Raw genomic sequence first — 57,186 nt, forward strand, 5'->3', positions numbered from 1 at the left:
GAGGTTGACGATTACCGACATTTCTGACTAACATGATCCAAATTCATAGTATCGGCGTGCAATGGTGACGAATTCGACTGCGCACAACCAGATGGTGGTCAGCCGGCTGGGCTTTGACCTTCAGGCTTTGGAGATTTTCATCACTGTCTGCAGGACAGGCAGCATGACTGCCGCCGCAACCCATGCCGACCTGACACAGTCGGCAGTCTCGCGGCAGATATTGAATTTGGAGCGGCGTCTCGGTGTTTCGCTGATCGAGCGTGGTTCGCGACCGCTCAAGCCAACTCTGGCCGGTCAAAAGCTGGTCAATGTTGCCGAGCGCCTGATCGCCGAAGCATCTGCGGTACCTGCGCAGTTGCAGAGCGCCGACGTCCGGATGATCCCGCAACTGCGCCTAGGCCTGATCGACTCCTTGTCCGATCCGCTGGTTCCGATACTGATAAAGGCGCTTCGCGACCGCGTCGGCTCGATCTCGGTTGCGACAGGATTCATGGAGCCGCTACGCCAGCGGCTGCTCAAGCGTGAACTCGATGCGGTGATTTCGGCCGATCCGTTCGACGATGTCGACGGCTTCGAACGGTTTGAGCTGTTTCAGGAGCAGTTCGTGGTGCTCGTATCTCGTGGCGAGCCGCCTTTTGGAGATGAAAGCGAGTTTCGCAGCTTCGCCACGCGGTTCCCCATGATCCGCTCGGGCACCACCACCGGAATCGCCCAACGGGTCGAACAGCATTTTCGCCGAATGAGACTCGAGGTACCGCAGGCGTTCTCTTGCGACACGATTGAATCGATCGTCAGCCTGGTTGCCTCCGGCGTCGGATGGTCGATCCTGACACCAGTGTGCGTCAGAAAATGCATTTCGCTGGCGCCCGCAATCCAGGTTCTCCAACTCCCCGGAGCGGGGTTCTCGCGGCACATCTATCTGGTTGTCAGGCAAGGCGAGATGGGCAGCTTCGCCAAGCAGCTTTCGACAATCTGCCGGCGCGCTGTGCAGAAGAGCTACATGCCGCCGCTCGTCGCGGTGGCGCCATGGATGGTCGACGCGATCACGGTCGCGCAAAGCTAAGGCTGCCTGGCAGGTGACCTCAGGGTGCCGCATGAATGACAGCCGGTCGTCGATCAGGAACTCGGTGCGCTCGTCCGACACATTGTTCGCCGTCTGGATCACCAACACCTTCAACATCATCACAGGATCATACGGCGGTCGGCCACCGTGCCGCCCGCTCGTATAGGCAAGCGCCTTTTTCCAGATCAGGTCGGAACGCCTCGAAGTCCACAATCCGCCCTTCGAGCTGATCGCCCAGATCACTCAGGAACGTCCATCTTGCCTCAAACCGTTTACTCCGGCGCCCCCCTAACGCATGCTGTCGAAACATCGGGAGTGACCCCATGAGCATTCTGTCCGCACGCGCGATTTCGTCGGCCGACGCCATCGACACGGTCTTCAGGTTCTTCAGCAGCTATCGCGACGGCGTCGACGACAAGGATGTGCGCGCCGATCTCACCTTCGGCAATCCGCACGAAATGCCGCTGCCTGCGATGGTGGCGGCGATCAAGGCCCGGATGGAGCCGAAAAGCGCGAACTGGTTCGCCTACAAGACCAGCGAAGAGGAACCGCGCACGGTGATCGCCGAGGCCCTTGGCGCCGAGCTCGGGCTGCCGTTCCAACCCGAGGACATCGCCATGACACAGGGCGCCTTCGGTGCGATCGCGCTCGCCTTTTCCCTGCTGCTTGACCCCGGCGACGAATGCATCATCCCGCAGCCGGGCTGGTTCTGCTACGCCACCACGCTGCGCGCCCGCAATGCGGTGCCGGTTCCGGTCCCGCTCGCCGAAGGAACATTCGACCTCGATGTGGCCGCCATCGAAGCCGCGATCTTGCCACGCACGCGGATCGTGGTTGTCAACACACCGCACAATCCGACGGGCGTCATCTACAGCCGGGAACGTCTGATCGAACTCGCCGCCATGCTGACCCGCAAGTCGGCGGAGCTTGGCCGCCCAATCTTCATCCTGTCTGACGAACCCTACCGCCGCATCCGCTTCGACGGCGTGCCCTTCACCAGCCCCGCCGCCGTCTATCCCCATACGCTCATCGACTACAGCTACGGCAAGATCCTGCTCGCGCCGGGCCTGCGCATCGGCTACCTCGCGATATGCCCGTCCATGCCCGAGGCCGACAAGGAAGCCCTGCGTGCGGCGGCGTTGACTTCGCAGGTCGGTGGCGGCTGGAATTTTCCCGATGCACCGCTGCAATATGCGGTCGCCGATCTTGAAAGGATTAGCATTGACATCGGCGAACTGCAGCGCAAGCGCGACCGGCTGCACGGCGCGCTGACGCAATGGGGCTACAGCATGACCAAGCCAGAAGGCACATTCTACCTCTGGGCGCGCACGCCCTGCGGGGACTCGATTGGCTTTACCCGCAGACTAGCGGATCAGGGTGTCTTCGTGATGCCGGGAACGCTCTTCGACCGGCCCGCGGATTTCCGGATCAGCCTGACGGGCACTGCAGACATGATCGAGGCAAGCCTTCCTGCCTTCCAGGCTGCAACCGAACGCTAGTGCGGTTTGCTTTTGGAATGAACCGGGGGATTTGCAGTCCGGGGGCTCTGATACTGTCGCCCCCCTCGCGACCGAGCGCCCAGTCCGGCCTGTTGCCGAGGATCTGGAGCCTGAGGCGCAGGATTTCATAGGCCTTGTCAGTTCGTGCGTCGGGGTGCGCCTGTCCATATGCGCATCGTGCAGCACGAGGTCCTCGACATGGACCAGTTCGCCATCGAGCCACAATGACGACGCCGCATCGGCAAAATGGCTGCGCTCGACAAAGCCCTTGGCCACCGGCGATCGGGCGATGCGCAAGTCGAGCCGGACCAGCGCCTCGGTTGCCTGCATGGCCGGGCCGAATAGCTGTTGCGTGGGCAGGGACTCGATCTGGTAACTCATTGTTAACGCTATAATCGATTCTCTTCCCTAAAGCTATATATCGCATAACTTTACCAACTGATGGTTCCTCGAAGTTAAAAAATAACTATTGATAATCATTTCTTATCGATAGTGATTGTTTTGGCGCGCGAAACGGCTAGAATCCGGGCAGATCCCACCGGCCGTGGCCGGAAATTCCGCCGGGAAAGCCGCCTCATGGCCTCAAAACGGCCCGCCATCTCCAATGCCGACGACGTCGCTCGCCGCGCCGAGACACTGGACGCACTCGACGCCGTCTTGCCCTTCGATCGCCGCGAACAGCTGGCCGGCGTGCTCAGCGACGACGACGTCGCCACGCTGCGCCATCTCGTCCAGGCCGGGCTTGGCGACAATTCGCTGCGGGCGCTGTCTTCGGATCTCTTCTACCTCGAGGCGTGGGCCCGGGCGGCGACGGGCGAGCCCCTGCCCTGGCCGGCACCCGAGGTGCTGCTGCTGAAATTCGTCGCCCACCATCTCTGGGACCGTTCCCGGCGTGAGACCGATTTTACCCACGGCATGCCCGACACCGTCGAAGCGGCTCTCCGGTCCGAAGGTCTCCTGAAGGTGACAAACAGACCGCATGCGCCGGCCACCGTCCGACGAAAGCTGTCGAGCTGGTCGACACTGACCAAATGGCGCGGCATGCAGGGCCACTTCAACGCCCCTGGGCTCAAGAGCGCGGTCAAGCTCGCCGTGCGTGCCACCGATCGGACGCGCCAGCGCAAGAGCCAGAAGGCCATCACGTCAGACGTCTTGGCAGCCGTGCTGAAGGCCTGTGCCGGCGACAGCCTAGTCGATTGCCGCGATCGCGCCTTGCTGACCACTGCCTTCGCCTCCGGCGGCCGCCGCCGCAGCGAAGTTGCCGCCCTTCGCGTCGAACATCTGGTGGAGGAGGCCCCGGTGCCGGCCGATCCCAATGATCCCGACGGCACGGAAAAGCTGCCCTGCCTGATGATCAGTCTCGGCCGCACCAAGACCGGCAACGCCGATACCGGAGCCAGCGTCTACCTGATCGGCCGGCCCGTGACTGCGCTGCAGGGCTGGATCGCCCGGGCCGGCATCAGCGAAGGCGCGGTGTTCCGCGCGATCGACCGCTGGGGCCATCTCCAGCGCCGCGCGCTGACCCCGCAGGCGGTCAATCTGATCCTCAAGCGCCGCATCGCCGAGGCTGGGCTGGATCCGGCGGAGTTCTCCGCCCACGGCCTGCGTTCGGGTTATCTCACCGAGGCCGCCCGGCGCGGCATCCCGCTGCTCGACGCCATGCAGCAGTCGCAGCACCGCTCGGTCAACCAGGCCTCGAGCTACTACAACGATGCAGAACGCAAGCTCGGAAAGGCCGCGAGACTGCTCGTCTGAACACCACGAGACGCATTTCAGCCCCAGGACAGCTGGTTTTTCGGCAGTCGTCCATCAGGGTCGATGACAGTGACCTTGTGCGGCGGCGTGCCGTCCCAGCTCCACAGGACCAGGTTATGGTCCTCCGCATCAGCGCCCGGTGCGAAGCTGGGCACCAGGATGCCGGCCACCCCTTGCGGGAAAAGCCGGTCGTGTATCGTCCAGGATGGCGGCCGCTCCCCTTCGGCAAGGAAGCTCATCCAGCCACAAGCCATATCCTCGAAGCGGACCGACGCAGCTTCTCGGGCCTGCGGTGTGCGCAGATCGACGATGTCGTTGCAATCGACCTCATAGGAGCACAGCACGCAGGGATCGATACGGTGCGCAAAACCCTGGTTGGCTTCCTTGACCGCGGTCATGATGCCGAGTGCCAGATAGAGCGTCGGCGTGCCCTTCGGGTTGAAGCGCGCGCCCCGTATCGCCGCGCCTTCGCCAGAGATCGGCTGAAAAGACCAGCGCGGGTCGTGCGCCCGGTAGCAGGTACCTGAAAACCTCAAGCAAAACCACCGACAGCAAGGTGGTCGAGATAGTCGCGCACGGCACCTGCCTTGCCGTCCTTGACCAGGGCTTCCGCAGTCCTGCCGCCGAATGCCGGGATCGGCTGGGCCCGGTACCAGGCCATCGCCTGCTCCTTGCCGCCGGCCCATTCGGACACCCGGCTGATGATCTCGAGCATTTCGCGCACCCGTGCCTGCGTCTTGAGGGTACCGACGCGTGCCGCCTTGTAGAGCGACTCCCGCGCCAACCCGACGGTTTCGGCCAGCTGCGTCTTGGACATGCCGAAACTGTCGGCGACGCGATCAATGGCAATCCGGCCCGAACCATCCATGAAGGTCAGTACCAGGGCCTTGTCGCCGGAGCCCGAAGCTTGAGCCGATTTTTTCGTCAGCGTAGCCATTGCCTTATCCCTTGACCGGTTTGTATGGCAACATATAGGGCAATCCCCTTTCGACTGCAATCTTGGCCGACCTGAAATTGGCCTGGGAACTTGGGACTGGCGGAAAATTCCCGGGGTTGCCCGTCACAGCCATTGGCTAGGTTTTGCAGGGCGCGACGCACCTGAACGAAGCGGCTCAATGCCGCGCGCACAACCGCTGCTGACGCAACCCGCCGGCGATCGGGCAATCTCGCGGTTCACCGGCCAGTTCTTCACCCCGCCCTCGCCTGAGCCCCTCCCCTGCCCCGAAGCAAGGCCATCAGCACCGGCCCGATGGAGAACTCGCCGCCCCGTGCCTTAGCCGTCAGGCTGCGCAGGTAGCCGCCGGGGCTCGCAATTGCCTCACCCTTCTGCAGCATCGCTGCCACCATGATCGCGGCGTCCACCGCCCCCATTGCCTCGCAGGCCTGGTTCCACGCATCCGGGCTCACGCCGAGCGCGCCGCGCACCAAATTCGCCGTCTCCACCAGATCGGCCCAGCCCGAAATGCCGTTTCGTGCGTAGTCGGCAATATCGGGGCAGGCACGCAGCACCATGCCAAGTGGATATCCCGTCGGCGGCTGGCTCCTGGTTTCCAGCTTTTGCGCCACCGTCGCTCGCTGGTCTTCTTCGAGGCCGGGTTCAAGTTCATGAGGTTGTGTATTTGAATTCTGTATGTGGCGCTCAAAATGAGACTCATTGGCGCTTGTTTTCTTCGATTTAACGTGACTTTCCAGCGCGTTACGCACCTCCTGGGCGAGCGAGGCCAGTTCGGTGGCTACGGGCTCGAGCTCAAGTCGGCTTGCAGTGCGCGGAATCTGCGCAATGATCTCGCGATATTCGAGATGCAAGCGCTTCCAATCGGCAGCAATGCCCTCTTCCAGGCCGAACGAGATCATCTTGGCAATGTCCCGGCGCAGGATGGTGATCCGCTCCCGCAGGAGCTGCAGCGCCCGCCTCTCGGCCCGAACAGCCTCGGCCATGCGCTCGAACTCCTCGGCACGTGCGAGAAGCGGCGTCAGGTCGAAGCCGAAAGCCTGTTCGATCTCGCCACCGAAACCCTTGCGGGCGTAGCGCTTGCCGTTAGGGCTGTCGCGACGCACGACCAGGCCGCAGTCGACAAGCACGGAGAGATGGCGCCTCAGCGTCGCCGGCGCCATGCCATGCGCGCGAAGCGCCAGTTGCGCATTGGAAGGAAATACCACCAGCCCCTCCCCTTCCGCGAGATCCGCGTCCGGATGGAAGCTCAGCAGTGCGTTGAGCACCGCCAGCGCGCGATCGCTGGCACCCAGCAAGCCCTTCGCCTCGCACACGGCGCGAAACACCTGCCATTTGTTGGCGCTGGCGCCGGGCGCGCAGCCGTCGGCCGCCATCTGCCCTGCTACCATGGCAAGCGACAGCGACCGCCGCCCAAAGGGCGTCGTCGAGATATGCTCGATCATCTTCGTTCACCTCTTATCGAGGCAAGCCAAAGGCGTTCCGGAACGCGTCCAGTGGTTGACAAGTCGGTCCGGAAATGATTCTCTCACAATTGCTACATTGATGAGGGCTTCCGGAATGGCGACGTTTCGGGGGCCTTTTTCTTGCGTCTATCCTTCTGGTTCCAATCCTCTACGCACTAGGTACTGACACACTCCGCATCCGCTGGAGCGCTGCTTCCAAGCATGCGCCCGATCACCAGACGTGGAGAATTCTAGTTCTGCCGGGCCGCGTCCGCGCGCTCCTGTTCGAACCTTTGCAGCAGCCTGGGCAACTCCTCGCCGAGAAAATCCTCGAAACCCTCGGCAATCTTTTCGACGAAATCGATGCGGGCCTTGCCCTTGGCGACCGTCAGGTGAGCCACCGCCCTGCCCTTGCCGTCGCGAATTTCGCGAGCACCATCGGTCTTGGCGACTTTGCGCTGCAGCCTCGTGAACAGCAGGTTGAAACGCTCGTCGCTCGTCGCTTCGCGAAACCGCGCGCTGGATATCTCGTCGTTGGCCTTGACCCGGGCCGCCTCGCTCTTGAGCAGATCGGCCAGCGCCATCCAGCGCGGACGGCCGACCTTGGGCGCAGCACCGATGGCACGCACGATGTGCTCGGGCACCGCATCCGCCACCTGCAGGAAGCGTGTCATCTCCGCCTTGTGCAGCGACAGCGCATCCTGCACCAGGCCGCGTTCGAACCCCCGGCCGATCAGCTCGTGGGCGAACAGCGCACGTTCGATGAAAGAGAGATCACGGCGTTCGCTGTTTTCCTTGCCCTGGGCAAGAACAAGCTCGATGTCGGAGAGCGGCCGCACGATCGCCAGGACCGGAACGCCGAGCCGGCTGGCAGCCCGCACGCGGCGGTGGCCGTAGGCCGTCTGGTAACGCCCCTGTTTGTCGGGATGCGGACGCAGCAGCACCGGCACCTGCTGGCCGGATGCCTCGATGCTCGCCACCAGCGCTTCAAAATCGGCATCGTGGTCGCCATGGTCGAGCCGGTCGGCGACAAAGGATGCTTCGATCAATCCGGTATCCACCGGGGCCACGCGCTCGGCGGAGTCGAGACTTTCCTTGAGCCGACGCGCTTCCTCGATCTCCCTGGAAAGACCGCCGAGAGAAAGTCCCATCGCCTTGACGGCACCTGAGGCGCTGCGCGCCCGTGCCGGGCTTTCGGCTTCCATCGGCTTGATCGGCGGGTTGTCGGCCGGAATTGCCGCCACCGGTGCGGGCTCGCCGGTGCCAAACAGTGCCTTGAGCTGATCCTTGCGGTTCTGTGCCATCTCAGCCTCCCTCAGCCTGCCCGGTTCCAGGCCTTGACCATCAGGCCTTCGACCTCGTCGTTGACAGCTGTCAACGACTCCATGGCGCGGTCATAGGTGGCCCGGCTGAAGCTTTCGCGCGCCACTTCGTAGAGCGTCTGCTTGGTCAGGCCGGCGTCGGAGAAGGCAGTCGACTTGACCAGCGGCGCCGTCAGCACGCGATCGCCGAACAGCGAACGCAGGAAGCCGACGATCTGCGTCTGCGGCCCATCATTGGGTTCGTAACGCGTGATCAGATAGCGCATGAAGTCGAAATTGAGCTCGCCACCCGCTTCCCGCACGACCGACAACAGATCGGCCGTCATGAACAGGAACTGGCTCATCGAGGCGACGTCCAGCATCTGCGGGTGGATGGTCACCAGCACCGAGGTCGCCGCACACAGAGCCGACAAGGTCAGGAAGCCGAGCTGCGGCGGGCAGTCCATGACGACGACGTCGTAATTGTCGGCAACGGTCTGCAGCGCCTCCTGCACACGCGCAAAGAACATCGCCTTGCTGTCGCCGGCCTGGCGCGCAGCCAGCATCTGCGGCGTGGTGTGCTCGAACTCCTGCAGCTCGAGATTGCCAGGCACGAAATCGAGACCGTCGAAATAGGTCCTGCGGATGATATCGCTGAGCGGCCGGCGCTCCTCGTCATAGCGGATCGCGCCGTACAGCGTGTCGTTGCCGTTCAGGTCGAGTTCGGGCTGATAGCCGAACAGCGCCGACATCGAGGCCTGCGGATCGAGGTCGATGGCGAGCACGCGATATCCGGCAAGCGCCAAATGCTGTGCGAGATGGGTGCTGGTCGTGGTCTTGCCCGAGCCACCCTTGAAGTTGGTGACGGCAATGACCTGCATGTGCTCGCCGCGCGCGGCGTCGCGGCGCGGCAGGTAGTGGCGCGCCTTGGTCGGGTTCTGCTCGGCGAGATGTCGGCGCAGCCCATTGATGTCGTCGAGTGCGTAGTAGCGGCGCCCGCCTGCCCCCGTCTCGGGCTGCGGACCCTCGCCGGCGATGGACAGTTGCCTGAGATAACCGTCGGAGACGCCGATCAGGCGCGCTGCCTCGCCGCTCGAAAACTTGCGCAATGCTTTCTTCGAGGTCGGTGAAAACAGCCGGTCGCGCATCGCCTGCAACTGTGCCGAAAGCATCTCGGCATCGCGGGCAATGGCACGGTCGGTCGACACGACGTCCGCCTCCTCGCTCGCGTTTTCCGCCCGTGTTTGAACAGCCCCTGCCAAGTTCTTTAGTCCCCTCTCGGCTGCCCGGCCGCGTGCTACACGACGGCCAGACAAGCCTGCTACGGTTTATGCGCCGATTCGCTGCGGAATCCGAATCCGGGTTACGCCTTCACCAGTTTTTACGTGCTGGAGCGTGGATAACGGATCGATGAAGCGGTTACGCCGGGCACATCGAAATACGTCAAATTACCGTAACAGGGTGCTGGAGCGCCCGAGTCGAGTCAACTTATTTATAGTTAACGGAAATTAACCATTGTGACGGGAACGAAACGACGTGCTGCCAGGTCGTTTCGGGGCCGTCGGGAACTCGTTGACAGCTGTCAACCGGCGTTGCGGTACCCGCGCCTGAGCTTAGAAGCGGCCAGCCGGCGCAGAGCGTCATCGGCCTGGGCAGCGTCGGCGAACAAGTCGAGGCGCCGCCTGCCCGACGTGCCGATGCGGCCCCATTCGCGGACCAGAGCAGCATCGCCGAACAGCGACGGCTCGACAGACAGCCGATAGAACCGCGCCATGTTGCGGCTCGGGTCACGACGCTGAAGATGCAAAGCTGGGGATGGCTGTTCCATGGACGCCAGAATCGCAAGGGCGGATTCTGGCGTCCAATGAAAGTGCTGAATCGGTCAGCCGGGATCGATTCAGGGCGTTGATAGGCCGGCCTAGGCCGCCTGCCCCATTGGCGCCGACTGCGAAAAGGCTGCGAGCAGTTCGGCCTTGCGCTTCTCGAAGCGCGCGACGGAAGCGAGCTTGACATGGCCATAGCCGCGAACCTCTTCCGGCAGGCAGGCGAGTTCGGTGGCCGCCGAAAGGTTCTCCGGCGCCAGCCGTGCAATGAGGTCTTCGACGAGCGCAAGATAGTCCGCGATCAGGCGACGCTCCATCTTGCGCTCGGCGGTGCGGCCAAAGGGATCGAACCGCGTGCCGCGCAGGCCCTTGAGGCGCGAGAGCACGGCGAAGGCCGGCTCGATCCAGCGGCCGATGGCGATCTTGGCTGGATGGCCGGTGCGCGGATCGACGCGGGTCAGCATGGGCGGCGCCAGATTGTACTGGAGCTTGAAGCCGCCTTCGAACTGCTCGGCGAGCTTCTGCCTGAACGCCGGATCGCGATGCAGCCGCGCAACCTCATATTCGTCCTTGTAGGCCATCAGCTTGAACGCGGCCTTGGCGACCGCATGGGCGAATGCCTCCTGGCCAGGTGCTGCCCGCGTCTCGGCCTGCCGCGCCTTGTCGACCAGCGCACGATAGCGCTCGGCATAGGCGGCGTTCTGGTAGCCTTTGAGAAAATCGACGCGTCGCGCGACGATCTCGTCGAGCGTCTTGACCTCGGGCGCAGCTGAGGCGGGCAACATGCCCGCCTGGCGGCTGACGAAGTCCAGATCTTCGGCCGAGCGCCGGCCCCAGGCAAAGGCGGCACGGTTCATCGCGACGCCGGCGCCATTGAGGTCGATGGCCTTTTCGATCGCCCCGCGGCTGATCGGCACGAACCCCTTCTGCCACGCGTGGCCGAGCAGGAACATGTTGGCGGCAATGGCGTCGCCGAACAGGGCCGTCGCGAGCTTCATGGCCGGCAGGGTGGTGAGCGCGTCCTCGCCACCGGCATTACGCAGCCGGCGCAAGGTGGCGCCTTCGCGGAAGTCGATGGTGGTATCCTTCACAAACGAAGCGGTCGGAGCGAAATGATCGTCGACCACCGTCCTGGTCCGGCCCTTGCCGAAGGTGGCGATGGCGTTCTGCGAGGCAGCGACCACGAGATCGAAGCCGAGTACCAGATCGGCCTCGCCGGGTCCGATGCGCGCGGCGTTGAGCTGCTCGGGCTGCCGCGCCAGGCGGATATGCGAGACGACCGCGCCGTTCTTCTGCGCCAGGCCAGTCTGGTCGAGCGTCACCAGCGACAGGCCGTCGAGATGGGCCGCCTGGGACAGGATCGCGCTGACGGTGATGACGCCGGTGCCGCCGATGCCGGTCAGCAGCAGGCTGTAGGGCTCGGTGCCGAGGGCAGGGCGGTTCGGCTCCGCCAATGCGGCGTCGACCCCGCCGGCGGCCTTGGCGCGCGGCTTGCGCAGGCGTCCGCCCTCGATGGTGACGAAGCTCGGGCAGAAACCCTTGGTGCAGGAGAGGTCGGTGTTGCAGCTCGACTGGTTGATGGCGCGCTTGCGACCGAACTCGGTCTCGCGCGGTTCGATCGAGATGCAGTTGGAGACCGCCGAGCAGTCGCCGCAGCCCTCGCAGACCAGCTCGTTGATGAAGGCGCGCTTGGGTGAAACCGGATAGGTGCCGCGCTTGCGGCGGCGGCGCTTTTCGGCGGCGCAGACCTGGTCGTAGACCAGCACGGTGACGCCTTCGACCTCGCGCAGTTCGCGCTGGACCTGATCGAGTTCGTCGCGATGACGCACATTGACCGAACGCGGCAACTGGCCTGCCAGCAGGTGCGGACGCTCTGAGACGACAATCACCTGTTTGGCACCCTCGGCCAGCACCTGGCCGACGATCGATGACACCGACAGCTCGCCGTCATGGCGCTGGCCGCCGGTCATGGCAACCGCATCGTTGTAGAGGATCTTGTAGGTGGCGTTGACCTTGGCAGCGATGCCGGCGCGGATCGCCAGCAGGCCGGAATGGAAATAGGTGCCGTCGCCCATGTTGACGAAGATGTGCTTCTCGTCGGTGAAGGGCGAAAGGCCGATCCACGAGCCGCCTTCACCGCCCATCTGGGTAAAGGTCGAGGTGTCGCGCTCCATGCCGATCACCATCATGTGGCAGCCGATACCGGTCGAGGCGCGGCTGCCCTTGGGCACCACGGTCGAGGTCGAGTGCGGGCAGCCGGAACAGAAATAGGGCTCGCGGTTGAGCAGGCCCGGTTCGGCAGGGGAGGGGGCTCCGACCAGCGACAACTCGGCCGCGCGGGCGGCAAGGCCGGCATCTTCAGTGCCGAGCCATTTCAAGATGGCGCGCGCAACCGACAGGGCGCCGATCTCGCCGATCGAGGGCAGGAGAGGGGAGCCGTCCGGACCGGACTTGCCGAAGACCTGTGGCCGGCGGTCGCCGGGCAGGTTGAACAGCAGCGACTTGATCTGCTCCTCGATCACCGGGCGCTTTTCCTCGACGACGAAGACCTGATCCAGCCCGTCAGCGAATTCGCGCAGGCCTTCCGGCTCAAGCGGCCAGACCATGCCGACCTTGTAGAGGCGGATGCCGAGTTCGGCCGCACGGGCTTCGTCGATGCCAAGCAGCGACAGGGCGCCCTTCAGATCGAGCCAGGATTTGCCGGTCGAGACGATGCCGAGCTTGGCCCTGGGGGAGGGCCAGACCTGCCGGTCGAGCCGATTGGCGCGGGCAAAGGCGAGCACCGCCGCGAGCTTGGTCTCGAGCCTGCGCTCCATCGCCTGCTGGGCGTCGGGCCAGCGCATCGACAGACCGTCGGCGGGCAGGGGCAGGTCGGGCGTGACGATCTCGAGCCGGGTGGGATCGAGATCGACAGTTGCCGAGCATTCGACGATCTCGGTCTGGCACTTGAAGCCGACCCAGGCGCCGGAATAGCGGCTCATCGCCCAGCCGAGCAGGCCGTAGTCGATATATTCGCCGACGCCGGCCGGAGACAGAAGCGGCACCATGGCCGAGATCAGGTTGTGCTCGCTCTGGTGGGGCAGGGTGGAAGACACCGCGCCATGGTCGTCACCGACGAGCAGCAGCACGCCGCCATGCTGGCTCGTGCCGACGGCATTGGCGTGGCGGATAACGTCCATGGTGCGATCGACGCCGGGGCCCTTGCCGTACCACATCGAGAAGACGCCATCGTAGCGCGCGCCGGGGAACATGCCCGTCTGCTGCGTGCCCCACACGGCGGTCGCCGCCATGTCCTCGTTAAGCCCGGGCTGGAAAACGATATGGCTGGCCTTCAGATATTTCCTGGCACTGCCCATCTCGCGATCGAAGCCGGCCAGGGGTGAGCCGCGGTAGCCCGAGACATAACCCGCTGTGTTGAGCCCCGCGGCAAGGTCGCGCTGGCGCTGAACCATCGGCAGGCGCACCAGTGCCTGCGTGCCAGACACCAGGATGCGGCCGCGCTCCAGTGTGTAGCGCTCGTCGAGCGTCGAGGGCATCTCGACCACCGGGGCGCTGTTATCGGGGGACTTCACTACGGTCATTGTGGATTCTCAGGCGTTGGGCAGGGCAGGCGGCATGTCGAAGATGCGGCCCCGATTGAGGATGTTGTTGGGGTCGAGCGCTGCCTTGATGCGTCGCATCGCGGCCAGTTCGGCCGGCGTTCGCGTCAGGTGCAGATAGGCCTTCTTGTCGAGGCCGATGCCATGTTCGGCCGAGATCGATCCGCCGGATCTGGCAACACAGTCGAACACCGCCTTGGCGACCTCGTTGGGCCGGTCGGTGCGGACGACGTAGTGCAGGTTGCCGTCGCCGAGATGGCCGAAAATATAGGCGCGCGCCGCCGGGTCGGCGTGGGCCTGGGTAGCCTCGGCCAGATCGAGGAAGGCGCCCATGCGCGGCAGCGGCAGGCTGACGTCGAGGCTGAGCATCGCGCCCTCGGCGAACAGGAAACGGTTGCAGTCGTCGCGCAACGTCCACAGGCCCTGGTACTCACGCTCCGACTGCGACAGCACGACATCCTCGACCAACCCGTCTTCGATCGCCTGCGACAGCGCTTCGGTGAACGCCTCTTCGTCGGCGGCTGGCGTCATGCCCTGGATGTCGGTCAGCACATAAACGGGCGAGGCAAGGGCAACAGGTGCCGTGAACCCGAGCGCCGAAACCATGTCGCCCATCAGCGGCGCCAGGATGACCTCGAAGCCGGACAGCAGATTGCCGAGGCGGCCGCGCAGGAACTTGAGCAAGCCGAAGGCAGCGTCGAGCGAGGGCAGCGAGCAGAAGGCCGCGGACTGGGTGACGGGTTTGGGGTGAAGCCTGAGGCAGGCCCGGGTGACGACGCCGAGCGTGCCTTCGCTGCCGACAAAAAGCTGGCTGAGGTCGTAGCCGGAATTGTCCTTGGCAAGGCCCTTCATCGACGACAGCACGCTGCCGTCGGCAAGCACGGCTTCGACGCCCAAAACTTGCGCCCGGAAATTGCCATAGCGAAGCACGCGAATGCCGCCGGCATTGGTGGCGATGTTGCCGCCGATGGTGGCGGTGCCGCGCGCGCCGATGTCGACGCCGAAGACCAAGCCCGCCGCGTCGGCCCTTTCCTGCACGACCTGCAACGGAACGCCGGCTTCTGCGACGATGGTGCCCGCTGTCGGCTCGACCTCCTGCAGGGCCGTCATGCGTTCGAGCGAAAGAACCGCCTCGCCGGCCAGCACCCGTGCCCCACCCGACAGCCCGGTGCGTCCGCCCTGGACGACGAGAGGCAGGCGGGCGGCATTGCAGACATTGAGGATTTCGGCGACCTCGGACGTATTGCGCGGGCGCAGCACCAGTTCGGGCCGGGCGCCCGGTTCGCCGGAAAGGTCGTCGCTGTAGCGCGGGTCGATTGCATCGCCGGCCAGAATCGCAGCCTTGTCGAGCCGCGTCTGGAGAATGGAAAGAACCTGATCGGTCGGTCGCGCCATGATGCCTGGATGGCCCGGAGGAAGCCATTTCCGGGCGCTGTTTCAAGCAAGCTTATTTCGCTTGCAATATTTGTCAAACCTATATTGTTTATCTCCATGTCGAGACGGATGTCGGCCTGCTCAGGCCGTACCGACGGAGGACGGATGCCTATCGAATATCAGGACGTGGTGCGCACCGGCGTTGCCCGGCAGGTCGCCGACAAGATCCGCGCCGCCATTCTTGACGGCCGGCTGCAGATCGACGAACGCCTGCCCACCGAAGAGGACCTCGCCAAGAGCTTCGGCATTTCGCGGCCGACCGTGCGCGAAGCCCTGAAGCGGCTCGCAGCGCAAAACCTCATCCGTTCGCAGCGCGGACCGACCGGCGGCACCTTTGTCAGCCGCCCCGATCCCGAAGGCCTGTCGTCGGCGATAACAGGGGCAGCGACCCTTCTTGTCGGCGTCGGCGCCTTCGACATCGATGAGATCATCGGCGCGCGGCTGGAAACGGAGGCGATCTGCTGCAGGCTGGCCTGCGAACGGCGCAGCGACGCAGACCTGGCGGCCATGCGCACGGAGATCGCGCTACAGCGTGGCCCCGCGCTCAGCGACGAGGACTTCTGTGCCTCGGACGTGCGTTTCCATCGCGCGGTCGTGCAAGCCGCCGGCAACGGCCCGCTCAGCCTGATGATGTACACGGTGGTCGAGGCGTTCATGCCGATCACCAACATGATCGTTTCGCAGGTGCGCGAGCGCCGCACGGTTGCCGACTTCCACGATCGGATAGCCGCGGCACTCGAGGCGCGCGACGCGGCGACCGCCACCGCTGTGCTTTCCGAGCTTTTGACCTATCTTCGCGACAGCTACGCGACCGCTCTCAAGCGACGCGACGAACGCGAGGCCAAGCGCGGCTGACGCGCGCCCATCCGACCCCGATGATTTCTTGGAGAACGTTATGAGCGAGACTTTCACAGCATTGATGCTGGAAGACGTCGACGGCAAGCCGCGCGCCGGCTTCCGCGAGATCACCAAAGCCGACCTGCCCGACCATGACGTGCTGGTCGAGGTCGCCTATTCGAGCCTCAACTACAAGGATGGTCTCGCCGTTTCCGGCAAGGGCCGCATCGCCCGCCGCCTGCCGATGGTCGCCGGCATCGACATCGCCGGCACGGTGGTCGAGTCGCGTTCGCCGGCATGGAAGGCCGGCGACAGGGTCGTGGCCAATGGCTGGGGCATGTCGGAGACCGAGTGGGGCGGCTACACGCGCTTCCAGCGGCTGAAGCCGGAATGGCTGATCCGCCTGCCCGAGGCGTTTTCCATGGAGCAGGCGATGGCGATCGGCACGGCCGGCTATACCGCGGCCCTCTGTGTCGACGCGCTGGAGAAGTGGGGCACCATCGAGCCCGGCAAGGGCGAGGTTCTGGTGACCGGCGCTGCCGGCGGCGTCGGCTCGACGGCGGTCAGCCTGCTGTCGTCCAAGGGCTATACGGTCGTTGCCTCGACCGGCCGCGCAGAGACGCATGACTACCTGCGTTCGCTCGGTGCGACGTCCTTCCTCGACCGCACCGAGCTTTCGGCGGAGGTCAAGCCGCTGCAGAAGGAACGCTGGAGCGGAGCCGTGGATTCCGTCGGCTCGACGACGCTCGCCAACGTCCTGGCGCAGACGGTCTATGGCGGCGCGGTCGCGGCTTGCGGCCTTGCCGGCGGCCATAACCTGCCCGGAACCGTCATGCCGCATATCCTGCGCAGCGTAGCGCTGATCGGCGTCGATTCCGTCTTTGCGCCATTGCCCAAGCGCCAGAAGGCCTGGCAGACGCTGGCCGACCACCTCGACCGGTCCAAGCTGTCGGCCATGACCGAGACGCACAAGATGTCCGAACTGCCCGAACTCGCCAACCGCATCCTGGCGGGTGCAGTGCGCGGGCGTGTCGTCATCGAAATCGCGTAAGGGGGAAGGGAGACCATCATGAGCAGCGAAGTCGTACTTTGGGAAAAGGACGCGCAGGATGCGTTCGTCACCCTGACGCTCAACCGCCCCGACAAGATGAACGCCATGAACCAGGAACTCGGCGACGCGCTCGAGGCGGCGATCGAACGCGCGGTCAAGGATCCCGAGATCCGCGCGGTCATCATCACCGGCGCCGGGCGCGCCTTCACCGCCGGCTTCGACCTTGGCGGCGAAGACTTCGAGATGGACACCGAGGCCTGGCGCGAGGACATCGGCGCCAACATGCGCCGCATGAAGTTCATCCGTGAAGCGCCGATCCCGATCATCGCGGCCGTCAACGGCTTTGCGCTTGCCGGCGGGCTGGAGCTGATGATGTGCTGCGACATGACCATCGCGGCGGAAGATGCGATGCTGGGCGAGCCGGAAGTGCGCCACGTCTCGGCGCCGCCGACGCTGATGCTGCCCTGGACCGTGCCGATGATCCACGCCCGCCATTTGATGTATACCGGCGACCTGATCGACGGCCGCGAGGCGGAGCGCATCCATCTCGTCAACAAGGCGGTGCCGCGCGACCAGTTGCGGGCGGAGGCCGAAAAGCTGGCGCGCAAGTGCGCCCGCATGCCGGGTGCGGCGATCAAGTTCGCCAAGGCCGCGCTCAACCACCAGCAGCAGACGGCAGGCCTTGAGAGCTCCTGGACCTACAACCGCGAAACCACGGCGATCCTGCATGGTTCCGAGGAAGGGCGCTACTGGATGCGGCTGCTCAAGGAGCATTCGCTGAAGGAGTTCCTCGACATCCGCGAGAAGCCGTTCCGCGACCTTGATTGAGTTCGAAACAGGTCAGGCGCCCTTGGGTGCCTGGCCTCCGCCCGCCTGCAGCGCCTCGAACAGTTCGGCATGGTTGCGCAGGTAGCGCGACTGCACGATCTGCCCCTTGTCCGACAGTTCGCCCCTGCTGCGGTCGGCCGGTGTCGTCGCCAGGTCGAAGCGGGCAATCGCCGTCGAGCCTGCGGGGTTGGCGGCGTTCCAGCCGGCGATGCGCGCGCTGATTTCGCCGATACGATCCCTGCCCGCCGCCGAGGCAAAGACCAGCGCGACCAGCCGGTCGCGGTCCTCGCCCGAAATGACGATGTCGTCGGCGAGCGGCGCGCATTGCGCCATGAGGCCGGTGCGCAGCGGGCCGGTGCGCACCTTGACCCCGCTCGATAGCTTGAAATCCTCGGCAAGACGGCCATCGAAGCCGAACACGGGCATGCCGTCCGTGCGCTGGCGCAGCACTCCGGCGTCGCCGGTGCGGTAGAAACCATGCTCGTCCATCGGCAGCGGGACCGTGCGGCCCTCGATGAGATAGCAGGGCGCGATGTTCGGGCCCGAAACGCGCAACTCACTGCGCCCATCGATGTCGACCAGGGCCACGCGATGGCCGGGCAGGGGATGGCCAAGCTCGCCCGGGCGCTCCAGCGGCGCCGGGGACAGCGTGATCGTCGATGCGGCTTCGGTCGCGCCATAGCCTGACAGGATCTGGAAATCACCATGGCTGTCGCGGAAGTCGGCGAGCCGGCGCCAGAGCGCGGCGTCGATGCCGGCGCCGGCAAAGAAGATGGCCCGCAGCTTGCGGGTGAACGCCGCGGCCGCGGCCTGGTCGTTTTCCAACCGGTCAAGCAGCAGTTTCAGGCCCAGTGGCACGGCGATATGCATGGTCGGAGAGACCTCCGCCATGATCCGCACACTCGCCTCGAAGGTCGACGGGCTGGGGGCGGCGTCGACATGCATCGCGCCGCCGTTCCAGATCACCTTGAAGATATTGTCGAGACCGCCGAAGACGTGGTGCCAGGGCAGCCAGTCGACCAGCACCGGCGGGGTTTCGGCCACGAACGGCCACATCGCGGCAATGGCGCTCTGGTTGGACGAGATCATGCCGCGCGTGATCGGCACGCCCTTGGGGGTTCCGGTGCTGCCCGAGGTGAAGAAGATTGCCGCCCAGTCCTCCGGCGCGGCATCCTCGTCCGCTCCAGGCCCGGCTCCGTCCATGCTGTCGCGTGCGAGTTCGCCAAGCGAAACGGCACTCATGCCTTCGATGGCCGGATGGCCGGAAGGTGCCACGATCAGCCTGGGTTTGGCGGCATCGAGGAACGGCATCGTCGCTTCGCTTTCGACACCGTCGCGGAAAGGAAAGGGCGGCAGCGCCGCATGTACCAAACCGCCTGAAAGGCAGGCGAGCTTGAGCACCAGCGCATCGATGCCGGCCGGAGCCAGGGTCGCCACGCAATCGCCCTTGGCGAGGCCATGGTGATCGGCAAGCAGCTTTCGCATGGCGCGGGCCCGGCGAAGCGCTTCGCCGTAGCTGATCGAACGCCTGACGCCGTCGCCGGGCTCGGACAGAAGCACCTGGTCTGGCTGCACTTCCGCCCATTTGGCGAGCCGTGCCAGAATATCCGGCATTTCGGCCGGCAGCGCGATCGAGCTGCGATAGACGCGGCGCCCGTCCTGAAGCTGCTCTTCGATCAGCTCCTGGCCCGGGGCCACCAGCAGGCTCATCAGGCTTCGTGCCTCTGGGGGGCATCGCCCTGTCGCGCCGAAAGCGCCTTTTCGTAGACGCTCGACTGGTAGGCGATGAGTTCCTCGAAGGCGGCGGTGGCGGCCGATGCGTCGCGGGCGCGCAGCGCCTTAAGGATGTCGGCGTGCAGCGACACGACGCGGCCGCGCTCGCGGAAGCGGAACGAGATCATGTTGGTTGCCGGGATCAGCGAGTCGTTGACGACCAGCATGATGAAGCGCAGCTCGTTGTTGCCGGTGGCCTGGGCGATGGCGTGGTGGAAGGCGACGTCGAGCCGACAAAACTCCTCGTCTGAGATGTCGTCGCGCTCGAAGGCCTCCAGCGTCACCTCGATCGACTCAAGGTCGTCGGCCGTGGCGCGCTCGGCGGCGAGCTGCACGCAGGTGCGGCCGAGCAAAAGGCGCGCCTCGACGATCTCGTTGAGCCCGAAGACGCCGAGGCCGACAAACCAGGTCGTCATCTCCTGCAGCATCTGGCTGGCCGCGGTGAGCGAAGGCGCATTGACGAAGACGCCACCATTGGGGCCACGCTTGGAACGCACCAGCTTCTTCGCCGCCAGGATCTTCAGAGCCTCGCGCACCGTCGGCTGCGAAACGCCGAAACGCTGCGCGATCTCGGCTTCGGAGGGCAACCGGGCCTCGACGCTGAGCGCGCCCTGCACGATCTCCTGCTGGAGCGCCGTCGCGATCTGATGTGCCAGGCTCTTGGTAGCCTGGACTGCCTGCTTGGCCTCCTCCATGCGCGTATTCTCTCCCTCGGTTGCCGCTTCTTATTATTTCAATATTACAATATCTAAATTGTTGACCGCCTGATCCAAAAATGCAAGCCTTCGATCCAACAGGGCAGCGTTTTCGACCCGCGACGCAGCCACAATAAGAACTTCAGTGGGAACATGGGAGATAATTTCCGATGAAGCTGACAAGGCGTGAATTCGCCGTCGGTATGACGGCAGCTATTGCCTCGATGAGCCTGCCGCGGCTGGCCTCCGCGCAATCGTCACTGGTCGTTCCGACCTATGGCGGACTGTGGGCCAAGTTCTGGGAAGAGAACCTCTTGCCGGGCCTCACCTCTGCCACCGGCATCCAGCCGCAGCTCGACGTCGGGCTTGGCAAGGACTTCGTTGCCAAGATCCGCGCCGGCGGCGACCGTTCGCCCTACAGCATCTTCATGGGCAACGAGAACATCGCAGCCGTGCTGCGCGCCGAGGGCTTCTTCGAGCCCTTCGACCTCGCCAAGGTGCCGAACGCGGCCAAGACCTTCCCGCAGTTCATCAACAAGGACGCCAAGGGCATCCGCGCCATCGTCTCGCCGATCGGCCTAGCCTACCGCACCGACCTGGTGAAGACCGCGCCGACCTCGTGGCACGACCTGTGGGAAAACCCGGAGTTCAAGGGCAAGACCGGCCTCTACCAGATCGGCAATACCGGCGCCGTGCTTTTCCTGCGCCTGGTCGCCGAGCTGTTCGGCAGCGGACCCGACGACTTCGACACCGCCTTCACCAAGATCAAGGAACTGCTGCCGTTCACGCAGGCGTCGTGGAGCGGCGAAGTGGCAACGGCCTTGATCCGCGGCGACGCGATCATCGCGCCGGTCGACTGGACCGAGATCATGACGCTGCAGGACAAGGGCGCACCGGTGGCGATCGTCGCACCCAAGGAAGGCGTGCTCGCCTTCGAGCAGTCGTTCAACCTGGTCGCCACCGGCGCCGAGAAGGACGCCGCGCACGCCTACCTGAACTACATCCTCGACGCCAAGGTCCAGCAGGACATGGCCAAGGCCTTCTACACCTCGCCCAGCAACAGCGAGTCCGTCGTCGACGACGCGCTGAAGGCACGCACGCCGATCGTCGGCCCGCGCATGGCCGAGATCAAGAGCTATGACTGGGACAGCTACGTCGACAAGGCGGCGGAGATCGCCGACCGCTGGAACCGGGAGATGGCGTAAGGCCACACCGCGACCGGCAACGACGTAACCGCATGGCCGGGAGGCACCCCACCTCCCGGCCGGGAACTGCGCGAGGACACTGGATGACCGCCCTGACCATCGACCGTATCAATAAGCGGTATGGCAACCTGCACATCCTCAAGGACATTTCCATCCCGATCGGCCAGGGTGAATTCGTTTCCCTCCTCGGCCCCAGCGGCTGCGGCAAGACCACGACGCTGCGCTGCATCGCCGGTTTCGAGCGGCCGGATACCGGCCGCATTCTGTTCGGCGAGCGCGACGTGACGCGCGCCTTGCCCGAAAAGCGCGACATCGGCATGGTGTTCCAGTCCTACGCCTTGTTCCCCCACATGACGGTGGCGGAAAACCTGAGCTTCGGCCTCGAAGTGCGCAAGGTCGCGCCAGCGGACCGCCAGCGGCGCATCGCCGACGTACTCGCCATGGTGCGGCTCGAAGGCTACGACAAGCGCTATCCGCGCGAACTTTCCGGCGGCCAGCAGCAGCGCGTGGCGCTGGCCCGTGCGCTGGTCATCGAGCCGTCCGTGCTGCTGCTCGACGAGCCGCTGGCCAATCTCGACGCCACCTTGCGCGACGAGATGCGCTTCTTCATCCGCGACCTGCAGCAGCGCGTCGGCATCACCAGCATCTACGTCACCCACGACCAGGCTGAAGCGATGGTCATGTCGGACAAGATCGTGGTGATGAATGCCGGTACCATCTCGCAGTTCGGTTCGCCGCGCGAGATCTACGAGCGGCCCGCCTCGCAGTCGGTCGCCGGCTTCATCGGCCGCTCCAACACCATATCGGGCAAGATCGCCGAGGCGCTCGGCCAGGACGGCTACAAGGTCGAGACGCCTTGCGGAAGCATCGGCGCGACGGGCCCGGCAGGACTTTCCAAAGGCGCCGAGGTCAAGATCATGATCCGGCCGGAGAACATCAGCACCCGCAGCCAAGCCGCGTCAGGCCACCAGCAAGGGGCAGGGGCGGAGGAGGCGGGCAGCGGCGAAAACGTGCTCGCCGGCTCGGTGGTCAATTCGGTCTATCAGGGCAGCGCCAACCAGTTGGCCGTCAAGCTCGGCAGCGGCGATCGCGTGATCGTCGACGTCAATGGCCGCAATCCGCTCGAAGTCGGCGAACAGGTCGCCTTGCGCTTCGCCGCACGCGACACCTGGCTGCTGGCGTCATGAGTGCTGTCGAAGCCGCTCCACGCGTCGAGGGCCGAAGCAATCGCGGCAGCACCACCTGGATGGTGGTGCCGGCGCTGGTGCTGCTCATCGGCTTCTTTGCGCTTCCCTACCTGACGATCATCACCATGAGCCTGCGCGAGGCCTCCACCCGCGCCGTCTACGGCGAAGGCTTCACGCTGGCGCACTACACCACCGCGCTTGGCGACTTCTACATCTGGGGCATTCTCGGCCGCACCCTGCTGATCGGCGCCACCGTCACGGTCATCTCGCTGTTGCTCGGCTATCCCGTTGCCTATCATCTCGCCAAGTCGCGGTCGCGCTGGACCAGCCTGCTCTACATCTTCGTGCTGTCGCCGCTGCTGGTCGGGCTGGTGGTGCGAACCTTTGCCTGGATGATCATCCTTTCCAACAACGGCGTCGCCAACCAGGCGCTCCAGGCCGTCGGCCTGATCGACTTCCCGCTCCAGCTGATGAACAACTCGCTCGGCGTGACCATCGCGCTGACGCACGTCTTCCTGCCCTTCGTCATCCTGCCGCTGCTCGGCAATTTGCAGGCGATCAGCCCCGACCTCGCCATGGCGTCGCGCTCGCTCGGCGCCTCGCGCATGCGCACCTTCTGGAAAGTGACGCTGCCGCTCAGCATGCCCGGCATCCAGGCCGGCACCATCCTGGTGTTCGTGCTGTCGATCAGCGCCTATGTCACGCCAGCCATGCTCGGCGGCACCGGCGGGCGCACCATGTCGGTTCTGGTGGTGCAATATCTCGTCGATAATTTCCGCTGGCCGGCTGGGGCCGCACTTGCCATCATCATGGCGGCGGTGGCTGTCATCTTCGTCGGGCTCTATCTCCGGCTTACGGCGCGCGCGATGCGGAGGCTGCCATGACAGGTGCAACGAGCGGCGTCGAAAAGACCATCTGGGACCGCCTCTTCACCGTGCTTGTCGCGGCGATCTACATCTTCCTGATGTTCCCGATCGTGCTGGTGGTGCTGCTGTCGTTCAACTCGGGCGAGTTCCTGGCATTCCCCCTCGAGGGGTTTTCGCTGCGCTGGTTCGAGGCGCTGTTTTCGAACAAGCGCTTCCTCGACGCCACGCTCTATTCGATCCAGATCGCCGCGACATCGACCATCGTCAACGCCGTGATCGGCACGCTGGCGGCGATCTACGTCGCCCGTCATGCGACGGTGGCCCGCGACTACATCCGCCTGATCATGACCGCGCCCCTGCTGGTGCCGGAAATCCTGACGGCGATCGCGCTGCTGTTTTATTTCTACGAGATCCGGATCGGCACCGACTATTCGATCGGCATCCAGATCGGCCACATCGTCGTCACCTTCCCCTATGTCTTCCTCAACGTGTCTTCGGCGCTGTTCAACTTCGACCGCTCGCAGGAAGAAGCCGCGCGCAGCCTGGGGGCCGGCGGCTGGATGACCTTCCGGCGCGTGACGCTGCCGGCGATCAAGCCCGGCATCATCACCGGCTGCCTGTTTGCCTTCGTCATCTCCTTCGACATCTTCAACATCTCGCTGCTGTTGAAGTCGCTCGGCAGCAACACGCTGCCGCTCGAATTGTTCGACTACCTGCGCTTCAATTTCGACCCGACGGCCGCTGCTATCGCCTCGCTCAGCATCTTCATGACCTTCGCCGCGATCCTGATCATCGATCGAACGGTCGGGCTCAGGTCGCTGCGGTTCTGAAACAGGCTGGCAAAATGCCGCCACGCGCCGGAAAACTGCTGATTTCCGGCGCGATTTGTGTGGCCGGAAGGGCCCGCTCGCTTGACAAGAGATGAGCCGTAAAAATACATTTCAATATCAGAATAGACGGTTCTGATGTCACTGCCGACAGACAAGAAGGACGCCTCGCGGCGTTCGAGGGGAAGGCAGCGATAGGGACTGGCCGGGGCGCAAGCAACCGGCATACTACCCATCACAATGGAGAGGGCTGACATGCAACGACATCTTTCGCTTCTGCGCGGCACCGCGATCGCCGCACTGGCCGCCACGGCCGTCGCCGCAGGCGCCGGCGTTTCGGGCGCTGCCGAGCTGCCGAAATCGCCTGAGGTCAAGGACACCGGCAAGCTGATCATCGCCAACACGCTCGAATATGCGCCGTTCGAATTCATCGACGAAAACGGCAAGCAGGTCGGCATCAACATCGAGCTGGCGCAGGAAACCGCAAAGCTGCTCGGCGCCGAACTCGAAGTGACCCGCATTCCGTTCCCCTCGATGGTGCCCGGCCTCGCCGCCGGCCGCTTCAAGGTCGCCTGGGAAACCTTCGCCGCTACCGACGATCGGTTGAAGCAGGTCGACTTCGTGATGTTCATCAAGTCTGGCATCGTCGCTTCGACGACCGCCGACAAGGCATCGCAGTTCCAGGGCGAGAACAACCTCTGCGGCAAGCGCGTCGGCGTCATCGGCGGCGCCGTGTCCGACTTCATCGCCGACCGGCTGAGCGGCGAATGCAAGGAAAAGGGCCTGCCCGAGATCGCCAAGAGCATCTTCCCGGAAGGCAAGGACATCATCCAGGCAGCACTCTCAGATCGCATCGACGCCCGTCTCGACGACGCCACCGCATCGGGCTATTTCGAAGTGACCAGCAAGGGCCAGATGGTGGTCGTGCCGGGTCTCTACGACGTCGCGCCGCTCGGCATCGCCATTCCGAAGGGCGACAAGGAGACGGCTGACATGCTGGCTGCAGGCGTCAACGAGCTGATCAAGAACGGCACCTACAAGACGATCATGGCCAAGTACGGCATGACCAGTGCGATGATCGAGGAAGCCTACGTCGTCGACGCCGCCGAAAAGATCCGCAAATAATAGATCCGGCCCGGCGAGAGGTTTATCCTCTAGCCGGGCCACTACCATTTTTTGAGAGGGCGCCTGAATGGACCGGGCCGAAACGCAAGCACCGCCGGAGGCGCTGACCGTCGTACCGCTGCGCCACTATGGCCTTTGGGTCGGCACGGCGATCACGCTGGTCATACTCGGGCTGATCTTGAAGGCTCTCGCCACCAACCCGGCCTTCGACTGGCCGACGGTCGGCAAGTACCTGTTCCACCCCTCGATCATTCGCGGCCTGGGCCAGACGCTGCTGCTGACGGTCACCATCATGGTGCTGGCCATCATCATCGGCACCATCGTTGCCATCATGCGGCTGTCGCCGAGCCGGATCCTCAACGCCTTCGCCAGCGCCTATATCTGGTTCTTCCGCGGCGCACCGGCGCTGATCCAGCTGATCTTCTGGTTCAACCTGTCGCTCATCGTGCGCGAATTCTCGCTGACCCTGCCATTCGTCGGCACGCTGTTCACGATCAAGACCAACGACGTCATGACGCCCTTCGTGGCTGCCGTCATCGCACTGTCGCTGCATGAAGCCGGCTACATGGCCGAGATCGTGCGCGCCGGCATCAACTCGGTGGCATCAGGCCAGACCGAGGCAGCCGGCAGCCTCGGCATGAACCACCGGCTGATCCTGCGCCGCATCACGTTGCCCCAGGCGATGCGCTTCATCGTGCCACCGACCGGCAACGAGACGATCAACCTGCTGAAGACGACATCCCTGGTCACCATCATCGCGGTCAACGACCTGCTTTATGCCGCGCAGAGCATCTACGCCCGCACCTTCGAGACCATACCGCTGCTGATCGTGGTGGCCTTCTGGTACCTGTTCGTCGTCACCATCCTGTCGATCGGGCAGCACTACATCGAGCAATATTATGGCAGAAGCGACCAGCAGCAGGGTGCGTCCCTGGGCGAGATGTTGAAACGCGCCTTCAGGTTCGGACGGGTGGCACAGCCAGCATGACATCGAAAGCAGAAAACCAGGCCCGCTTCGGCGTACCCGACAACTCCATGGTGTTTGCCCGCGGCGTGCGGAAATCCTTCGGCAATGTGGAAGTGCTCAAGGGCATTGACCTCAACGTGCCCACAGGATCGGTCGCCTGCGTCATCGGCCCTTCGGGCTCGGGCAAGAGCACCTTCTTGCGCTGCATCAACCACCTGGAGGAGGTCAGCGGCGGCGTGCTCCTGGTCGACGGCGAGTTCGTCGGCTACGACCTACGCCACGGCAAGCTCTACGAGGTCAACAACAAGCTGCTGTGCCAGCGCCGCGCCGACATCGGCATGGTGTTCCAGTCGTTCAACCTGTTCTCGCACATGACTGCGCTCGAAAACCTGATCGAGGCGCCGATGATGGTCAAGGGCATGTCCAAGGCCGAAGCCAAGGACAAGGCCTTTGCACTGCTCGAACGCGTCGGGCTTTCGGCAAAGGCCGACGCCTATCCGCGCCAGCTTTCCGGCGGGCAGCAGCAACGCGTGGCGATTGCCCGTGCGCTGGCGATGAACCCCAAGGTCCTGCTATTCGACGAGCCGACCTCGGCGCTCGACCCCGAGCTGGTCGGCGAAGTGCTGGTGGTCATGCGCGACCTTGCCGAAAGCGGCATGACGATGGTGGTGGTGACCCACGAGATCGGCTTTGCCCGCGAGGTCGGCGACCAGTTGATCTTCATGGACCGCGGCGTCGTCGAAGAGCGGGGCGAGCCAAGGGAAATGATCGCCAACCCGCAATCGCCGCGGACACGGGAGTTCCTGTCTCACGTGCTGTGAGAGGCGGCTCTTCAAGCATAAAAAGGGGCAGCGCCGAGCGCTGCCCCCTTTTTCGAACGCCGCTCAGTTGATGGCGGCGATATTGCCGAGGCGCAGAAACAGGGTTTCGCCCGAGGAGTCGTCGACGCCGTCATTGTCGGTGACGACGAAGGCTTCGCCTGACGCATCGATGGCGAAGCCCTCGACCTTGTCGACGACGTAGCCGTTGGCCGACTTGAGATCGGGCAGCAGGTCGCGCACCAGCGCCTTTTCCACCACCGGCAGTTCGCCGCCAAGCTTGGCCGGCTTGAAGCCGTCGAGCGCCACCGCATAGATGCGCTTGTTTTTGGCTTCCGCGCCGATCAGGTTGTCGCGCTCGACGATATAGAGCTTGCCGTCATGGGCGGTGATCTCCGACAGGCCGACCCAGCCCTTTTCGGTGGCGTCGAGCGGATAGCGCACCGCCGACCACTCCTTGGCCTTGGGCTTGTAGGCGAGCAGCTTGACCTGGCCCTTCGGATCGTCGGCCCATTCACGCTGGATCGCCATGACCAGCGTCAGATCGTCGCCTTCGCCGACAATGGTGATGCCTTCGAGGCCGAAACGGGTCTCGCCGGCCAGAAGCTCGGCCGGGAAGGCGATCTCTTCCTTGATCTCGCCCTTGGCGTTGACGTTGTAGACAGCGTGCGGGGTCAGCTTGTCGCTGCGGCCTTCGGAAGCCAGCCAGAAGCCGCCCTTGCCGTCGGCCACGAGGCCTTCGAGATCGAGCTTCTGCGCCGGCTGGCCGTCGCGCGTGACGATGGTCTTTTCGGCGATCAGGGCCGGGGTCTTGGTGGTGTCGATGGTGAAGATCGCAGGCGCCGAACGATAGACCGAGTCCGACACGGCATAGAGCTTGCCGGCTTCCTTGGGATCGGCAGCGAGGCCCGAGAGTGCACCCCAGCCGAGCGGGGTGCCGTCGTCCTTGAAGCTCGAGACGACCTGCGGATAGGCAGCGTCACCCTCGCCAAGTTCGTAGACCATGACATGCGAGCGGGCGAGGCCGTCCTCGACGAGATCGGTCTCGTTGGCGGTGACCAGGAGCTTGCGCTGCGGGATGGCGACCAGGCCTTCCGGCCCGATGCCCGAAGGCAGCAGCTGGAGGAATTCGGGCTCGGCACCGGTGTCCTTGTAGACGCCGACGAGCGAGGCGCGTTCGGCCGCCACGAAGATCAGCTTCTGGTCGCCGAAGCTTGCGAATTCGAGGCCTTCGGGCTCGATGCCCTTCTTGTTGCGGGCGTCTGGATAGCGGCCGGCGGCGGCCGCCTGATATTCGAAAGCCGGACCGGATCTGTACAGCACCTCGCCAGCCCTAGAGAAGATGGTGAATCCGCGCGCGCCGCCCTTGTAGTCGCCTTCATTGGCGACGACGAGGCGCTCGTCGTCGAGCCACTTCACCGCGTCGGGTTCGCGCGGCGCATTCTCGACCTTGCCGGCAAAAGACAGCGCACCGTCCTTCTTGGTGTCGACGTTTTCGAGCGTGACCTCGCCGGCCGGGAAGTGGGAAACGACCTTGCCACTGGCGGCATCGACGATGGCGATGTGGTTGTTTTCCTGGAGCGTGACGGCGATCTCGCCCTTATCGTTGAAGGCGACGAATTCCGGCTCCGGATCTTCAGGCGAAACAGTGGCGATGCCGGTCAGGTCGACGGTCTTGATCGAGGCGCAATCGGGCGCGCCGTCGTTCAGCTTCACGATCTGGAGGTTGCCAGCTGGCAACTGCGGCAGGGCGCCTTCGTTGAGTTCCTCATCGCGTTCGTTTTCAATGGCGACGGCAAGCAGCTTGCCGTCCTTGCTCAGCGCCACCGAGTCGGGCTGGCCGCCGAGGTCGCAGCTGGCCTCGATCTTCTTGGATGCCAGGTCGATCACGGTCAGGTTGCCGGATGGCTCCTGCTTGCTCTTCGACGTGTTGACGCCGGCGAGCACCTTGCCGCCTAGCACGGTGACCGAGGTCGGCTCACCGTCGATCTTGACGATGCCGGCAGCCTTCGGCGCCTTGGGGTCGGTGAGGTCGATGAAGCCGACGGCGCCGAGCGGGCTATCGGAATAGACGAGCGTCATGCCGTCTTCGGTCGCGGTGATGATTTCCGACGACGTCGGCGTGGCCGCATCGACGTCGGCCGGCAGGTTCTGAGAGACCGGGAAGGTGGCGACGCGGTTGAAGACTTCTGCCGCGTGAGCGGGGAGGGCGGCCGACGCGGCAAGCGCGGTGGTCAAGAGCAGGAGCTTGCGGTTGATGTTACCTGACATGGTGAAACCTCTTTGCCTGAACGGAATTGCGGGTTCCGTTTGGGGCAGCGAGATTTCAGCACGATGACAGCTGAATGATGGTTTGGTGACAGCCGGTCCTATAGCACCGTGGCGATGGCCGCGAGCGCCGTTTCCAGGTCGGAGATCAGGTCCGTCTCGGCCTCCAGCCCGATCGACAGCCGCAGCAGCCCGTCGCTGATGCCTGCCGCCAGTCGGGCTTCGGCGCCCATGCTCGCGTGGGTCATGGTGGCGGGGTGAGCGACCAGGCTTTCGACGCCGCCCAGCGATTCCGCCAGGGTGAACACTCTCACGGCTTCGACGAAACTGCGGACCGCATCGACGCCGCCGGCCAGTTCGAAACTCAGCATGGCGCCGAAGCCCGCCTGCTGCGCGCTGGCGATGGCATGGCCGGGATGCGACTTCAGGCCGGGATAGTGGACCGCGCTGACCTGCGGCTGTCGTTCCAGGAATTCGGCTATGGCTGCGGCATTCGCCTGCTGGTGCTCGATGCGCGGAAACAAGGTACGCAGGCCGCGCAGGGTCAGATAGGAATCGAACGGCGCTCCCGTCACGCCGGTGATTTTCGCCCAGTCCGACAGCGCCTCGACGTCCGCCTTGTCGGCGGCGATGACTGCGCCGCCGACCACGTCGGAATGGCCGTTGAGATATTTCGTCGTCGAATGGATGACGAAATCGGCCCCCAGCGCGATCGGCCTCTGCAGCGCCGGCGACAGGAAGGTGTTGTCCACGGCGACCTTGGCGCCGGCGCGCCTGGCCCGGGCGGCAATCGTCCTGATGTCTACGACGCGCATCAATGGATTGCTCGGGGTCTCGATGAGCACCAGCGCCGGTTTCCTGGCCAGCGCTGCGAACAATGCAGCCTCGTCGCCCTGGTCGACGAAAAGCACGTCGAACTGTCCCTTGTCCCGTCGCAGGGACAGCAGGCGGTAGGTGCCGCCGTAGCAATCATGCGGTGCCACGACGAGATCGTCTCGCCCCATCAATCCCAGAACCAGGTCGACCGCGGCCATGCCCGAGGCGGTCACCACGGCCCCCGCGCCACCCTCCAGCCTGGCGAGCGTATCGGCAAGCAAGTCTCGGCTGGGATTGGCGGCACGCGTGTATTCGTAGCTGCCGGGTCTCTCGAAACCGGGGAAGACGAAGGTGCTCGAGAGGTAGAGTGGCGGGTTGACGGCGCCGAAACCCTGGTCGCCGGCGATGCCGTTGGCCGCAGCGACAGTCCTGGGTTCCCTTGGTTCGGTCATGCCGGTCATTCCTTCCATCCGCCGTTGGAAAGACGACCTAAGCACTGGGTCCGACAGCAGGCAAACGAATGATATTGCTGGTTGCCTGCAAGAAATTTGCTGCAAAGGGCACTTGAACCGCCCTGATCTCAGGCTGTGCCTATCGAACGACCTGCTTCAGCCCGTCCAGTGCCTCCTGCACGTCTGTGCGTCCCTCGCTTGCCTCGGGGTAGACGGCATAAACCGGATAGGTGAATTCGGGCGCGCCCTCGACCGTTTCGAGCTCACCCGCAGCGATCAGCGGCGCGACGACGCCCTTGCGGAAATAGCCCATGCCGCCGGCGCGCAGGATGTAGCTCAGGCCGAGCGGTCCAAGGCCGACGAACAGCCCCGGCTCGCCGAATGCCGTCGAAGTGGCATCGTGCTGGGCGGCGAACAGCGGCCCCCAGTCGACATAGACATAGGTGCTGGCCGCATCCCGCTCACCGTCCTTCGCCACCGTCCGGACGAGCACCAGCTGTTCTTCCTGCAGGATCTCGACCCTGAAACCCGGCAGCAGCTTGGGCGCGTAGAGGATGGCGATGTCGAGCACGCCAGTGCGCAACTGGTCGAGCAACTGGTCGGGAACGCCGACATGGGCATGGATGGCGATCTCGGGCTTGGCCTGCTTCATCCACACAAGCCAGTCGAGCAACAGCGGGTTCCACAGGCTGAGTTCCCCACCGAGCGCGACGACACTCGTGCGTCCGGAGGGGATGGCGAGCTGGTGCCTGGCGCGTTCCCAGATCTGGACGAACGACTGGGCGTAGCGTTCGAACTCGCGGCCGGCCGGCGTCAGCTGGGCGCCGTTGCGGTTGCGGGTGAAGAGTTGCCGCCCAAGCTCCTCCTCCAGCGTACGTATGCGCGCGCTGACCGTCGTCTGGGTCACGTGCAGCCGGTCGGCGGCCCTGAGGAAGCTGCCGCAGTGGACGATTTCCAAGAACGTACGGGCGCGATCTATGTCCATGGCATCCAGTTCAAAGCAAAATTATTGCACTCATATAGCATTTAATTCCGTTTGCGTTCTTGTTTGGCGCGGCGCAATTTTTCGCAAAGGACGACGTGGGTCGTCATCGTGGCAAAGGAAACGGTAGATGATATCCGACGAAAAGGGTGCCCCTCCCGAAACGCACGAATATGCCTCGCCGCCGTGCTTCATGCACGAGCTGTCGCCCGACTATCAGGCTCAGGCGGTGTCGCGGGACAGATGGCCCGAGGTCACCAGATGGCGCAAGGCCGAACGCACGCGGCTGATCGACGAGCGCCTGTTGGTCGGCGCCGAAGAGCGGACGGCGAAGTCGGAACGCATCGCCGCGGCGCTTGACGAGGCGATCGGCAAGGTGTCCGGCCGGCTGGTCAGCGTCTACTGGCCGTTCCGCGGCGAGCCGGACCTGCGCAACTGGGCGGTGCGGGTGATCATGCGCGGCGGCAGGATCGCCTTGCCCGTCGTCATCCAAAAGGCGTGGCCGCTGGAGTTCCGCGTCTGGTCGCCGGGCGACCCGCTGGAGCGCGGCGTATGGAACATCCTCGTGCCCTCGCACGGGCCGGCAGTGCAACCCGATGTCGTCATCGCGCCGGTAGTGGGCTTCGACGATGCCAACTACCGCCTCGGCTATGGCGGCGGCTTCTTCGACAGGACACTGGCGGCAATGCCTAGAAGGCCGCTGGTGATCGGGGTTGGCTACACCGGAAGCCGGATTCCGACGATCTATCCGCAACCGCATGACATTCCGATGGACGTCATCGTCACCGACGAATGAGCGGGGGATAATAAGTCGCGGGTCCGGACGGCACTTGGCGCTTGTCGCGGAGCATGCCGGTGTTACGTTTTGGCTACGCCGGGAGCGGAGCATTCCGGTTCTTCACGCCATTGGCCAGCTTGGGGTCCAAGGCGTCATTGCGCAAGCGTACCAGACCGGAGGAGGTAGGTAATCTTGAACGAAGTTGTGCAGAAGGGGCGGTCGCTCTACCACGAACTCGGCGGCGAGGAGGCCATCCGGCGGCTGGTCGAGATTTTCTACGACATCGTCGAGCAGGATGAAGACGCTGCGGAGTTGCACCTGCTCCACCGCAGGGGCCACGGTGTCGCCCACTCCCGCGAGGAGCAGTTCAACTATCTCTGCGGTTTCTTCGGCGGCCCGAGCTACTACGTCCAGAAGCATGGACATTCACGGCTGAAGGAGATCCACGAGCATGTCGCCATCGGTCCGGAACTGCGCGACCTCTGGCTGAAGTGCATGCGGCAGGCTGTCGACAAGGCGGAACTGCCGGAACGCCTGCAGGACCTCATCATGCGCCATTTCACCTTCGCCGCGGAGACGACGCGGAATCGCGAATAGGGCCCCATTCCGGTTCGGAACGAGGCCCTATCGATATCTTCGCGCCTGATATTTGCCAGGGCGTGGTTCCCGATTTGCGGGAGCAGACCCCGGGGTTAGGCGAAAGCCGCCTCAGCAGGCCACTTCCGCACTGACCGGCACAAGGCAGAGCACCCGCTCCATGGCACAGGGAATGGGTGCGATGATCGGCGTCTCGAACATCGGCTGCAGTTGCTCGGCCGCCTGGCCGAGCGGGCCGCCGCCGATGATGACCGCTTCGGCTCCATCCAGTTCGATGCATTCGCGCACCGCTTCGGCAAGCGACCGCTCGAGCAGCTTTTCATCTCCTGCCACAGCGATGGGATCGCCCGGCGTGCACCGGATGCCCGAATAGAGATGGGCGAGCCCCAGGTCGCGGGCGCGGCCGGCAATCGCTTCGGCAAGGTCAGGTGTCGTCGTGGCGACGCCAAACCTCCGCCCGTCGCGCGAAGCCTCGATCATCGAGGCCTCGCAGATGCCGACCACAGGAACGGCGACCCGTTGCCTGAGTGCCGCAAGGCCGGGATCGCCGAAGGCGCTGACCACGATGCCGCGGCAGTCCGCATCATGGCCGACACCGATCTCGATGACCTGGTCGGCGGCAGCTTCGAGCTGTGCGCCGTTGACGATCATCGGCGGGTTCCGGCTGGCCGTGGCAACCGCCACAGCCATTCGTCCTGTTGCGGTCTTGCGCGCAATGGCATGCATCATATCGCTGGTTGCGCGCGAGCTGTTTGGATTGATCAACAGGATGTGTGGGGCCGTGTTCATGTTTACGCTCTTGCTTGTGCCTGCAAGGTCGACGCTTCGGGCGTTTCGACCTCCGCCGGCTGGGTAAGATCTTCCATCGACATGCCATAGGTCTCGGGACCCATCTGGATGCAGACGGCGAAAACCGCATACATCGCTGCCGCCAGCCCGAACACGCCGATCATGCCGTAGTTGTCGAACAGCGCGCCCGAGATGGTGGGCACGAAGGAGCCCGCCGCCGATCCCGTCGCCAGGATGAAGGCAACGCCGAAGGCGCGGATGCGGGTCGGGAACAGTTCAGGCGCATAGATCCAGATGGAGGTGTTCAAGAGCAGCACGAAGAACTGGAAGATCGCGCCGAACATGAGCACCAGGTAGATGTTGGTGCCGAGCGTGGCGATCGACACGGCCGCGAGGCAGGCGAAGATGGCGCCGACAGTCAGTACCTTCTTGCGCGGGAAGTAGTAGCCGAACATCGACGCAGCGATGGCGCCGAGCACGCTGCCGCTCTGGATGATCATCGAATAAAGCAGGCTGCCCTGCAGCGTGTAGCCCATGGACACAAAGATGATTGGCATCAGCGTCAGCACCGACAGCTGCGCGCCGTAGCTCATCAGGATGGCAATGGCGACCGGGATGGTGCGGCCGAGGTAGGGCGCGCGGAACAGCTCTTTCCAGCTGTCCTTGGCCGGGGCTTCCTGTGCCTGGTCGTCCTTGAGGTACTCGCGCACGACAAGGTTCTTCGGACGCAGCGTTCCCGATTCCAGGATCGACAGCACCTTGTTGGCCTCCGCTATCCTGCCCTGCGAGGCAAGGAAGCGCGGCGTCTCGGGCACAAAGCGGCGGTAGAACACCACCAGCAGCGCGGGCAGCGCGAGTGCGGCAAACAGCCAGCGCCAGCCGTCCTCGCCCGGGAAAATCGTGAAGATCAACAGGCCGAAGGCAGGTGCCAGGAAGTTGCCGAAGCCGCCGGCGCCGACATTGACCAGGCCCGCGGCCGTGCCGCGGAACTTGGGCGAGCAGAACTCTGATAGCATGGTCACCGCGGTCGAAATCTCGCCGCCGATGCCGAAGCCGACGATACCACGCGCGATTGCGAGCGCGGCGAAGTTCGGCGCCAGTGCGCAGGCAAGCGAACCGATGGTGAAGAGCAGGAGATTGAAGGTCAGCATCACGCGGCGGCCATAGCGATCGCCGAGAATGCCCGACAGGAGCCGCCCGATGGCCGCGCTGCCGAAGGTGATGGTGTTGAGCAGGCCGATGTCGGCGCCGGTCAGCCCCCAGCTTGCCTTGAGCATCGGCCCTGAAACGCCGATCGTGTTCTGCTCGAAGGCGTCGAACAGCACGCCGATGAGCACCAGCGCGATGATCTGCTTATGGGCGCCGGTGACACCTATGCGGCTTAGCGCTCCCTCAAGTTGTCGAATGACCGGCGATGTCTTGCCGGATTGCACCATACTTTCCGCTGCCATGGTTTCTCCTCCCTTGGCTGAACCAGATGTGAAAACTGATTTTCACGAAAGTATCATATGAAATTGGCTTTTTACAGCTGAATCTTATGGAGGGCCCCAATGTCTCGCGGCCAGCGGTTATGTCGTTGTGATTCCTGCGTGATTGGGACGATCCAAGCGATACTCCCCGATGTCTGCCCCTTGCGGAGAGGGCGCATCGCGCGCAAATGTGCACGACGACAAGCGTGGCGGACGACTGCATGACCCCAAAGGAACGGCCCTTTCTTTTCCGCGTGCGGGAGGCACTCGACCAGTTGCATCCGGCCGAGCGGCGGCTCGGCGACTTCGTCTGCGACTTTCCGGGAGAGCTGGCCAGCTACTCGGCGTCGGAACTCGCCAACCTGGCCAATGTCTCGAACGCAACCGTGTCGCGTTTCGTCAAGCGGTTGGGCTATGAAAACTACGAGGAAGCCCGCCGTCATGCCCGCGAGGAAAAGCAGACCGGCTCGCGCCTGTTCCTGACAACATCGACCGACACCGCCGGGGTCCAGTCGCTGGCGGCCCATGTGGCGCAGGGCATCGCCAACATCGAAGGCACCTTCGCCACCATTACCGACAGCCAGATCGATGCCGCGGTGGAGGCGATGCTGGCCAGCCGCAAGATCTGGGTACTCGGCTTCCGCAGCAGCCATCCCTTCGCCGACTATTTCCAGTGGCAGATGACGCAGGTGGTGGAAAACATCGTTTCCATTCCGGGCGGCGGGCAGACATTGGGCGAACATCTGGTCAGCGTCGGCAAGGACGACGTCGCGGTCGTGTTCGGACTGCGCCGCCGTATCGCGCGCATGGAAATGGTGCTCTCGGCCATCGAGAAAAGCGGAGCCAGGCTGCTCTACATCACCGACGAGGGCGTGCCCCACAGGCAGAGCGCGGCGTGGCACTTCCGCTGCCAGACGCTGGCGCCGGGACCTCTGTTCAACCACGTTTCGGCGATGGCGATCTGCCATCTTCTGGCGACCCGCGCCATCGAACGCGCCGGCGCCGCCGGCCGGACGCGCCTCAGGGGCATCGAGAGCTTCGGCGACGCACTGGAAGAGCTGTAGGAGCGCTCAAGCCGACTTGATGTCGTTGCTGAGCTAGCCCTGGTTCGCCTGAACCACCGTCACGGCAATCATGTGGTAGGCGTCGTCGACGCTGCAGCCGCGCGACAGGTCGTTCGCCGGCTTGGCAAGCCCTTGCAGGATCGGACCGATGGCGTCGGCCCCGCCGATGCGCTGGGCGATCTTGTAGCCGATATTGGCGGCGTCGAGATTGGGGAAGACGAAGACGTTGGCTTCGCCGTGCAGCGCCGAGTTCGGCGCCTTGGAAGCACTGACGGCTTCGACGAAGGCGGTGTCGAACTGCAGTTCGCCATCGATGAGAAGTTCGGGGTCCGCGGCATGCGCCAGGCGCGTTGCCTCGACCACCTTTGACACACGCTCGTGTGCCGCGCTGCCATTGGTCGAGAACGACAGCATGGCGACCTTGGCAGCGCCAGCCGCCAGCGCTTGGTAGGAGCGCGCGGACATGCGCGCGATGTCGGCGAGGCCGGCGGCATCGGGATCGACGACCAGGCCACAATCGGCAAAGACGAAGGCGCCCTTCTTTGCGTGATGGGGCTGGCACAGCATCATCAGGAAGAAGCTGGACACCAGGCCGACGCCCGGTGCCCGGCCGATGGTCTGCAACGCCGCCCGCACGGTATCGGCGGTGGTGGCAACGGCCCCGCCGACCGTGCCGTCGGCCTCGCCCTCGCGCACCATCATGGCGGCAAAGATCAGGGGGGAACGCAGGGCTTCCGCTGCCGCAGCGGCATCGACGCCCTTGGCCTTGCGCAGCTCGTGGTAGGCAGCAGCGAGCCGGGAGGCGAGGGGCGAAGCTTGCGGGTCCTCGATACGGAATTCCTGCGGGTCCGCACCAAAGTCGGCCAGCCGCCGCTCGATGACGCCGCGATTGCCGACCAGGGTGATTTCGGCGATGCCTTCGCGCCTGGCCCGGACCGCCGCCTCGACGATGCGCGGGTCCTCACCCTCGGCGAGCACGATGCGCCTGGGTGCCTGTTTCGCCGTCTCGATTATGCGTTCCAGTGGTTTCATCAGGCGTGCCCCAGATAGTAGATGCCGGCGAGGATGAAGAGGCCAATGAAGATTGTCTCGGCGACGATCAGCGCGACCGCATCGCCGCCGACGTCGAGCACGCGGCGCAGCGCAGTCTTCATGCCGACGGCGACGATGCCGGCGAGCAGCGCCCAGCGGGATGCTTCCATGCCGGCTTTCGAGACGGCTTCGGGAACGAGGCCGAATGAGTTGGCTGCCGCGAGGATGAGAAAGGCAATGACGAAGCCGGGCAGCAGCGGCGGGCGCTTGCCGGTCTCGCCGGCCGGCTGGGCGACATTGCGCGTGGCGATGGAGAAGATGAGCACCACAGGCGCCAGCATGGTCACCCGGATCAGCTTGACCAGCGTCGCCGTCTCGCCGGCCTCGGGGGAGACGGAGAAACCCGCACCGACGACCTGGGCGACGTCGTGGATGGTGCCGCCGAAAAAGATGCCGGTGGCGCGGGCGTCGAGCCCCATCGTCTGGGCGATGATCGGATAGGCGATCATGGCCAGCGTCGACAGCACCGTCACCGACAGCACGGTGAAGATCAGGTTGCGCTCGGAGAATTCATTCTTCGGCAGCACGGCGGCAATCGCCATGGCGGCCGACGCGCCGCAGATGGCGACCGAACCGCTGGTGATGAGGGCGAGGCGCCAGCCGCGGCCGAGCAGCTTGGCAGCGATGAGGCCGAAGACGATGGTCGCGGCGATGGCGGCGACCAGCAGCAGTATGGTACTGGCGCCGAGGCCGACGAGCAGGTCGACGCTGATGCGCATGCCGAGCAGGGCGACGCCGATGCGCAACACCTTCTTGGCGCAGAAGTCGATGCCGGCGACGCAACGTCCTTCCTCGGACAGGAAGTGGAAGGCGATGCCGAGCAGCAGCGCCATCAACATGGCCGGCGCGCCATAGTGGTCGGAGAGGAACTGCGCGGCAATCGCCACGGCACCGGTGACCGCGAGGCCGGGCCAATAGGTCTGTACCACCGAAGGCAGGCCATTGAAGCGTTGGGTTGCGGCGGCGGTGTTCATCAAATCATTCCCCGTCACGGTGCTGTAGTCCTCGCCCGCCCGGCGGACCGGGCAGGCGTGGGTTGTCGGCAGGTCAGGCGAGCTTCTGCTGGCGCATGTCGGAGCGCTCGATGCCGGCAACCGGCACCGGCTTCTTCATCGCGTCGCGGCGGAACGGCTCGCCGAGTTCCTGGTTGAGGATGACCTCGACGAAGGTGGTGACGCCCTTGGCCTGGTCGTCGATTGCCTTGTGAAGGGCCGCCGTCAGCGCCGCCGGTGTGTCGGCGACGACGCCCTTCAGCCCGCAGCCATCGGCGATCTTGGCGTAGCTGAGGTTGGGGTTGAGCTCGGTGCCGACGAAGTTGTTGTCGTACCAGAGCGTCGTGTTGCGCTTTTCGGCACCCCATTGGTAGTTGCGGAAGATCACCATGGTGATCGCCGGCCAGCCCTCGCGGCCGATGGCGCCCATCTCGTTCATCGAGATGCCGAAGGCACCGTCGCCGGCGAAGCCGACGACCGGAACGTCGGGTCGGCCGATCTTGGCGCCAACGATCGACGGGAAGCCATAGCCGCAGGGGCCGAACATGCCGGGCGCCAGGTACTTCCGGCCCTGCTCGAAGCTCGGATAGGCGTTGCCGATGGCGCAGTTGTTGCCGATGTCAGTGGAGATGATCGCCTCCTTCGGCAGCGCCGCCTGGATCGCCCGCCAAGCCTGGCGCGGCGACATACGGTCGGCTTCGCGGAGACGCGCGGTCGCGTTCCACTCGGTGCCGACGTCGTCTTCCTCGTGGTCCATCGACGACAGCTGCTGCAGCCAGGCCGAGCGGGTCTGATGGATCGCCGCCTTGCGCTCCTCGCGACCGGCATTGCCGGCGGACGGGCTCAGCTGTTCGAGGATCTGGCGCGCCACCTGCTTGGCGTCGCCGCAGATGCCGACGGACACCTTCTTGGTCAAGCCGATGCGGTCGGCATTGATGTCGACCTGGATGATCGCGGCATTCTTCGGCCAGTAGTCGATGCCGTAGCCCGGCAGCGTTGAGAACGGATTGAGGCGGGTGCCGAGCGCCAGCACCACGTCGGCCTTGGCGATCAGTTCCATCGCCGCCTTCGAGCCGTTGTAGCCGAGCGGGCCGGCGGCGAGGCGATGGCTGCCGGGGAAGGCGTCGTTGTGCTGGTAACCGCAGCAGACGGGTGCGTCGAGCCGTTCGGCCAGCGCCATCGAATCCGCGATGGCTTCGCCGATGACGACGCCGGCACCGTTGAGGATGACCGGGAACTTCGCCTCGGACAGAAGCCGGGCCGCCTCGGCGATGGCCTGCTGTCCGCCCGAAGGCCGCTCGAGCCGGACGATGCTCGGCAGGTCGACGTCGATGACATGGGTCCAGTAGTCGCGTGGGATGTTGATCTGCGCAGGCGCACAGCCGCGCCAGGCTTTTTCGATGACGCGGTTCAGCACCTCGGGAATGCGGGAGGGGTCGCGCACCTCTTCCTGGTAGCAGACCATTTCCTCGAACATCGCCATCTGGTCGACCTCCTGGAAGCCGCCCTGGCCGATGGTCTTGTTCGACGCCTGCGGCGTCACCATCAGCATCGGCGTGTGGTTCCAGTAGGCGGTCTTCATGGCGGTGATGAAACCCGTCACGCCTGGACCGTTCTGGCCGATAGCCATCGCCATGGTGCCGGTGGCGCGGCTGAAGCCGTCGCACATCATGCCGGCGTTGGTCTCATGGGCGCAGTCCCAGAACTTGATGCCGGCCTTCGGGAACAGGTCCGACACCGGCATCATGGCCGAGCCGATGATGCCGAACGCATGCTCGATGCCATGCATCTGGAGAACTTTGACGAATGCTTCTTCGGTGGTCATCTTCATGGTTTTGTTCCTTTCAAGTGCAGGTGGGGGCGGCCTGGGAGGGCTAGAGGATTTCGTCTTTAAGGTAATACCAGCGGTACATTCCCCACTGGCCGAGGCGCCTGAACGGCGTCAGCAGGCCGTGGCTCGGCAGCGGCGAGGTGAAGATCGGCAGGTCGAGTTCGCCGCCCTTGCCGGCGACCATCTGGGCCATGCGGCGGCCGGCCTGGGCCGAATACATGACGCCGTTGCCGCCATAACCCATGGCGTAGAACAGCTGTTGCTTGGGGTCGGGCCGGAAGATGCGCGGCATCATGTCGTGGCTGACATCGACCCAGCCCCACCAGGAGTAGTCGACCTCGATGCCGCGCAGGAGCGGGAACTTGCGGTAGAGCCCTTCGAGCAGGCGGTCGAGGTGCTTTGGGTTGACCGCGTCGCGGCCGGTAATGGCGCTGCGGCTGCCGATCTGCATACGGCCGTCCGGCAACATCCGATAATAGTGGCGCAGCGTGCGCGTGTCGGTCAGCGGGATGCGGGTCTGGAAGTTCAGCGTTTTGCGCTCGCTGTCGGTCAGCGGCCGGGTGACGATCGAATTGGACAGGATCGGCATCAGCCTGTGCCGCGTCAGGTCGTGCAGGCCGGGCGAGGTGTAGCCAGCCGTGGCGATGCAAACGGCGCGGGCGCGGACCGTTCCGCCAGGGGTGCGCAGATAGTGGACGCCGCCCTTGAGCTCGCTGCCGAGCACGGGGCTCGACGTGTGCACCCTGGCGCCGAGCTTGCGGGCGAGCCTGAGATAACCGAAGGCGAGCTTCGCAGCATGGATGCCCATGCCGTCGGGCTCGTACATCGCGCCTTTGGCTTCGGCGTCGCGGACGAAATCGCTATGGACCTCCTCGCGCCCGATCATGCGGGTCGGATAGCCGAAGACCTCGTTCAGCAGCCGCGATTCCTTTTCCAGCGACGGCAGCACCTTGTCGCGATGGGCGATGTAGAGATGGCCGCCGTCCTGAGGGTCGCAGTCGATCTCGGGCGAGCGGATCAGGTCGCGGAACAGGTCGAAGGCTTCGGCGATCTCGACATGCATCTTCTTGGCGACGTCGACGCCCCAGCGCTCGATCCACTGCGAACGCTTGAGACGCCCGGCGGAGATCTGTGCCTGGCCGCCATTGCGCGTGCTGCAGCCCCAGGCAACGCCGTTGGCTTCGAGCACCGTCGCCTTGATGCCGTGCTCCTTGGCCAGATGAATGGCGCAGGACAAGCCGGTGTAGCCAGAGCCGATGATGGCGACATCGACGTCGATGTCCTGGGTGACAGGACCGTCGTCTTCCGGCTGCGGGCCGGCGGTGGCGATCCAGTAGGTTGGCGCGTAGTCCTTGCCATCGCCGGGATTGGGCGCGCGTACGGGATCGTAGGCCGGGTCGAAAGGCTTCCTTTGAGCCACCGGCCGGGCAAGCTGTTGTTGCATCTCCTCGTCCTCCCTGGCCGTCTTCAGCGTTGCGCCGGAAGCAGCGGCCGGTTCTTGCGGAACGCCTGCTTGCGCACGATCTTGCCGCCGCTGAGCGTGAACAGATCGCAGCCTTCCGCCTCGACGCGGCTGCCGTCGCCATTGGTGCCTGAGAAGGTCCATTCGGACACGGCACGATCGCCGTGGACGAAGTGGCCGTGATGGGCCCAGTGCGCGTCGGGCATCGTCTTCCACACGCCGCTGAAGGCAGAGGCAATCGCCTCGGACCCCTCGAAGCGGGTGCCATGGACTTCCGGCCCGGCGACGCCGTTGAAGACGCAATCCTCGGCGAAGAAACGCATGACGCCATCGATGTCGTGCCGGTTGAAGGCGTCGAACAGGCTGGCAAGGTCGTCGGCGGTGATCGTCATTTCGTGGTCCTCGTCTCTGGCGGTGCCGTTGGGCATGGCTTCGCCGTGGCCGGGCAAGCCGGCAAACTGGTTCTGTCTGTTGGTCGTTGCTGGGCCGGGATCAGCCGGGCGGCGAATTTGCCGGGTGCGCGGGCCTTGCCATCAGATCTTGCCCTTCCAGGGGATCAGTGCCTTTTCCAGGTAACGGAGCATCAGGTCGAAGGCGAAGGCGAAGATGCCGATCACGATGATGCCCATGATGACCGTATCACTGGCGAGATATTCCGCCGCGTTCAGCACCATGAAGCCAAGACCGCGGTGGGCGGCGACCATTTCGGCCGCGACGAGCGTCGTCCAGCCAACCCCGATGCCGATGCGCATGCCGGTAAAGATCTCAGGCAGGGCAGCCTTGAGGATCACTTGGGAAATGACCTGGGCGCGGGTGGCGCCCATGGCGTAGGCGGCGTGGATCTGTTCGGTCGACACCGAGCGCACGCCGGCGCGGGCGGCGATGGCCATCGGCGCGAAGATGGCGAGATAGATCAGGAACACCTTGGGGAACTCGCCGATGCCGAGCCAGATGATGATCAGCGGCAGGTAGGCGAGCGGTGGCAGCGGCCGGTAGAATTCGATGATCGGGTCGAACAGGCCGCGCACGGTGCGGTTGACGCCCATCAGGATACCGATTGGCACGGCGGTAATCAGCGCCAGGAAGAAGGCTCCAAGCACGCGGCCAAGGCTCGCCAGCGTATGCTGGATGAGCGTCGAATTGGAGACGCCCTCGGTCATGGCGATGACGAACTTATCCCAGACGGCGAGCGGCGAGGGCAGGAACAGCGGCTTGACCCAGCCCATTTCGGTGATCAGCAGCCAGGCGCCGAACAGCACCAGCGCCGTGATCAGGCTGATATGGCCGCTCATGCCGTCGCCGGGGGCGCCGTAGATCTTGCCGGGGCGAACGGACTTGGCTCGGGAGAGGCGCTCAAGCATGGAGGAGTTCCGGGTTGCCGGACTGACGCTCGTCGCCATAGATGATGCCGAGGATTTGCTCGCGCATGTCGATGAAATCGCGGCTGGATTTGATTGCACGTGCGTTGCCCTCCTCGAGGAAGCGCCGATTGAAATCGAGCTCGTAGGTGTGGGTGATGCGGCCCGGACGCGGCGACATGACGATCAGCCGGGAGCCGAGGAACAGCGCCTCTTCGACGCTGTGGGTGATGAAGAAGAACATCTTGTTGGTGAGCTGCCAGACCTTGAGCAGCAGCTCCTGGATGGTTTCACGGGTCAGCGCGTCGAGCGCCGCCATCGGCTCGTCCATCAAAAGCATCGCCGGGTCGCAGGTCAGTGCACGGGCAATGCCGACGCGCTGCTGCATGCCGCCCGAGAGGTGGTAGATCATGTGGCGGTGGAAATCCTGCAGGCCGACCAGGGCGAGGTTCTTGGTGGCGAGCTCGCGCCGGGTCGCCTTGTCGACGCCGCGCAGCTTGAGCCCGAATTCGGTGTTGTCGATGACATTGAGCCAGGGCAGCAGCGCGTGCTTCTGGAAGACGACGCCGCGATCGGCACCGGGGCCGACGACCTGCCGTCCGCCGAGCGTGATGTCGCCGTCGGTTGGCGTCATGAAGCCGGCCATCAGGTTGAGCAGCGTGGTCTTGCCGCAGCCCGAGGCGCCGAGCGCTACGACAAAATCGCCGCTTTTGACCTCGAGGTTCACGCCCTTGAGCGCAATGACCGCCTGGTCGGTGTAGAGGCCTGGATAGGTCAGGCTGACATTGCTGACATTGAGGGTTTCCATCGCGCCGAGCCTTTCGAAGAAAATGCAGTGGTGTGGTGGAGTGGGTGCCGCCGGCGCAGTGATCCGGCCGGCGGCATCGCCTGATGCTACTTGGATGCCTCCTTGGCATAGCTGCTGTTGACGAACGGCGCGTAGTCGTCGAGCGCGTTGTCGATCTGCTTCTGGGCGACGAGGAACTTGGCGCTTTCGTTGAGCGCGCGCACCGCACCACCACCCAGCCAGGTATCCGAGGCTTGTTCGTCGGCATTCGGGAACGACAGCAGGTTCAGCGCTTCGACCGCGCCCGCACCGTCGCCGCCGATCAGCTTGACGATACCCTGGACCTGCGGCGAGTCAGCCGTCCAGGCCGCCTTGTTCTTGTTGTAGTCTGCGTAGGCTTCGGCCAGCACCTTGGTGAAGGCGGTCATGAACTTCGGGTTTTCCGCAGCCCACTTCTTGTCGGCGACGAGACCATCGAAGGTCGGCACCGATGCGGCACCGATGACTTCGGAATCCGAGATCACCTTGCCGTTCTTGAGCAGCTCAGACAATGCCGGCGGCCAGACATAGGCGGCGTCGATGTCGCCACGTTGCCAGGCGGCGATGATCTGCGGCGGCTTCATGTTGAGGATGTTGACCTCGCGCGGGTCCACTTTCCAGACCTGTTCGAGACCAACCAGGAGGTGGAAGTGAGAGGTCGATACGAACGGTACGCCGACATTCTTGCCCTTGAGGTCTTCCGGCTTCTCGATGCCCGAGCCGGTGCGGACGACGAGCGCTTCCGACTTGCCGATGTTGTCGAGGATCCAGAACAGTTCGAGCTCGACGCCGCGGGTGGCGGCGGCGGTGGTGCCGGTAGAGCCGATGACGCCGATCGGCACGTTGCCTGAGGCAAGCGCGGTCGAGATGTCGCCGCCCGAGCTGAACTGGCGCCAGTCGATGGTGTAGCCGGCCTCCTTGGCGGCTGCGTCGAAGCGGCCGTCGGCGATCGCGGTCACGAATGGACCGACGATCTGCTGGTAGCCGACGACGACCGTCGTCTCGGCGTAGGCAAGGCAGGACGTGAAGACGCCGGCCGCTACGGTTGCGGCGCTGGCCAAATACTTGAAATGCTTAAAGTGTATCATCGTTACCCTCTTTGTTTTGTTAGCTACCGGTTGTCCGGGAACTTGCCGGCTTTGATGCCGGTCTTGGTTCTGGCCATAGGGTTAAATGGAACACACCAATTGCCTTATATCCAGATTGGAAGTTGAATGATTCCAGATGAATGCACGGGCAAGGCCAATGGCGCACGCGACCGTCTCGGAAACGATCTTCTTCCTCGACCGCGCCAGCCGGATCGGGCTGCAGGCGCAAATCCGCGAGACCGTGGTCTCGGCGGTGCTGTCGGGCCGGCTGCAGCCGGGCGCGCAACTGCCCTCGACGCGCAAGCTGGCCGACTATCTCAACATCTCGCGCATCACCGTGACCCTGGCTTACCAGGAATTGGCCTCGCAGGGTTATGTCGAAACGGCCAGCCGAAGCTCGTATCGTGTTGCCGGCAATCCGCCGACAAGCGGACTGGAAGCGGCAACATCCGATGCCGGCGCTGACGAGATCGATTGGTCGGCGAAACTACGCAAAAGCTTCATCGTCGCCAAGCAGATGCGCAAGCCGCTCGACTGGCGGCGCTATCCCTATCCGTTCCTGTACGGCCAGATGGACCCTTCGCTGTTCGATCTCGGCGGTTGGCGCGACTGCGCCCGGCGCGCACTGGCACGCGAGGACTTCGAGCTCATGGCAGGCGATTTTGCTGCCGCCGACGATGTGCAACTGGTCAACTACATCTGCTCGCGGACACTGCCGAGCCGGGGCATCCGCGCCACCCCGGACGAGATCCTCGTGACTGTGGGTGCGCAGAACGCGCTCTGGATCGTCACCCAGCTTCTGCTCCGGCCGGGCGCGCATGCGGTGTGCGAGAACCCGTGCCACCCGGACATGAGCGCATCGCTTCGGCTGAGCGGTGCCGAGGTGTCGGCCATCGACGTCGACAAAGAGGGCCTGCCGCCGGCGGCGCTGCCGTCGCATGTCGACGCGGTATTTGTTACGCCCAGCCACCATTCGCCGACCGGCGCCACCATGCCCGTCGAGCGCCGCGCGGCTCTGCTGGCCGCCGCCGCTTCTGAGGACTTCATCATCGTCGAGGACGATTACGAGTTCGAGATGAGCTTCCTGGCGCCGCCGTCACCGGCGCTGAAGTCGTTCGACCGCAACGGCCGGGTCTTCTACATCGGCAGCTTTTCCAAGTCGCTGTTTCCCGGGCTGCGGCTGGGCTATCTCGTCGCCCCGGCGCCCGTCATCCGCGAGGCGCGCGCGCTGAGGGCGCTGATGCTGCGCCATCCGCCCGGGCACCTGCAGCGCACGGCTGCCTATTTCCTGGCGCTCGGCCATCATGACGCCGTGCTGCACCGCATGCGCGCCGAATACCACAAGCGCCACATCGTCATGGCCGAAGCCTTGCAGCGCAAGGGCTTCATCATCGCCGGCTCATCGGCCTTCGGCGGCACGTCGTTCTGGATAGAAGGGCCTGAGGGATTGGACGCCGACCTTTTGATGAACGAACTCAGGCAGGATGGCGTGCTGATCGAATCCGGCTCGCCGTTCTTCCCTGCCGACGATGGGCCCTGCCGTTTCTTCCGCATGGGCTATTCGTCGATCCCGCGCAGCCGCATCGTCGAGGGTGTGGCGCGAACCGCGGCACGCGTGAAGCGCATGCTGGCATGACGCGCCTCAGCCTTTGGGTCTGTTGTTACGTCGTTCGAGATAGGCTGTGGCCTGCAGCGCTGCAAGGACTACTGCCGCGCCGATGACGATGCGCGTGTCCGGTATTTCGCCGAAGAAGATGTAGCCGGCGGCGGCCGTCACCACGATGGAAAGATAACCGATCGGCGCGAGCACGCTGGCCTCGGCGAGGCGATAGGCGCGCAGGAAGCAATATTGCCCGGCCTGGGCCAGAAGGCCGATGCCGAGCAGGGGAACCCAGTCAATCGTCTCGACCGGCTGCCAGACGAAGATGGCGGGCACGGCGGTGATGACGGCGAGGCCGACCGTATAGAACACCATCATCACGGTGGTGTTTTCGTCGCGCAAAGCGCGCGTCTGGATGATCGCCAGCGAGCCGAACACCACGGTGCCGAACACCGCGAGCAAACCGAGGTTCCATTCAACGCCACCGGGCGCCAGCATGACCAGCACACCGGCAAAGGCGAAAGTGGCGCCGACCCAGCGCAATCGCGACACAGTCTCGCCCAGAAATGCGACCGCCATGGCCATGGTGATCAGCGGCCGCGAAAAGCTCAGCGCGTTGACCACCGCCAGCGGCAGCAGGGTGTAGGCCATGAATTGGCTGGTCAGCGCAATGGCGTTGCAGCTGACGCGCGAGATGTTCTGCCACGGATGCCTGGTGTGGCGGATGTGGTGGCGGTGCCGCCAGATCAGCGGCAGGATGAAAAGCAGGCCGATCATCGCCCGGATGAAGACGAGCTGGAAAGCCGGGTAGATGAGCCCCTGCGCCTTGACGAGCGCCGTCATGCCGCCGGCAACCAGCAGCATGTCGGCGAGCACCCAGACGATGCCCTCGCGGTTGGCCTTGTGCCGCTCCTCCCCCGCCTGGGGCGGCACGTCCGCGTCAGGCTGGCTGGACAAGATTTGCCATTAGCCTGAACGCACCTGGCACCAGCTTGTCCATCTGATGATGCAGGACGAGACTGGTATGGGTGTGGCGGCCCTTGCCTATCGGCGCCGAGACCAGCGCGCCCATCAGCGGCTGCTCGTTGACGTCGTGCATCGAAAGCAGCGGCTGATATGCCTCGTCCCAGCGGGAGACGAAATAGAGGCCGCGCTCCTTGTTCCAACCGGACCAGTCCTGCGGGCCGATGAGGTTCGGCCCGTTAAGCAGGACATGGTCCGGCACCAGCACCGTAACCTCGGCATCAGGATCCGTTACGCGCCAGCGTAAAGACGGCGAGCCGACCTCGAGTTTCCTCGGCGGCGTCGCTAGTGGATCCCAACCGTCGATCGGGCGGTGGTAGAGGGTGACAAGATGGCCGCCGGCTTCGACGAAGCGGTGCAGCTTCTCGGTTGCAGCGGCCAGATCCTTGCGGAAGCCGAAGGCAAAAATACCGACGACGACGGTGGTGTATTGCGACAGGTCGCCGGCGAGCGCCTTGGCGTCGAGTTCGGTGACATCAAGCCCCATGCGGGCAAGCCACAGGCCGACGCGATCGGCGCCGGCGCCGACATAGGCGACGCGCGCGCCTTGCGGCAGCTTGAGGTCGAGGGCCAGGATGCGCAGCGCCTCCGGCTGGCGATGGGTGACGCGGCCGATATGCGGGTAGACGATCGGGGTCAACCGGAGTGCCGGCCTGCCGCCGACGAGCGGCGTGATCGTGCTGAGCCCGGCCACCAGCTTGTCGGGCGCGCGGACGGCCTGGCCACCCTGCGCCAGCGACCAGCCGCCCTCCATGGTGAGGGACACGGGCGTGTCCTTGCCGGCGACGGTTGGAGAGACCGGCCATTCGCGCCGTGTCCCATCGAGCGGTGCGATGATGGCTTCGGGGTCCATGGCAACAGAACTCGCCGGCAGCACGACAAACGGCTCTTCGAGATCGAAGGTGGCACGGGCGGTGTGGCCGCCGAAGCTGGCCGAGACGACGACATGCGCCTCGCCATTGCCACCGAGCGCCGACCAGCCCACCGGATAGAGTTTGGAATAGGCGGCGTCGGCGGCAGCGGAAACCTCGAAGCTGCGTCGGTTGCCGGTGCCGGCGACGGGCTTGGCCGTGACGGCGCCGGGCAATACCGGCTGGATGCTGACGGAGCGGCCGTCGCTGCCTGGCGCGAGGTCGATGGTCAGCGTACCGGTTTCAGCCGGAGAAAGGCTCGACGGCGCAAGCACGGCACGGTCGAAGATGCCGGCGGCCTCGATCAGCGCGGCATCGATCTCTCGCGCCTTGCGGTCGAGACGGTGACGATGGAGCTCGAGGAAAGCGGGCGAAGCGGCCGCCCGCGCAGCCTCGAGCTGGTGTACAGCATCGGTGAGGGCCGCAATGATAGCATCGGCATTGGGGAAGGCGGAGATCGCCTTTTCGATTGCCGAACCCGCCGCCTTCAATGCCTGCGCGGCTTCGTAGGAGAGATCCCTGGACGCCGCGAGGTCGGCGAGCGTCGCCGGCAGGCCGTCGAGCACCGAAGCCTCGGCCCTGGCCCCGTCGCTTGCCAGCAGCAGATGCAGCGGCCAGCGTGTGTCGGCGCGGTCGGGCCAATGGCCCATGCCCTGGGACGCGTGATAATAACGCGACCATTCGCCGATGCGGTCGTATTCGGCGCCCGTCGCCGGTTCGCGGCCTGGTGCGTCGACGATGACCGTCGCATCGGGCGGCGGCACTTCGTCGTCATAGGTGTCGCCACCGCCAGACCAGGCCGGCAGGTAATATTTTGCTACCTGCCACGGGCTCATGCCTTCGGCAAAATGCTCCGGAAACGCTTTCGGGTCAGCCGCGAGCCTGATCGCGGTTTCGGCGGCGCGCGTCATGGCGCGGTGGTGGCCGTGCTGGCCGGGAACGTCGAGGAATGTCGGGATGACGATGTCGGGCCGCTCGCTGCGGTAGGCCCGCACCAGCCGCTCGACGGTTCGCATCTCGCCCCAGCGGGCAAAGGTCTGGTCGCCGTCCTTGGAAAAGCCGAAATCGTGCACGGCATCGTCAGGACCGTGGCCGAGCCAGACGACGTCGGCGTCGAGTGCGCGGGCGGCCTCTTCCATCTCGCGCGTGCGCATCATGCCGAGCACGCCCAGGCGCTCCGGCCCGAGCGAATTCTGGCCGCCTTCGCCGCGCGTCGAGCAGGCGACGATGACGCGCATGCCGAGACCGAGACGGAGCCAGGCGAGCAGCCCGCTCTGCTCGTCGTCGGGATGCGCGCCGGTGTTCATCATGGTGACGGTGGAATTCAGGCGGCTGAGCGCGCGGTGAAGCCTGACCAGCGACGGGCTGGATTTCTGTCTCTCGATACGTTCGCGGGCGCTCAGCATTCAGGTCCTCCGGTATTTCAGTAGGCTAGGCTATTCGGTGGGCCGCGTGGCGGCTGTTTCCAGCTTTGGCGTGACCACCTCGAACAGCGGCAGGGCGGCCGCCCCCAGTGCCGCCGTGTATTGCCCGGTCTGGCCGCGCATGACGCGGGGCAGGACCCGCCTGCTGCGGCTCGCAACCGAGATGGGCAGCTGTCCCATCCGCGCGATGAGCTCGTCGATGATCGCGTCGGGCAGCATGCCGCCGAGGATCACCGTTTCGGGGTCGAGGATATTTTCGATCATGGCGATCATCGGGGCGAGGTACGTCGCCGCCTCGTCCAGCCATTCCATCAGCACCGGATGGCGCTCGGCGTGAAGCCCGGCGAGATCGGTGAAATCGCAGTCGGCGATACCCGCGTCGCACAGCTTCTCGCGCAGTGCGTGGACGGAGGCATAGCGCTCCAGGCAGCCATGCTGGCCGCACGGGCAGGCCCTGCCGCCGGGTGCAACCACGACATGGCCGATTTCGCCCGCATTGCCGAAGGCGCCCCGGAAGGGCGCTCCGTCGTGAACCATGCCAAGGCCGAGGCCGGCACCGAAGTAGATCATGCCGAAACCGGAAATCGAGTGCCCGGCACCGAACAGCCGCTCGCCGACGGCCGCGGCGTTGGCATCGTTCTCGACGGTCACCGGCTCGCCGCAGGCTTCGGTGAGCAGGTTCGCGGCATCGATGTTGGCCCAGCCTGGCAAGGTCGTCGGGCCGACCGAAGTCATGCCTTCGATCTCGAACGGACCGGGCATGACGACGCCGATGCCAAGCAGCGGCGACTTGAACGCAGCACGAACCGCCTCGAGCTCGGCACGTATATGCGCAATGACCTGCTTCGGGCTGGTGTCGCGGACGGGCATGATGCGCTTGGACCGCGGCTGGCCCGAGAGATCGAGCACGGTCGACACCATGTGGTCCGCGGCCATCTCGATGCCCATGGTCATGGCACCGTCGGGATTGACGGCAAACTGTATCGGCGGCTGGCCGCGGCCGGACCGCAGGCGGCCCGTCTCCATCAACAGGTTTTCGCCGACCAGTTCGTCGACGATGTTGGCGATCGCCTGCGCCGTCAGATGCGTCAGCCGGGCGATGTGCATGCGTCCCAGCGAGCCGTGACGACGGACGACGTCGAGCACGACGCGGCGATTGTGATCGCGGCTCCGCTCGGGATTCTTGCCCAAAGTGACCTGATGTGTGCTGCCTGGCTGAAACGCCATTTCGCTCATCCTGACCTGTTTCGCAAAATTGATAACGTGGAAGCGTAGGCCCGGGCAACAGATTAATTCAAGTAAATTATCTTATTGACAAAAGGGCAGGGGCAGAAGAGCGTATAGGGTGGCAGGCGGCGTGAAACCGCAGCTCATGGCACTGGCTTGCAGGACATCGTCCGTCTCCGCGCCAGATGACATGGATTAGGAATGGTCCGGGCTTCGGCTGCGTGCGAGGCTAGGGTCCCAGGGGATAATCACGACCCGCAGTCCGGGGCTTACCGGCGGGTTCAGATGGAGGTTTACATGCGCAAAGCAACTTTGTTCGCCGGACTGATCGCCGGGTTCAGCACGCTGGCTCTCAACGCGGCCCAGGCCGTCGAGATCGAATACTGGCAGTATGTGTTCGACACCCGCGTCAAGGCGATGGACCAGCTGATCGAGAATTTCGAGAAGGCCAATCCCGATATCACCGTCAAGCAGACGACTTTCCCCTATGCCGATTACCAGACGCGCGTGATCGCAGCGAAGATGGGTGGCCAGGGCCCCGACGTGATGCAGCTGTTCTACGGCTGGCTCGACAAGTTCGTTGCCGGCGGTCTCCTGCAGCCGCTGCCGGCCGACGCTTTCCCGCACGACAAGATCGAAAGCGACTTCTTCCCGATCGTCAGCGCCATGAAGCGCGGCGACGACTATTACGGCCTGCCTACCGCGGTTCGCTCGCTGGCCCTGTTCTACAACAAGAAGCTGTTCACCGAAGCCGGCCTCGACCCGGCGAACCCACCCAAGACGCTCGACGAATTCGTCGCTGCGGCTGAAAAGCTCACCAAGCGCGACGCCAGCGGCAACCTGATCGTTGCCGGCTCGACCCTCGACATGGGCGGCCAGGACCACCAGTGGTGGCGTGAAGTACTGGTGCGCCAGTTCGGTGGCGAGCCCTACACGGACAACGACCGCAAGGTGGCCTACAACACCGAGGCCGGCGAAAAGGCGCTCAAGTTCTACACCGATCTGCAGACCGAAAAGAAGATCGGCCAAGCCGGCTTCATGGACGAAGGCCAGGCGGCCTTCCGTGCCGGCATGGCAGGCATGACCATCGACGGCACCTTCCGTCTTGGCGCGTTCAAGTCGATCGACGGCTTCGAATGGGGCGTGACCGAATTGCCGGCCAATGCCGAGGGCGTGCGCTCGAACTATGCCAGTTACTTCGCCAACGGCATCAGCGCCACCACCAGCGGCGAGAAGCTCGAGGCATCAAAGAAGTTCCTCGCCTACATCTCCTCGCCCGAAGCCATGGACGTCTGGCTGAAGACCGTCGGCGAACTGCCGGCGCGCCGCACGGCCGCAATGACCGAAGGCAACCTTGCAGACCCGATCTATGGTCCGTTCCTCAAGGGCCTCGAATACGCCCGCACCACGATGTTCGTGGACGAAGCCGCCCAGCGCCAGAACACCATCGACATGGCCAACCGCATCCTGCTCGAAGGCCAGTCGGTGAAGGATTCGCTGGCGCAGGGCGCTGCTGCCGAGCAGGCGATCATCGACGCTGCGGCTCCCAAGTAAGGCAAGGGCTTGATGTCTGTGACAGCGGATCGACAGGGGGCGGCGGTGAGCCGCCCCGGCGGGACCTTCTGGAATCGTCGTTCCATGCGGACGAAGCGGCTGGTCTGGGTGTGGAGTTTCCTCGCCCTGCCCATCCTGTTCTATTCGGTCATCCGCTTCTATCCGACAATCGAGGCCTTCTGGCTCTCGTTGACGAACTGGGACCTGCTCAAGCCGCCGCAGTTCATCGGCCTTGCCAACTACGAGAAGCTGTTCGCCGACCCGCAATTCTGGAAGGTGTTCAAGAACACCTTCGCCTATCTCGTCGTCGGCACGCCGATCAGCCTGCTTCTGTCGTTCGTGATCGCCTATCACCTCGACCGCGTGCGCTTCATGCACGGGCTGATCCGCGGGCTCTATTTCCTGCCCTACCTGACCACGGCAGCCGCCATGGCCTGGGTGTGGCGCTGGTTCTACCAGCCGGCGCCGATCGGCGTGATCAACAACGCCCTCGGCACCATCGGTATTCCGCAACAACCCTTCATCCGCTCGGTCGACCAGGCCTTGCCATCGATCATGGTAACCGCGATCTGGGCCGGCCTCGGCTTCCAGATCATCATCTTCATGGCCGGCCTGCGCTCGATCCCCAACACCTTCTATGAGGCCGCACGCATCGACGGACTCGGCGAATGGGCGATCCTGCGCAAGATCACTTTGCCGCTGCTCAAGCCGACGACCGTGTTCCTGGTCGTGTTTTCGTCGATCGGCTTCCTGCGCATTTTCGACCAGGTCTACAACATGACCACCAACGATCCGGGCGGCCCGCTCGGCTCGACCAAGCCGCTGGTGCTGATGATCTACCAGACGGCGTTTTCGTCCTACGCGATGGGCTATGCCGCGGCACAGACGGTGGTTCTGTTTACGATCCTGCTTTGCGTATCGCTGCTGCAGCTGTGGATCCTGAGGGAAAAGAAATGAGCGCCGTTACCCAGACACCGGCGCTTTCCCACGCCAATCTCCGCCCCGGACGCATCGTCGTCTGGACGCTCTTGTTCATCGGCGGCCTGATCATGGTGACGCCGCTGGCCTTCATGTTCTCGACATCGCTGAAGACGGCGGGGCAGGTCTACGACCTCAAGCTGATCCCCTCGGCGCCGACGCTGCAGAACTACATCGCCATCCTCGCCGACGGGCGCTTCATGCGATGGTTCATGAACTCGATGATCGTCGCCGTCGCGGTCACGCTGTCGAACGTCTTCTTCGACAGTCTCGTCGGCTACACGCTGGCGAAGTTCGAATTCCGCGGCCGCTACTTCATCTTCCTCGCCATCCTGTCGACGCTGATGATCCCGACCGAGATGCTGGTCATCCCGTGGTACCTGATGTCGAGCAAGCTCGGCTGGCTGGACAGCTACTGGGGCATCATGTTCCCGGGCATGATGACGGCCTTCGGCACCTTCCTGATGAAGCAGTTCTTCGAGGGCGTGCCCAACGACTTCCTCGAAGCGGCGCGCGTCGATGGGCTGAACGAATTCCAGATCTTCTGGAAGGTGGCGATGCCGCTGGTGACGCCGGCGCTGTCGGCGCTCGCCATCTTCACCTTCCTCGGCAACTGGACCGCCTTCTTCTGGCCGCTGATCGTGACCACCAGCCGCGAGCTCTACACGCTGCCGGTCGGGCTATCGAGCTTCGCCGTCGAACAGTCCATCCAGTGGGAAATGATCATGACCGGTGCGGCGATCGCCACCCTGCCGACGCTGATCGTCTTCATCGTCCTGCAGCGCTACATCGTCCGCGGCGTCATGCTGGCAGGGCTCAAAGGATAAGACATGCCTGAACTGAACCCCAAGCTCGCCGACAAGAGCGTGTTCCCCGACCCCGTCTACAAGGAGACGGTACTGCGGCCACTGTTCGACGGCGCCAAGACCCACCATGTCGAAGGCTTCCGCGCCATCGACCGGGCGCATCTGGTGATGCTGACCGAAACCGGCATCCTCGACACCAAGCAGGCGTCGGCGATTGCCGGGGCATTGGAAGCCATCGACCGTGAGGTCGACCCGTCGACGCTCGAATACACCGGCGAGGTCGAGGATTTCTTCTTCCTGATCGAGAAGGAGCTAAAGGCGCGCCTCGGCCCTGATGTGGCCGGCCGCCTGCACACGTCGCGCTCGCGCAACGACATCGACCACACGCTGTTCAAGCTTGGGCTCAAGCAGCGCATCGACGCGCTGATGGCCAAGGCACGACACCTGCTGTCGGCGATGATCGACACCGCCGAGCGCGAGAAGGCGACGCTGGTCGTTGCTTACACCCACGGCCAGCCGGCGCAGCCCTCGACCTTCGGGCACTACCTGTCGGCAGCCATCGAAGTGCTGATCCGCGACATCGAGCGTTTCGAAGAGGCGCGAAAGATCGTCGACCTGTCGCCGATGGGTGCTGCGGCCATCACCACCTCGGGCTTCCCGATCGACCGGAAGCGCGTCGCCGAACTGCTCGGCTTCGCCGCTCCCTTGCGCAATTCCTACAGCTGCATTGCGGCGTCCGACTACATCACCTCGACCTATTCGGCGATCGAGCTGATGTTCCTGCATCTCGGCCGGCTGATCCAGGACTTCCAGTTCTGGACCGCCTTCGAGGTCGGGCAGATCTACGTGCCCAACGCCTTCGTGCAGATCTCGTCGATCATGCCGCAGAAGCGCAACCCGGTGCCGATCGAGCATATGCGGCTGCTCGCCAGCCAGACCATGGGCCGCGCCCGCACGGTGCTCAACGTCATCCACAACACGCCGTTCACCGACATGAACGACAGCGAGGGCGAAACCCAGTCGATGGGCTACGAGGCATTCACGGCCGCTGGCCGCGTGCTCGACCTGCTGGCGGCTTTCGTTGCCGCGATCAAGATCGATCCGGAGCGGGTCGCCGACAACATCCGCCGCTCCTGCATCACCATCACCGAACTGGCGGACTCGCTGGTCCGCATCGAAGGCCTGTCCTTCCGTGAGGCGCACGAGATCGCCGCGACCGTCGCCAAGGCGGTTGTGGCCGCCGGCGGCGGGCTCGCCAAGGACGGCTATGGCCCGTTCCTCGATGCCTTCAGGCATTCGACCGGGCGCGAACCGACTTTCGGTCGCGACAAGTTCGAGGAGATCGTCTCGCCGGAACATTTCGTCGCCGTGCGCGACCGCTTCGGCGGCCCGGCACCGGCGCCAATGGCCGAGGCGCTTGGCGTCTACAGGGACAAGGCTGCCGCCTTCGAGGCGAAGGCCAAGGACAATGCCGGGCACGAGGTGAAAGCCGCGAAAGAACTCGGCGAAAAATTCAAGGCACTGGCAGGGGCGCGCTGATGGCGACGATCGAACTCGAAAAGCTGGTCAAGCGCTACGGCAAGGCAGAAGTCGTCCGCGGCATCGACCTTGATATCGCCGACGGCGAATTCGTCGTCTTCGTCGGCCCGTCAGGCTGCGGCAAGTCGACGACCCTGCGCATGATCGCCGGCCTAGAAGACATCTCGGGCGGCACGCTGAAGATCGGCGGCGAGGTGGTGAACGAGCGCGAGCCCAAGCAGCGCAACATCGCCATGGTGTTCCAGAACTACGCCATCTACCCGCATTTGACCGTACGCCAGAACATCGGCTTCGGGCTTTACACCTCGAAGCTGTCGAAGGCGGAGAAGGACCAGCGAATTGAAGAAGCCGGCCGCATCTTGGGCCTGGAGAAGTATCTCGACCGGCGGCCTGCCGCACTCTCCGGCGGCCAGCGCCAGCGCGTCGCCATCGGCCGCGCCATGGTGCGCAACCCCTCGGCCTTCCTGTTCGACGAGCCGCTGTCCAACCTCGACGCCCAGTTGCGCGCCCAGATGCGCATCGAGATCAAGCGGCTGCACCAGAAGCTCAAGACGACGACGGTCTATGTCACCCACGACCAGGTCGAGGCGATGACCATGGCCGACCGCATCGTAGTCATGCGCGACGGCCACATCCTGCAGGTCGGCACGCCGACCGACCTCTACGAAAATCCGGTCGACGTGTTCACCGCGCGCTTCATCGGCAGCCCGTCGATGAACCTGGTGCCGGGCCGCAACAACGGCAAGGGTGTCGAGCCCTCCGCCGGCGGCGACGTGCTGATCGGCGTGCGCCCGCACGAGCTGACCGCAGCCGTCGAAAAGGCCGATGGCGGGCTGGAGCTCACCGGAACGGTGACCGCGGTCGAACCGCTCGGACCGGAAACGCTGGTGCATCTCGATGTCGACGGAAACGCCGTCATCGCCACCGCGCCGGGCAAGTTCATCCCGGAGACGGGCAGCGCGCTGACCTGCCGCGCGGCGCCCGGCAGCCTCTATCTTTTCGACGCCAAGACCGAAAAGAGCCTGGGCCGCCGGTAGCGGCCTTGGCATCGCCTCGACGGTTGCGGTTACGCGCGACCGTCGGCGGCAAACATCGGCCCGCCCTTGTGGGCGGGGAAACCGTAGCCGTTGATCATCACCAGGTCGATGTCGCTCGAACGTGCAGCGATGCCTTCCGAAAGAAGGGCCGCACCTTCGTCGGACATCGCCTT

Annotated in this window: 49 protein-coding genes and 1 pseudogene (1 of these 50 cut by a window edge); 22 read left to right on the top strand and 28 right to left on the bottom strand. The window is 64.6% G+C overall.

The window, feature by feature from the left end:
• The first annotated feature begins 61 nt into the window (after positions 1-61).
• On the top strand, positions 62-1,063 hold the full coding sequence (locus WHT83_RS24710; protein ID WP_406874077.1) for a LysR family transcriptional regulator: 1,002 nt from the start codon (positions 62-64) through the stop codon (positions 1,061-1,063).
• Between the two features lie 27 nt (positions 1,064-1,090).
• Here the strand turns inward: WHT83_RS24710 and WHT83_RS24715 are convergent.
• Positions 1,091-1,373, bottom strand: a pseudogene (locus WHT83_RS24715) (transposase); the annotation flags it as partial.
• 13 nt (positions 1,374-1,386) lie between these two features.
• Between WHT83_RS24715 and WHT83_RS24720 the strand changes: the two are divergent.
• Both WHT83_RS24720 and WHT83_RS24725 read left to right on the top strand, forming a co-directional pair.
• Complete coding sequence (locus WHT83_RS24720) at positions 1,387-2,562, top strand: aminotransferase class I/II-fold pyridoxal phosphate-dependent enzyme (RefSeq protein WP_341878568.1); 1,176 nt, start codon at positions 1,387-1,389, stop codon at positions 2,560-2,562.
• A 576-nt stretch (positions 2,563-3,138) separates the two neighbouring features.
• Positions 3,139-4,317, top strand: a complete 1,179-nt coding sequence (locus tag WHT83_RS24725; RefSeq protein ID WP_341878569.1) for a site-specific integrase — start codon at positions 3,139-3,141, stop codon at positions 4,315-4,317.
• Positions 4,318-4,334: 17 nt separating this feature from the next.
• Here the strand turns inward: WHT83_RS24725 and WHT83_RS24730 are convergent, their stop codons facing one another.
• From WHT83_RS24730 to WHT83_RS24765, 8 genes are all read right to left on the bottom strand, one after another.
• On the bottom strand, positions 4,335-4,853 hold the full coding sequence (locus WHT83_RS24730; RefSeq protein WP_341878570.1) for an RES family NAD+ phosphorylase: 519 nt from the start codon (positions 4,851-4,853) through the stop codon (positions 4,335-4,337).
• Positions 4,850-5,254, bottom strand: a complete 405-nt coding sequence (locus tag WHT83_RS24735; RefSeq protein ID WP_341878571.1) for an antitoxin Xre/MbcA/ParS toxin-binding domain-containing protein — start codon at positions 5,252-5,254, stop codon at positions 4,850-4,852. The genes WHT83_RS24730 and WHT83_RS24735 overlap by 4 nt, the downstream gene beginning before the upstream one ends.
• Before the next feature lie 251 nt (positions 5,255-5,505).
• Complete coding sequence (gene repC, locus WHT83_RS24740) at positions 5,506-6,714, bottom strand: plasmid replication protein RepC (protein ID WP_341878572.1); 1,209 nt, start codon at positions 6,712-6,714, stop codon at positions 5,506-5,508.
• A gap of 251 nt (positions 6,715-6,965) precedes the next feature.
• Positions 6,966-8,018: a plasmid partitioning protein RepB gene (gene repB, locus WHT83_RS24745; RefSeq protein WP_341878573.1), complete on the bottom strand. Its 1,053-nt coding sequence runs from the start codon at positions 8,016-8,018 to the stop codon at positions 6,966-6,968.
• Positions 8,019-8,029: 11 nt separating this feature from the next.
• Positions 8,030-9,277 carry a plasmid partitioning protein RepA gene (gene repA, locus WHT83_RS24750; RefSeq protein WP_108610095.1) on the bottom strand — a complete coding sequence of 416 codons (1,248 nt, stop codon included), beginning with the start codon at positions 9,275-9,277 and terminating at the stop codon, positions 8,030-8,032.
• Between the two features lie 320 nt (positions 9,278-9,597).
• Positions 9,598-9,789: a WGR domain-containing protein gene (locus WHT83_RS24755; RefSeq protein WP_245439995.1), complete on the bottom strand. Its 192-nt coding sequence runs from the start codon at positions 9,787-9,789 to the stop codon at positions 9,598-9,600.
• A gap of 144 nt (positions 9,790-9,933) precedes the next feature.
• Positions 9,934-13,419, bottom strand: coding sequence for an indolepyruvate ferredoxin oxidoreductase family protein (locus WHT83_RS24760; RefSeq protein ID WP_341878574.1), 3,486 nt, complete (start codon positions 13,417-13,419; stop codon positions 9,934-9,936).
• 9 nt (positions 13,420-13,428) lie between these two features.
• The gene (locus WHT83_RS24765) at positions 13,429-14,832 is read right to left on the bottom strand and encodes an FAD-binding oxidoreductase (RefSeq protein WP_341878575.1); all 1,404 of its coding nucleotides are present in this window, start codon (positions 14,830-14,832) and stop codon (positions 13,429-13,431) included.
• A gap of 144 nt (positions 14,833-14,976) precedes the next feature.
• Here WHT83_RS24765 and WHT83_RS24770 point away from each other — a divergent pair, with 144 nt between their 5' ends.
• Genes WHT83_RS24770 through WHT83_RS24780 form a run of 3 tightly spaced genes read left to right on the top strand, consistent with a single transcriptional unit; the run spans position 14,977 to position 17,587 of the window.
• Complete coding sequence (locus tag WHT83_RS24770) at positions 14,977-15,726, top strand: GntR family transcriptional regulator (protein ID WP_341878576.1); 750 nt, start codon at positions 14,977-14,979, stop codon at positions 15,724-15,726.
• Positions 15,727-15,766: 40 nt separating this feature from the next.
• Positions 15,767-16,759 carry an MDR family oxidoreductase gene (locus tag WHT83_RS24775; protein ID WP_341878577.1) on the top strand — a complete coding sequence of 331 codons (993 nt, stop codon included), beginning with the start codon at positions 15,767-15,769 and terminating at the stop codon, positions 16,757-16,759.
• An 18-nt stretch (positions 16,760-16,777) separates the two neighbouring features.
• Positions 16,778-17,587: an enoyl-CoA hydratase/isomerase family protein gene (locus tag WHT83_RS24780; RefSeq protein ID WP_108610089.1), complete on the top strand. Its 810-nt coding sequence runs from the start codon at positions 16,778-16,780 to the stop codon at positions 17,585-17,587.
• Between the two features lie 12 nt (positions 17,588-17,599).
• Here the strand turns inward: WHT83_RS24780 and WHT83_RS24785 are convergent, their stop codons facing one another.
• Both WHT83_RS24785 and WHT83_RS24790 read right to left on the bottom strand, forming a co-directional pair.
• On the bottom strand, positions 17,600-19,297 hold the full coding sequence (locus WHT83_RS24785; RefSeq protein ID WP_341878578.1) for an AMP-binding protein: 1,698 nt from the start codon (positions 19,295-19,297) through the stop codon (positions 17,600-17,602).
• Entirely contained in the window at positions 19,297-20,055 is a 759-nt protein-coding gene (locus WHT83_RS24790; protein ID WP_108610087.1) for a FadR/GntR family transcriptional regulator, read from the bottom strand. The genes WHT83_RS24785 and WHT83_RS24790 overlap by 1 nt, the downstream gene beginning before the upstream one ends.
• A 170-nt stretch (positions 20,056-20,225) precedes the next feature.
• On the opposite strand from WHT83_RS24790, the gene WHT83_RS24795 reads away from it, so the two are divergent.
• The 7 genes from WHT83_RS24795 (at position 20,226) to WHT83_RS24825 (ending at position 27,053) form a co-directional block, all read left to right on the top strand.
• Positions 20,226-21,260 carry an ABC transporter substrate-binding protein gene (locus WHT83_RS24795; RefSeq protein ID WP_183263861.1) on the top strand — a complete coding sequence of 345 codons (1,035 nt, stop codon included), beginning with the start codon at positions 20,226-20,228 and terminating at the stop codon, positions 21,258-21,260.
• Between the two features lie 83 nt (positions 21,261-21,343).
• The gene (locus tag WHT83_RS24800) at positions 21,344-22,447 is read left to right on the top strand and encodes an ABC transporter ATP-binding protein (RefSeq protein ID WP_341878579.1); all 1,104 of its coding nucleotides are present in this window, start codon (positions 21,344-21,346) and stop codon (positions 22,445-22,447) included.
• Positions 22,444-23,331, top strand: a complete 888-nt coding sequence (locus tag WHT83_RS24805; RefSeq protein ID WP_108610084.1) for an ABC transporter permease — start codon at positions 22,444-22,446, stop codon at positions 23,329-23,331. The genes WHT83_RS24800 and WHT83_RS24805 overlap by 4 nt, the downstream gene beginning before the upstream one ends.
• Positions 23,328-24,143 (top strand): ABC transporter permease, encoded by an 816-nt coding sequence (locus WHT83_RS24810; RefSeq protein WP_183263862.1) that lies wholly within the window; start codon positions 23,328-23,330, stop codon positions 24,141-24,143. The genes WHT83_RS24805 and WHT83_RS24810 overlap by 4 nt, the downstream gene beginning before the upstream one ends.
• A gap of 252 nt (positions 24,144-24,395) precedes the next feature.
• The gene (locus WHT83_RS24815) at positions 24,396-25,265 is read left to right on the top strand and encodes an ABC transporter substrate-binding protein (protein ID WP_341878580.1); all 870 of its coding nucleotides are present in this window, start codon (positions 24,396-24,398) and stop codon (positions 25,263-25,265) included.
• 67 nt (positions 25,266-25,332) lie between these two features.
• Positions 25,333-26,253, top strand: coding sequence for an amino acid ABC transporter permease (locus tag WHT83_RS24820; protein WP_108610081.1), 921 nt, complete (start codon positions 25,333-25,335; stop codon positions 26,251-26,253).
• Positions 26,250-27,053 carry an amino acid ABC transporter ATP-binding protein gene (locus WHT83_RS24825; RefSeq protein ID WP_404801309.1) on the top strand — a complete coding sequence of 268 codons (804 nt, stop codon included), beginning with the start codon at positions 26,250-26,252 and terminating at the stop codon, positions 27,051-27,053. Before WHT83_RS24820 ends, WHT83_RS24825 begins: the two co-directional genes overlap by 4 nt.
• A 63-nt stretch (positions 27,054-27,116) precedes the next feature.
• On the opposite strand, the gene WHT83_RS24830 is transcribed toward WHT83_RS24825, so the two are convergent.
• The 3 genes from WHT83_RS24830 to WHT83_RS24840 form a co-directional block, all read right to left on the bottom strand.
• Positions 27,117-29,321, bottom strand: coding sequence for an esterase-like activity of phytase family protein (locus tag WHT83_RS24830; protein ID WP_406874078.1), 2,205 nt, complete (start codon positions 29,319-29,321; stop codon positions 27,117-27,119).
• Between the two features lie 98 nt (positions 29,322-29,419).
• Positions 29,420-30,586 carry a cystathionine gamma-synthase gene (gene metB / locus WHT83_RS24835; protein ID WP_341878598.1) on the bottom strand — a complete coding sequence of 389 codons (1,167 nt, stop codon included), beginning with the start codon at positions 30,584-30,586 and terminating at the stop codon, positions 29,420-29,422.
• Positions 30,587-30,725: 139 nt separating this feature from the next.
• Complete coding sequence (locus tag WHT83_RS24840) at positions 30,726-31,571, bottom strand: LysR family transcriptional regulator (protein WP_341878581.1); 846 nt, start codon at positions 31,569-31,571, stop codon at positions 30,726-30,728.
• Positions 31,572-31,698: 127 nt separating this feature from the next.
• On the opposite strand from WHT83_RS24840, the gene WHT83_RS24845 reads away from it, so the two are divergent.
• Positions 31,699-32,364 (top strand): 5-formyltetrahydrofolate cyclo-ligase, encoded by a 666-nt coding sequence (locus WHT83_RS24845; protein WP_268738256.1) that lies wholly within the window; start codon positions 31,699-31,701, stop codon positions 32,362-32,364.
• A gap of 174 nt (positions 32,365-32,538) precedes the next feature.
• On the top strand, positions 32,539-32,943 hold the full coding sequence (locus WHT83_RS24850) for a group II truncated hemoglobin (RefSeq protein WP_268738257.1): 405 nt from the start codon (positions 32,539-32,541) through the stop codon (positions 32,941-32,943).
• Between the two features lie 111 nt (positions 32,944-33,054).
• On the opposite strand, the gene WHT83_RS24855 is transcribed toward WHT83_RS24850, so the two are convergent.
• The gene (locus WHT83_RS24855) at positions 33,055-33,732 is read right to left on the bottom strand and encodes an aspartate/glutamate racemase family protein (RefSeq protein WP_341878582.1); all 678 of its coding nucleotides are present in this window, start codon (positions 33,730-33,732) and stop codon (positions 33,055-33,057) included.
• 2 nt (positions 33,733-33,734) lie between these two features.
• A complete protein-coding gene (locus WHT83_RS24860) occupies positions 33,735-35,183 on the bottom strand; it encodes an MFS transporter (RefSeq protein ID WP_183263874.1) in 1,449 nt (482 codons plus the stop codon).
• A 239-nt stretch (positions 35,184-35,422) separates the two neighbouring features.
• Here WHT83_RS24860 and WHT83_RS24865 point away from each other — a divergent pair, with 239 nt between their 5' ends.
• Complete coding sequence (locus WHT83_RS24865) at positions 35,423-36,265, top strand: MurR/RpiR family transcriptional regulator (RefSeq protein ID WP_108610357.1); 843 nt, start codon at positions 35,423-35,425, stop codon at positions 36,263-36,265.
• A 33-nt stretch (positions 36,266-36,298) separates the two neighbouring features.
• Here the strand turns inward: WHT83_RS24865 and pta are convergent, their stop codons facing one another.
• The 8 genes from pta to tauA form a co-directional block, all read right to left on the bottom strand.
• Entirely contained in the window at positions 36,299-37,297 is a 999-nt protein-coding gene (gene pta, locus WHT83_RS24870; RefSeq protein WP_341878583.1) for a phosphate acetyltransferase, read from the bottom strand.
• Positions 37,297-38,331 (bottom strand): YeiH family protein, encoded by a 1,035-nt coding sequence (locus WHT83_RS24875; protein ID WP_183263876.1) that lies wholly within the window; start codon positions 38,329-38,331, stop codon positions 37,297-37,299. The genes pta and WHT83_RS24875 overlap by 1 nt, the downstream gene beginning before the upstream one ends.
• A gap of 73 nt (positions 38,332-38,404) precedes the next feature.
• Positions 38,405-40,180 (bottom strand): sulfoacetaldehyde acetyltransferase, encoded by a 1,776-nt coding sequence (xsc, locus tag WHT83_RS24880; protein WP_108610354.1) that lies wholly within the window; start codon positions 40,178-40,180, stop codon positions 38,405-38,407.
• A 43-nt stretch (positions 40,181-40,223) separates the two neighbouring features.
• Positions 40,224-41,624 carry an FAD-dependent oxidoreductase gene (locus WHT83_RS24885; RefSeq protein WP_341878584.1) on the bottom strand — a complete coding sequence of 467 codons (1,401 nt, stop codon included), beginning with the start codon at positions 41,622-41,624 and terminating at the stop codon, positions 40,224-40,226.
• A gap of 23 nt (positions 41,625-41,647) precedes the next feature.
• Positions 41,648-42,028, bottom strand: coding sequence for a nuclear transport factor 2 family protein (locus tag WHT83_RS24890; RefSeq protein ID WP_341878599.1), 381 nt, complete (start codon positions 42,026-42,028; stop codon positions 41,648-41,650).
• Positions 42,029-42,175: 147 nt separating this feature from the next.
• The gene (locus tag WHT83_RS24895) at positions 42,176-43,003 is read right to left on the bottom strand and encodes an ABC transporter permease subunit (RefSeq protein ID WP_341878585.1); all 828 of its coding nucleotides are present in this window, start codon (positions 43,001-43,003) and stop codon (positions 42,176-42,178) included.
• Positions 42,996-43,808, bottom strand: a complete 813-nt coding sequence (locus WHT83_RS24900; RefSeq protein ID WP_108610351.1) for a taurine ABC transporter ATP-binding protein — start codon at positions 43,806-43,808, stop codon at positions 42,996-42,998. The genes WHT83_RS24895 and WHT83_RS24900 overlap by 8 nt, the downstream gene beginning before the upstream one ends.
• A gap of 86 nt (positions 43,809-43,894) precedes the next feature.
• Positions 43,895-44,914, bottom strand: a complete 1,020-nt coding sequence (gene tauA, locus WHT83_RS24905) for a taurine ABC transporter substrate-binding protein (protein WP_183263880.1) — start codon at positions 44,912-44,914, stop codon at positions 43,895-43,897.
• A 157-nt stretch (positions 44,915-45,071) separates the two neighbouring features.
• Here tauA and WHT83_RS24910 point away from each other — a divergent pair, with 157 nt between their 5' ends.
• Positions 45,072-46,550 (top strand): PLP-dependent aminotransferase family protein, encoded by a 1,479-nt coding sequence (locus WHT83_RS24910; RefSeq protein ID WP_341878586.1) that lies wholly within the window; start codon positions 45,072-45,074, stop codon positions 46,548-46,550.
• Between the two features lie 6 nt (positions 46,551-46,556).
• Here WHT83_RS24910 and WHT83_RS24915 read toward each other — a convergent pair whose 3' ends face one another.
• Genes WHT83_RS24915 through WHT83_RS24925 form a run of 3 tightly spaced genes read right to left on the bottom strand, consistent with a single transcriptional unit; the run spans position 46,557 to position 51,099 of the window.
• Positions 46,557-47,471, bottom strand: coding sequence for a DMT family transporter (locus WHT83_RS24915; protein ID WP_406874079.1), 915 nt, complete (start codon positions 47,469-47,471; stop codon positions 46,557-46,559).
• Positions 47,455-49,854 carry a PIG-L deacetylase family protein gene (locus tag WHT83_RS24920; protein WP_341878587.1) on the bottom strand — a complete coding sequence of 800 codons (2,400 nt, stop codon included), beginning with the start codon at positions 49,852-49,854 and terminating at the stop codon, positions 47,455-47,457. The genes WHT83_RS24915 and WHT83_RS24920 overlap by 17 nt, the downstream gene beginning before the upstream one ends.
• A 30-nt stretch (positions 49,855-49,884) precedes the next feature.
• Complete coding sequence (locus WHT83_RS24925; protein WP_406874080.1) at positions 49,885-51,099, bottom strand: ROK family protein; 1,215 nt, start codon at positions 51,097-51,099, stop codon at positions 49,885-49,887.
• Positions 51,100-51,396: 297 nt separating this feature from the next.
• On the opposite strand from WHT83_RS24925, the gene WHT83_RS24930 reads away from it, so the two are divergent.
• From WHT83_RS24930 to WHT83_RS24950, 5 genes are read left to right on the top strand one after another with little or no spacing between them, the layout of a single operon-like run.
• A complete protein-coding gene (locus WHT83_RS24930) occupies positions 51,397-52,653 on the top strand; it encodes an extracellular solute-binding protein (RefSeq protein WP_341878589.1) in 1,257 nt (418 codons plus the stop codon).
• A gap of 18 nt (positions 52,654-52,671) precedes the next feature.
• Complete coding sequence (locus WHT83_RS24935) at positions 52,672-53,610, top strand: sugar ABC transporter permease (RefSeq protein ID WP_341878601.1); 939 nt, start codon at positions 52,672-52,674, stop codon at positions 53,608-53,610.
• Positions 53,607-54,458, top strand: a complete 852-nt coding sequence (locus WHT83_RS24940) for a carbohydrate ABC transporter permease (RefSeq protein ID WP_108610344.1) — start codon at positions 53,607-53,609, stop codon at positions 54,456-54,458. The genes WHT83_RS24935 and WHT83_RS24940 overlap by 4 nt, the downstream gene beginning before the upstream one ends.
• A gap of 3 nt (positions 54,459-54,461) precedes the next feature.
• Complete coding sequence (gene argH, locus WHT83_RS24945) at positions 54,462-55,976, top strand: argininosuccinate lyase (RefSeq protein WP_341878590.1); 1,515 nt, start codon at positions 54,462-54,464, stop codon at positions 55,974-55,976.
• Positions 55,976-57,013, top strand: coding sequence for a sn-glycerol-3-phosphate ABC transporter ATP-binding protein UgpC (locus tag WHT83_RS24950; RefSeq protein WP_341878591.1), 1,038 nt, complete (start codon positions 55,976-55,978; stop codon positions 57,011-57,013). The genes argH and WHT83_RS24950 overlap by 1 nt, the downstream gene beginning before the upstream one ends.
• Before the next feature lie 29 nt (positions 57,014-57,042).
• Here WHT83_RS24950 and WHT83_RS24955 read toward each other — a convergent pair whose 3' ends face one another.
• Positions 57,043-57,186: the final stretch of a 3-hydroxyacyl-CoA dehydrogenase NAD-binding domain-containing protein gene (locus tag WHT83_RS24955; RefSeq protein WP_341878592.1), read on the bottom strand. 1,824 nt of this gene lie beyond the right edge of the window; the window shows 144 of its 1,968 coding nt (coding positions 1,825-1,968); the start codon falls outside the window, past its right edge; the stop codon is at positions 57,043-57,045.

This window comes from Aminobacter sp. P9b (assembly GCF_045345995.1).
GTDB classification, from domain to species: Bacteria; Pseudomonadota; Alphaproteobacteria; order Rhizobiales; family Rhizobiaceae; genus Aminobacter; species Aminobacter niigataensis.

What these genes read in the sequence shown, in the direction of transcription:
- WHT83_RS24895 (WP_341878585.1), bottom strand. Translation starts at nt 43,003, where the DNA reads ATGCTTGAGCGCCTCTCCCGAGCCAAGTCCGTTCGCCCCGGCAAGATC.
- WHT83_RS24710 (WP_406874077.1), top strand. Translation starts at nt 62, where the DNA reads ATGGTGACGAATTCGACTGCGCACAACCAGATGGTGGTCAGCCGGCTG.
- repB (WP_341878573.1), bottom strand. Translation starts at nt 8,018, where the DNA reads ATGGCACAGAACCGCAAGGATCAGCTCAAGGCACTGTTTGGCACCGGC.
- WHT83_RS24920 (WP_341878587.1), bottom strand. Translation starts at nt 49,854, where the DNA reads ATGCTGAGCGCCCGCGAACGTATCGAGAGACAGAAATCCAGCCCGTCG.
- WHT83_RS24875 (WP_183263876.1), bottom strand. Translation starts at nt 38,331, where the DNA reads ATGAACACCGCCGCCGCAACCCAACGCTTCAATGGCCTGCCTTCGGTG.
- WHT83_RS24930 (WP_341878589.1), top strand. Translation starts at nt 51,397, where the DNA reads ATGCGCAAAGCAACTTTGTTCGCCGGACTGATCGCCGGGTTCAGCACG.
- WHT83_RS24725 (WP_341878569.1), top strand. Translation starts at nt 3,139, where the DNA reads ATGGCCTCAAAACGGCCCGCCATCTCCAATGCCGACGACGTCGCTCGC.
- WHT83_RS24765 (WP_341878575.1), bottom strand. Translation starts at nt 14,832, where the DNA reads ATGGCGCGACCGACCGATCAGGTTCTTTCCATTCTCCAGACGCGGCTC.
- metB (WP_341878598.1), bottom strand. Translation starts at nt 30,586, where the DNA reads ATGACCGAACCAAGGGAACCCAGGACTGTCGCTGCGGCCAACGGCATC.
- WHT83_RS24720 (WP_341878568.1), top strand. Translation starts at nt 1,387, where the DNA reads ATGAGCATTCTGTCCGCACGCGCGATTTCGTCGGCCGACGCCATCGAC.
- WHT83_RS24785 (WP_341878578.1), bottom strand. Translation starts at nt 19,297, where the DNA reads ATGAGCCTGCTGGTGGCCCCGGGCCAGGAGCTGATCGAAGAGCAGCTT.
- xsc (WP_108610354.1), bottom strand. Translation starts at nt 40,180, where the DNA reads ATGAAGATGACCACCGAAGAAGCATTCGTCAAAGTTCTCCAGATGCAT.
- WHT83_RS24735 (WP_341878571.1), bottom strand. Translation starts at nt 5,254, where the DNA reads ATGGCTACGCTGACGAAAAAATCGGCTCAAGCTTCGGGCTCCGGCGAC.
- WHT83_RS24925 (WP_406874080.1), bottom strand. Translation starts at nt 51,099, where the DNA reads ATGGCGTTTCAGCCAGGCAGCACACATCAGGTCACTTTGGGCAAGAAT.
- WHT83_RS24760 (WP_341878574.1), bottom strand. Translation starts at nt 13,419, where the DNA reads ATGACCGTAGTGAAGTCCCCCGATAACAGCGCCCCGGTGGTCGAGATG.
- WHT83_RS24815 (WP_341878580.1), top strand. Translation starts at nt 24,396, where the DNA reads ATGCAACGACATCTTTCGCTTCTGCGCGGCACCGCGATCGCCGCACTG.
- repC (WP_341878572.1), bottom strand. Translation starts at nt 6,714, where the DNA reads ATGATCGAGCATATCTCGACGACGCCCTTTGGGCGGCGGTCGCTGTCG.
- WHT83_RS24855 (WP_341878582.1), bottom strand. Translation starts at nt 33,732, where the DNA reads ATGAACACGGCCCCACACATCCTGTTGATCAATCCAAACAGCTCGCGC.
- WHT83_RS24940 (WP_108610344.1), top strand. Translation starts at nt 53,607, where the DNA reads ATGAGCGCCGTTACCCAGACACCGGCGCTTTCCCACGCCAATCTCCGC.
- WHT83_RS24825 (WP_404801309.1), top strand. Translation starts at nt 26,250, where the DNA reads ATGACATCGAAAGCAGAAAACCAGGCCCGCTTCGGCGTACCCGACAAC.
- WHT83_RS24950 (WP_341878591.1), top strand. Translation starts at nt 55,976, where the DNA reads ATGGCGACGATCGAACTCGAAAAGCTGGTCAAGCGCTACGGCAAGGCA.
- WHT83_RS24800 (WP_341878579.1), top strand. Translation starts at nt 21,344, where the DNA reads ATGACCGCCCTGACCATCGACCGTATCAATAAGCGGTATGGCAACCTG.
- WHT83_RS24845 (WP_268738256.1), top strand. Translation starts at nt 31,699, where the DNA reads ATGATATCCGACGAAAAGGGTGCCCCTCCCGAAACGCACGAATATGCC.
- WHT83_RS24780 (WP_108610089.1), top strand. Translation starts at nt 16,778, where the DNA reads ATGAGCAGCGAAGTCGTACTTTGGGAAAAGGACGCGCAGGATGCGTTC.
- WHT83_RS24810 (WP_183263862.1), top strand. Translation starts at nt 23,328, where the DNA reads ATGACAGGTGCAACGAGCGGCGTCGAAAAGACCATCTGGGACCGCCTC.
- WHT83_RS24790 (WP_108610087.1), bottom strand. Translation starts at nt 20,055, where the DNA reads ATGGAGGAGGCCAAGCAGGCAGTCCAGGCTACCAAGAGCCTGGCACAT.
- WHT83_RS24805 (WP_108610084.1), top strand. Translation starts at nt 22,444, where the DNA reads ATGAGTGCTGTCGAAGCCGCTCCACGCGTCGAGGGCCGAAGCAATCGC.
- WHT83_RS24885 (WP_341878584.1), bottom strand. Translation starts at nt 41,624, where the DNA reads ATGCAACAACAGCTTGCCCGGCCGGTGGCTCAAAGGAAGCCTTTCGAC.
- WHT83_RS24860 (WP_183263874.1), bottom strand. Translation starts at nt 35,183, where the DNA reads ATGGCAGCGGAAAGTATGGTGCAATCCGGCAAGACATCGCCGGTCATT.
- WHT83_RS24910 (WP_341878586.1), top strand. Translation starts at nt 45,072, where the DNA reads ATGGCGCACGCGACCGTCTCGGAAACGATCTTCTTCCTCGACCGCGCC.
- pta (WP_341878583.1), bottom strand. Translation starts at nt 37,297, where the DNA reads ATGAAACCACTGGAACGCATAATCGAGACGGCGAAACAGGCACCCAGG.
- WHT83_RS24795 (WP_183263861.1), top strand. Translation starts at nt 20,226, where the DNA reads ATGAAGCTGACAAGGCGTGAATTCGCCGTCGGTATGACGGCAGCTATT.
- tauA (WP_183263880.1), bottom strand. Translation starts at nt 44,914, where the DNA reads ATGATACACTTTAAGCATTTCAAGTATTTGGCCAGCGCCGCAACCGTA.
- WHT83_RS24770 (WP_341878576.1), top strand. Translation starts at nt 14,977, where the DNA reads ATGCCTATCGAATATCAGGACGTGGTGCGCACCGGCGTTGCCCGGCAG.
- WHT83_RS24820 (WP_108610081.1), top strand. Translation starts at nt 25,333, where the DNA reads ATGGACCGGGCCGAAACGCAAGCACCGCCGGAGGCGCTGACCGTCGTA.
- WHT83_RS24840 (WP_341878581.1), bottom strand. Translation starts at nt 31,571, where the DNA reads ATGGACATAGATCGCGCCCGTACGTTCTTGGAAATCGTCCACTGCGGC.
- WHT83_RS24775 (WP_341878577.1), top strand. Translation starts at nt 15,767, where the DNA reads ATGAGCGAGACTTTCACAGCATTGATGCTGGAAGACGTCGACGGCAAG.
- WHT83_RS24865 (WP_108610357.1), top strand. Translation starts at nt 35,423, where the DNA reads ATGACCCCAAAGGAACGGCCCTTTCTTTTCCGCGTGCGGGAGGCACTC.
- WHT83_RS24900 (WP_108610351.1), bottom strand. Translation starts at nt 43,808, where the DNA reads ATGGAAACCCTCAATGTCAGCAATGTCAGCCTGACCTATCCAGGCCTC.
- WHT83_RS24755 (WP_245439995.1), bottom strand. Translation starts at nt 9,789, where the DNA reads ATGGCGCGGTTCTATCGGCTGTCTGTCGAGCCGTCGCTGTTCGGCGAT.
- WHT83_RS24830 (WP_406874078.1), bottom strand. Translation starts at nt 29,321, where the DNA reads ATGTCAGGTAACATCAACCGCAAGCTCCTGCTCTTGACCACCGCGCTT.
- argH (WP_341878590.1), top strand. Translation starts at nt 54,462, where the DNA reads ATGCCTGAACTGAACCCCAAGCTCGCCGACAAGAGCGTGTTCCCCGAC.